The organism is Vibrio sp. Isolate30, from assembly GCF_022397975.1.
In the GTDB taxonomy this organism is placed as follows: Bacteria; Pseudomonadota; Gammaproteobacteria; order Enterobacterales; family Vibrionaceae; genus Vibrio; species Vibrio fortis.
This window is the reverse complement of the sequence record NZ_JAKEUS010000002.1, coordinates 1-57671: the sequence shown is the minus strand read 5'-3', so window position 1 is coordinate 57671 and position 57671 is coordinate 1. Positions and strand designations below refer to the sequence as shown.

Annotated in this window: 53 protein-coding genes (1 of these 53 running past the window's edge); 23 read left to right on the top strand and 30 right to left on the bottom strand. The window is 43.5% G+C overall.

Annotated elements, in window-relative coordinates; translation table 11 throughout:
* On the bottom strand, positions 1 to 282 hold the 5' portion of the coding sequence (locus L1D60_RS07515) for an L-serine ammonia-lyase (protein ID WP_239840530.1). Its footprint begins 1089 nt before the window's first position; the window shows 282 of its 1371 coding nt (coding positions 1-282); it begins with the start codon at positions 280 to 282; the stop codon falls past the left edge of the window.
* Between the two features lie 26 nt (positions 283 to 308).
* Complete coding sequence (locus L1D60_RS07510) at positions 309 to 1850, bottom strand: sodium/solute symporter (RefSeq protein ID WP_239840529.1); 1542 nt, start codon at positions 1848 to 1850, stop codon at positions 309 to 311.
* A gap of 348 nt (positions 1851 to 2198) precedes the next feature.
* Between L1D60_RS07510 and L1D60_RS07505 the strand changes: the two genes are divergently transcribed.
* The 4 genes from L1D60_RS07505 (at position 2199) to L1D60_RS07490 (ending at position 7147) form a co-directional block, all read left to right on the top strand.
* Positions 2199 to 3494, top strand: coding sequence for an MFS transporter (locus tag L1D60_RS07505; protein ID WP_239840528.1), 1296 nt, complete (start codon positions 2199 to 2201; stop codon positions 3492 to 3494).
* Positions 3495 to 3622: 128 nt separating this feature from the next.
* A complete protein-coding gene (locus L1D60_RS07500; protein WP_239840527.1) occupies positions 3623 to 4639 on the top strand; it encodes a nuclear transport factor 2 family protein in 1017 nt (338 codons plus the stop codon).
* Between the two features lie 199 nt (positions 4640 to 4838).
* The gene (locus tag L1D60_RS07495; RefSeq protein ID WP_239840526.1) at positions 4839 to 5915 is read left to right on the top strand and encodes a porin; all 1077 of its coding nucleotides are present in this window, start codon (positions 4839 to 4841) and stop codon (positions 5913 to 5915) included.
* 206 nt (positions 5916 to 6121) lie between these two features.
* A complete protein-coding gene (locus tag L1D60_RS07490; RefSeq protein WP_239840525.1) occupies positions 6122 to 7147 on the top strand; it encodes a LacI family DNA-binding transcriptional regulator in 1026 nt (341 codons plus the stop codon).
* A gap of 70 nt (positions 7148 to 7217) precedes the next feature.
* Here L1D60_RS07490 and L1D60_RS07485 read toward each other — a convergent pair whose 3' ends face one another.
* Together L1D60_RS07485 and L1D60_RS07480 are read right to left on the bottom strand one after the other, a co-directional pair.
* Positions 7218 to 8720 (bottom strand): arylsulfatase, encoded by a 1503-nt coding sequence (locus L1D60_RS07485; RefSeq protein WP_239840524.1) that lies wholly within the window; start codon positions 8718 to 8720, stop codon positions 7218 to 7220.
* 10 nt (positions 8721 to 8730) lie between these two features.
* Positions 8731 to 9120 carry a DUF4345 domain-containing protein gene (locus tag L1D60_RS07480; protein WP_239840523.1) on the bottom strand — a complete coding sequence of 130 codons (390 nt, stop codon included), beginning with the start codon at positions 9118 to 9120 and terminating at the stop codon, positions 8731 to 8733.
* Positions 9121 to 9260: 140 nt separating this feature from the next.
* On the opposite strand from L1D60_RS07480, the gene L1D60_RS07475 reads away from it, so the two are divergent.
* Both L1D60_RS07475 and L1D60_RS07470 read left to right on the top strand, forming a co-directional pair.
* Positions 9261 to 10028 carry a hypothetical protein gene (locus tag L1D60_RS07475; RefSeq protein WP_239840522.1) on the top strand — a complete coding sequence of 256 codons (768 nt, stop codon included), beginning with the start codon at positions 9261 to 9263 and terminating at the stop codon, positions 10026 to 10028.
* A gap of 353 nt (positions 10029 to 10381) precedes the next feature.
* On the top strand, positions 10382 to 10948 hold the full coding sequence (locus L1D60_RS07470) for an outer membrane beta-barrel protein (protein ID WP_239840521.1): 567 nt from the start codon (positions 10382 to 10384) through the stop codon (positions 10946 to 10948).
* Positions 10949 to 11001: 53 nt separating this feature from the next.
* On the opposite strand, the gene L1D60_RS07465 is transcribed toward L1D60_RS07470, so the two are convergent.
* On the bottom strand, positions 11002 to 11403 hold the full coding sequence (locus L1D60_RS07465) for a globin (protein ID WP_239840520.1): 402 nt from the start codon (positions 11401 to 11403) through the stop codon (positions 11002 to 11004).
* 231 nt (positions 11404 to 11634) lie between these two features.
* Between L1D60_RS07465 and L1D60_RS07460 the strand changes: the two genes are divergently transcribed.
* The 4 genes from L1D60_RS07460 to L1D60_RS07445 all read left to right on the top strand — a co-directional run bounded on the left by L1D60_RS07460 (position 11635) and on the right by L1D60_RS07445 (position 14527).
* The gene (locus L1D60_RS07460) at positions 11635 to 12537 is read left to right on the top strand and encodes a DMT family transporter (protein WP_239840519.1); all 903 of its coding nucleotides are present in this window, start codon (positions 11635 to 11637) and stop codon (positions 12535 to 12537) included.
* 302 nt (positions 12538 to 12839) lie between these two features.
* A complete protein-coding gene (locus L1D60_RS07455) occupies positions 12840 to 13037 on the top strand; it encodes a hypothetical protein (protein ID WP_239840518.1) in 198 nt (65 codons plus the stop codon).
* 43 nt (positions 13038 to 13080) lie between these two features.
* Positions 13081 to 13809, top strand: coding sequence for an acetylxylan esterase (locus L1D60_RS07450; protein ID WP_239840517.1), 729 nt, complete (start codon positions 13081 to 13083; stop codon positions 13807 to 13809).
* Positions 13799 to 14527 (top strand): alpha/beta hydrolase-fold protein, encoded by a 729-nt coding sequence (locus L1D60_RS07445; RefSeq protein ID WP_239840516.1) that lies wholly within the window; start codon positions 13799 to 13801, stop codon positions 14525 to 14527. The genes L1D60_RS07450 and L1D60_RS07445 overlap by 11 nt, the downstream gene beginning before the upstream one ends.
* 59 nt (positions 14528 to 14586) lie before the next feature.
* Here the strand turns inward: L1D60_RS07445 and L1D60_RS07440 are convergent, their stop codons facing one another.
* A complete protein-coding gene (locus L1D60_RS07440) occupies positions 14587 to 15138 on the bottom strand; it encodes a DUF1439 domain-containing protein (protein ID WP_239840515.1) in 552 nt (183 codons plus the stop codon).
* A gap of 193 nt (positions 15139 to 15331) precedes the next feature.
* Here L1D60_RS07440 and L1D60_RS07435 point away from each other — a divergent pair, with 193 nt between their 5' ends.
* Positions 15332 to 16666: a sigma-54 dependent transcriptional regulator gene (locus L1D60_RS07435; protein WP_239840514.1), complete on the top strand. Its 1335-nt coding sequence runs from the start codon at positions 15332 to 15334 to the stop codon at positions 16664 to 16666.
* 130 nt (positions 16667 to 16796) lie between these two features.
* Here the strand turns inward: L1D60_RS07435 and L1D60_RS07430 are convergent, their stop codons facing one another.
* Positions 16797 to 18581, bottom strand: a complete 1785-nt coding sequence (locus L1D60_RS07430; protein WP_239840513.1) for a hypothetical protein — start codon at positions 18579 to 18581, stop codon at positions 16797 to 16799.
* Positions 18582 to 18873: 292 nt separating this feature from the next.
* On the opposite strand from L1D60_RS07430, the gene L1D60_RS07425 reads away from it, so the two are divergent.
* Positions 18874 to 19293 carry a DUF393 domain-containing protein gene (locus L1D60_RS07425; protein ID WP_239840512.1) on the top strand — a complete coding sequence of 140 codons (420 nt, stop codon included), beginning with the start codon at positions 18874 to 18876 and terminating at the stop codon, positions 19291 to 19293.
* Positions 19294 to 19314: 21 nt separating this feature from the next.
* On the opposite strand, the gene L1D60_RS07420 is transcribed toward L1D60_RS07425, so the two are convergent.
* Positions 19315 to 20400 carry an alpha/beta hydrolase gene (locus L1D60_RS07420; protein ID WP_239840511.1) on the bottom strand — a complete coding sequence of 362 codons (1086 nt, stop codon included), beginning with the start codon at positions 20398 to 20400 and terminating at the stop codon, positions 19315 to 19317.
* Positions 20401 to 20619: 219 nt separating this feature from the next.
* Here L1D60_RS07420 and L1D60_RS07415 point away from each other — a divergent pair, with 219 nt between their 5' ends.
* The 3 genes from L1D60_RS07415 to L1D60_RS07405 all read left to right on the top strand — a co-directional run bounded on the left by L1D60_RS07415 (position 20620) and on the right by L1D60_RS07405 (position 23066).
* Positions 20620 to 21324, top strand: a complete 705-nt coding sequence (locus L1D60_RS07415) for a response regulator transcription factor (protein WP_239840510.1) — start codon at positions 20620 to 20622, stop codon at positions 21322 to 21324.
* A 33-nt stretch (positions 21325 to 21357) separates the two neighbouring features.
* Positions 21358 to 22680 carry an ATP-binding protein gene (locus L1D60_RS07410; protein WP_239840509.1) on the top strand — a complete coding sequence of 441 codons (1323 nt, stop codon included), beginning with the start codon at positions 21358 to 21360 and terminating at the stop codon, positions 22678 to 22680.
* A 98-nt stretch (positions 22681 to 22778) separates the two neighbouring features.
* Complete coding sequence (locus tag L1D60_RS07405; RefSeq protein ID WP_150871603.1) at positions 22779 to 23066, top strand: Bor family protein; 288 nt, start codon at positions 22779 to 22781, stop codon at positions 23064 to 23066.
* A gap of 100 nt (positions 23067 to 23166) precedes the next feature.
* Here the strand turns inward: L1D60_RS07405 and L1D60_RS07400 are convergent, their stop codons facing one another.
* Both L1D60_RS07400 and L1D60_RS07395 read right to left on the bottom strand, forming a co-directional pair.
* Complete coding sequence (locus L1D60_RS07400; RefSeq protein ID WP_032549558.1) at positions 23167 to 23433, bottom strand: DUF5062 family protein; 267 nt, start codon at positions 23431 to 23433, stop codon at positions 23167 to 23169.
* 147 nt (positions 23434 to 23580) lie between these two features.
* The gene (locus L1D60_RS07395) at positions 23581 to 23916 is read right to left on the bottom strand and encodes a zinc ribbon domain-containing protein YjdM (protein ID WP_239840508.1); all 336 of its coding nucleotides are present in this window, start codon (positions 23914 to 23916) and stop codon (positions 23581 to 23583) included.
* 207 nt (positions 23917 to 24123) lie between these two features.
* On the opposite strand from L1D60_RS07395, the gene L1D60_RS07390 reads away from it, so the two are divergent.
* Complete coding sequence (locus L1D60_RS07390) at positions 24124 to 24372, top strand: DUF3297 family protein (RefSeq protein ID WP_239840507.1); 249 nt, start codon at positions 24124 to 24126, stop codon at positions 24370 to 24372.
* A gap of 43 nt (positions 24373 to 24415) precedes the next feature.
* Here L1D60_RS07390 and L1D60_RS07385 read toward each other — a convergent pair whose 3' ends face one another.
* The 3 genes from L1D60_RS07385 to L1D60_RS07375 all read right to left on the bottom strand — a co-directional run bounded on the left by L1D60_RS07385 (position 24416) and on the right by L1D60_RS07375 (position 26385).
* Entirely contained in the window at positions 24416 to 24748 is a 333-nt protein-coding gene (locus L1D60_RS07385; RefSeq protein WP_239840506.1) for an AzlD domain-containing protein, read from the bottom strand.
* Complete coding sequence (locus L1D60_RS07380; RefSeq protein ID WP_239840505.1) at positions 24745 to 25464, bottom strand: AzlC family ABC transporter permease; 720 nt, start codon at positions 25462 to 25464, stop codon at positions 24745 to 24747. The genes L1D60_RS07385 and L1D60_RS07380 overlap by 4 nt, the downstream gene beginning before the upstream one ends.
* Positions 25465 to 25557: 93 nt before the next feature.
* Positions 25558 to 26385 carry an AraC family transcriptional regulator gene (locus L1D60_RS07375; protein ID WP_032549563.1) on the bottom strand — a complete coding sequence of 276 codons (828 nt, stop codon included), beginning with the start codon at positions 26383 to 26385 and terminating at the stop codon, positions 25558 to 25560.
* A 313-nt stretch (positions 26386 to 26698) separates the two neighbouring features.
* On the opposite strand from L1D60_RS07375, the gene L1D60_RS07370 reads away from it, so the two are divergent.
* From L1D60_RS07370 to L1D60_RS07360, 3 genes are all read left to right on the top strand, one after another.
* Positions 26699 to 30082: an EAL domain-containing protein gene (locus L1D60_RS07370; protein WP_345772864.1), complete on the top strand. Its 3384-nt coding sequence runs from the start codon at positions 26699 to 26701 to the stop codon at positions 30080 to 30082.
* A 135-nt stretch (positions 30083 to 30217) separates the two neighbouring features.
* On the top strand, positions 30218 to 30559 hold the full coding sequence (locus L1D60_RS07365) for a hypothetical protein (protein ID WP_239840503.1): 342 nt from the start codon (positions 30218 to 30220) through the stop codon (positions 30557 to 30559).
* A 158-nt stretch (positions 30560 to 30717) separates the two neighbouring features.
* A complete protein-coding gene (locus L1D60_RS07360) occupies positions 30718 to 31479 on the top strand; it encodes a transporter substrate-binding domain-containing protein (protein WP_239840502.1) in 762 nt (253 codons plus the stop codon).
* An 88-nt stretch (positions 31480 to 31567) separates the two neighbouring features.
* Here L1D60_RS07360 and L1D60_RS07355 read toward each other — a convergent pair whose 3' ends face one another.
* From L1D60_RS07355 to L1D60_RS07335, 5 genes are all read right to left on the bottom strand, one after another.
* Positions 31568 to 32491, bottom strand: coding sequence for an aminoimidazole riboside kinase (locus tag L1D60_RS07355; RefSeq protein ID WP_239840501.1), 924 nt, complete (start codon positions 32489 to 32491; stop codon positions 31568 to 31570).
* A 30-nt stretch (positions 32492 to 32521) separates the two neighbouring features.
* Positions 32522 to 33640, bottom strand: a complete 1119-nt coding sequence (locus tag L1D60_RS07350) for a carbohydrate porin (RefSeq protein WP_239840500.1) — start codon at positions 33638 to 33640, stop codon at positions 32522 to 32524.
* Between the two features lie 80 nt (positions 33641 to 33720).
* Complete coding sequence (locus L1D60_RS07345; protein ID WP_239840499.1) at positions 33721 to 35157, bottom strand: sucrose-6-phosphate hydrolase; 1437 nt, start codon at positions 35155 to 35157, stop codon at positions 33721 to 33723.
* Positions 35158 to 35204: 47 nt separating this feature from the next.
* The gene (locus L1D60_RS07340; RefSeq protein ID WP_345772863.1) at positions 35205 to 36569 is read right to left on the bottom strand and encodes a PTS transporter subunit EIIC; all 1365 of its coding nucleotides are present in this window, start codon (positions 36567 to 36569) and stop codon (positions 35205 to 35207) included.
* Positions 36570 to 36775: 206 nt separating this feature from the next.
* Positions 36776 to 37504 (bottom strand): GntR family transcriptional regulator, encoded by a 729-nt coding sequence (locus tag L1D60_RS07335; protein ID WP_239840497.1) that lies wholly within the window; start codon positions 37502 to 37504, stop codon positions 36776 to 36778.
* Positions 37505 to 38494: 990 nt separating this feature from the next.
* Between L1D60_RS07335 and L1D60_RS07330 the strand changes: the two genes are divergently transcribed.
* Both L1D60_RS07330 and L1D60_RS07325 read left to right on the top strand, forming a co-directional pair.
* The gene (locus L1D60_RS07330; RefSeq protein WP_239840496.1) at positions 38495 to 38893 is read left to right on the top strand and encodes a hypothetical protein; all 399 of its coding nucleotides are present in this window, start codon (positions 38495 to 38497) and stop codon (positions 38891 to 38893) included.
* A gap of 659 nt (positions 38894 to 39552) precedes the next feature.
* Positions 39553 to 40365 carry a tetratricopeptide repeat protein gene (locus tag L1D60_RS07325; protein WP_239840495.1) on the top strand — a complete coding sequence of 271 codons (813 nt, stop codon included), beginning with the start codon at positions 39553 to 39555 and terminating at the stop codon, positions 40363 to 40365.
* Positions 40366 to 41180: 815 nt separating this feature from the next.
* Here L1D60_RS07325 and cas6f read toward each other — a convergent pair.
* The 11 genes from cas6f to L1D60_RS07270 form a co-directional block, all read right to left on the bottom strand.
* Entirely contained in the window at positions 41181 to 41786 is a 606-nt protein-coding gene (cas6f, locus tag L1D60_RS07320) for a type I-F CRISPR-associated endoribonuclease Cas6/Csy4 (RefSeq protein WP_239840494.1), read from the bottom strand.
* 8 nt (positions 41787 to 41794) lie between these two features.
* On the bottom strand, positions 41795 to 42826 hold the full coding sequence (csy3, locus tag L1D60_RS07315) for a type I-F CRISPR-associated protein Csy3 (protein ID WP_239840493.1): 1032 nt from the start codon (positions 42824 to 42826) through the stop codon (positions 41795 to 41797).
* A 6-nt stretch (positions 42827 to 42832) separates the two neighbouring features.
* On the bottom strand, positions 42833 to 44920 hold the full coding sequence (locus L1D60_RS07310; protein WP_239840492.1) for a type I-F CRISPR-associated protein Csy2: 2088 nt from the start codon (positions 44918 to 44920) through the stop codon (positions 42833 to 42835).
* A gap of 2 nt (positions 44921 to 44922) precedes the next feature.
* Positions 44923 to 46134: a TniQ family protein gene (locus L1D60_RS07305; RefSeq protein ID WP_239840491.1), complete on the bottom strand. Its 1212-nt coding sequence runs from the start codon at positions 46132 to 46134 to the stop codon at positions 44923 to 44925.
* Positions 46135 to 46467: 333 nt separating this feature from the next.
* Positions 46468 to 47649 carry a hypothetical protein gene (locus L1D60_RS07300; RefSeq protein ID WP_239840490.1) on the bottom strand — a complete coding sequence of 394 codons (1182 nt, stop codon included), beginning with the start codon at positions 47647 to 47649 and terminating at the stop codon, positions 46468 to 46470.
* A gap of 44 nt (positions 47650 to 47693) precedes the next feature.
* Positions 47694 to 48962 carry a hypothetical protein gene (locus tag L1D60_RS07295; protein WP_239840489.1) on the bottom strand — a complete coding sequence of 423 codons (1269 nt, stop codon included), beginning with the start codon at positions 48960 to 48962 and terminating at the stop codon, positions 47694 to 47696.
* Positions 48963 to 49072: 110 nt separating this feature from the next.
* A complete protein-coding gene (locus L1D60_RS07290; protein WP_239840488.1) occupies positions 49073 to 49612 on the bottom strand; it encodes a hypothetical protein in 540 nt (179 codons plus the stop codon).
* Between the two features lie 203 nt (positions 49613 to 49815).
* Entirely contained in the window at positions 49816 to 51732 is a 1917-nt protein-coding gene (locus L1D60_RS07285) for a DUF262 domain-containing protein (protein ID WP_239840487.1), read from the bottom strand.
* Positions 51725 to 53071, bottom strand: a complete 1347-nt coding sequence (locus L1D60_RS07280; protein WP_239840486.1) for a DUF262 domain-containing protein — start codon at positions 53069 to 53071, stop codon at positions 51725 to 51727. Before L1D60_RS07280 ends, L1D60_RS07285 begins: the two co-directional genes overlap by 8 nt.
* Before the next feature lie 2 nt (positions 53072 to 53073).
* Positions 53074 to 54726, bottom strand: a complete 1653-nt coding sequence (locus tag L1D60_RS07275; RefSeq protein ID WP_239840485.1) for a restriction endonuclease subunit S — start codon at positions 54724 to 54726, stop codon at positions 53074 to 53076.
* On the bottom strand, positions 54723 to 56201 hold the full coding sequence (locus L1D60_RS07270; protein WP_239840484.1) for an N-6 DNA methylase: 1479 nt from the start codon (positions 56199 to 56201) through the stop codon (positions 54723 to 54725). Before L1D60_RS07270 ends, L1D60_RS07275 begins: the two co-directional genes overlap by 4 nt.
* A 155-nt stretch (positions 56202 to 56356) precedes the next feature.
* On the opposite strand from L1D60_RS07270, the gene L1D60_RS23590 reads away from it, so the two are divergent.
* Positions 56357 to 56755 carry a hypothetical protein gene (locus L1D60_RS23590; protein WP_345772862.1) on the top strand — a complete coding sequence of 133 codons (399 nt, stop codon included), beginning with the start codon at positions 56357 to 56359 and terminating at the stop codon, positions 56753 to 56755.
* A gap of 160 nt (positions 56756 to 56915) precedes the next feature.
* On the opposite strand, the gene L1D60_RS07265 is transcribed toward L1D60_RS23590, so the two are convergent.
* Positions 56916 to 57065 (bottom strand): hypothetical protein, encoded by a 150-nt coding sequence (locus tag L1D60_RS07265; protein WP_080971540.1) that lies wholly within the window; start codon positions 57063 to 57065, stop codon positions 56916 to 56918.
* Between the two features lie 75 nt (positions 57066 to 57140).
* Here L1D60_RS07265 and L1D60_RS07260 point away from each other — a divergent pair, with 75 nt between their 5' ends.
* Entirely contained in the window at positions 57141 to 57506 is a 366-nt protein-coding gene (locus L1D60_RS07260; RefSeq protein ID WP_239840483.1) for an elongation factor Ts, read from the top strand.
* Positions 57507 to 57671 lie beyond the last annotated feature (165 nt).

The window sequence follows — 57671 nt, the reverse complement described above, 5'->3', positions numbered from 1 at the left end:
CAGTTCACCACTATCAATCGCATGACGCATCGCTTGGTTAGCACTGGTGATTCTAATCGTATCAGGCTTATTGCCGAGCAAGCCTAAAATGGTCGCTCTGTCAGTGTGATGCCCGATTCCTGTTAGTGACAGCGAACCATAAAGATCGACCTGAACACGAACCACCTCTGTGATTCTATCCGCGATTAATTGAGTGAAATGAAAACCCGCAATCATTGGGCCGTTGGTGTGTGAGCTCGAAGGCCCGACACCAATTTTGTAGATATCAAAGATCGATAACATAGAACTACCAGTAAAAAATCGGTCAATTAAGAAAGAGCGGCATAAAGCCAGTCAGGGATAACAGTACAAGCCGCGACGGTTACAACAGCAAACACCAATAAGCCGTAGTGACTCGCGGTAGGCTTAGCAAACAAATGCTTCTGCTTAGCGATAAATTCATTTTGTTGTTGAGTCACTTCACCAAAGAAACGGCTCACGAGTACACCAAGAACGAGAAAAACGACGGTGCCAATCAGAGCAAACCAAGGCCAAGAAACACCGCTGTACTTAGCAATAAACACCATCACAACACTGCCGATGCTGCCAACGATCACACCCTTCTCATTCGCTTTTTTGAAAAACAGCCCAAGAATGAAAGAACCCAAGCGAATACCAACAAAAATTGAAGTCAGGCTAGCAATAGTTTTCAGTACAGATTCATTTGAAACTGCGAGCAAAGCAGGCACAACCACGGATGCGGCGGCAACAAGGCTCATCTTTCTTGCTACCGATTCATAGTGAGCATCTGGTGCTTCCTTGCAGAAAAAGCGCTTATAAAAATCGAATGTAGCGACGGTTGCCATTGAGTTATAGGTTGAATCCAACGTCGACATAGCAGCCGCCGATAACGCGGCAATAACTAAACCGACAATGATTGGATTAGTGTGGTTAAACACAAAATCAAGAATCACTTCATTACTGTTTTCAAAGCTATTGTCTTGATAGAAGACGCTTAGCAACACGCCCATCACCGCGAAAAATAGATAGATGAAAAACGCACCATAGCCACACAGCAGCATCGATCTCTGTGCTGTTTTTACATCCTTTGTCGCCAACGTTCTTTGAATGATCAATTGGTTAGTGCCATATACACTCAAATGTAAAAAGCTCACCGCGACCAATCCAGCCCACAATGTAGTGTCAACACCCAAGTCAAATTCGAGGTTGATAATATTCAGATGTTCAGGAGACAGCACTTCCCCTGCATCAATCTTCATCAGTAATAGGCCGAAGATGGCAATGCTACCGATAATCAGCACTGCCGACTGAAGCATGTCGGTCCAGATTACAGTTGAGATGCCCCCAGCATAGGTATAAAGAGCGGTGAACAAACTGATGTAGATGATGGCTTCAGAGATCCCAATAGGCAGCACTTGCACCACTATCAATGCAACGGCATACAAAATCACACCCGCCGAAATGCATTGCACGACAATAAACACAATTGAATTGATGGTACGAGCAACAACGCCAAAACGGTGCTCTAGGTATTCATAAATTGAAGTCAGCCCGAGCTTGTAAAAAACGGGAACGAAGAAAACCACAGCGAAAAAGATCACTATCGGGTAATTCAAATGTACGCTCATTGCTTCCATACCTGAGCTATAAACCCAACCAGGCATGCCTACAAATGTCATTGCACTAATGTAGGTCGCAAGAATAGAAACCCCTGCAGTAAACCAGCCAAATTGCTTCCCGCCCGTGGAAAAATCGCCACCAACGCTATAACGCCTATTCACTAAGTAGCTGATAAACAGTGTGGTTAATACGTAGAGAGCGATCACCACAAAACTTGAGTACGTAACCATTTTGAGATTCCGTTTATTGTATTTCGCAAATTATTCGCTGCCAATATTACTTAAAATTGGATAATTTCCCTCAAAAACCCCCAATAAGTGTGAGTATTGTCACTAACATTGACGATTAAACGCTCAAAAAGTCCCAAAACGAGCAAAAACGCGATCTATTGGGATCAAGATCACCAAAATCGACAAAATGGGTACGCACTCATTTTAAAATTGACTTTGATCACGGATCTAATAACCACAAAAACTCTATTATCTCTCCCGAAACGAAGACAGCGTAGTGAACATCAATAACTACTACACTGTAATCAAAACTCATAACACCCTATATAAAATAAAGGTTTATCGGTCATGACTACGAAAAAACACATGAGCGAAGTTCCTATGATTCAAAGGGTAGCTGCTTATCTTGCAATTCTAGTAGGCTACTTTTTCTATTGTTATAACTTTGTAATTATTGACTACGTACGCCCATACATCGTTGATGCATATGATGGTATTAACTTAGCAGATACGGCTCAGTTCTATACATGGCAGTCGGTTGGTGCACTGATTGGTGCTCTAAGCTGTGCATGGGTGGCATCAAACTTTGGTAAGAAATCGACTCTTATTGTCATCACTGCATTGAACGGCGGCGCAACCATCATCAACATGATGTTTACTGACTACGCAATGTGGGCAGCAATGCGTTTCATTATCGGTATTTCTTTGGGTGGTTACTTCACTGTAGCGGTAAGCCTAATGATTGGCCTATTCACGCCAACGGTTCGCGGCAAGTTAACGGCATTCGCATCTTCTATGTTCTCTGTTGCTCTAATGGCGATGGGTGCTTACGCAGCGTTTATCTCTAGCATTGACGCACCGTGGCAGAGCCTAATGTGGGTAGGTGGTATTCCTCCTCTAGCCGCTGCAGTAGTGATGATCTTTATCCTACCAAGTGACAAAAAAGTGATCGCTTACGGTGAAGAAGATCAAGCCAAAGCAGAAGAATCAAATGCACCTGCGAAGAAAGGTTCTTGGGGTGAAATGCTAAGCGCACCATACCGCAAGCTAACCATTACTTGTCTACTTCTAGCGGGTCTTAACTTCTACGGTTACCAGTTCTTCTCAGGCTTTGTGACAACGTACCTAAAAGAAGTTCGTCAGTTTGACGGTGCAACTATCGGCATCATCTTCTCTATCTCAGCATTCGGTTCTCTATTCGGTGCTTGGGTATGGGGCGCAATTGCAGACAAATACGGTCGTAAGGTTAACGCATTTGGTTTCATCCTTGCGGGCATCATGGCATCAGTATTCTTCATCGCGCCAAGCGACGTGATGATCGGCAGCCTAAACATGCTGGCTATCCTGGGTCTTATCTACAACTTCGGCCTATCTGCTTCAGCGGTATGGGGTGGCTACTTCTCAGAACTGTTCCCAGCTCACCTACGCAGCTTCGGCGCAGCTCTGTTCCACGGTGGTCGTATCATCGGCATGTGGGCACCAATGGTGTTGGTATTCATCCAAGAGCGCAGCGACCTAGCAACAGCAATGTGGGGCTCACCAATCGTATGGATTGTGGCTGGTCTACTGTGGCTATCTCTACCAGAAACATTGAAAGGCGGCATCTTCGACAAGAGCAAAAAAGCGGAAACAGCTAAAGCTTAATCCCCTTTCGTTGAAGGTCTCTTAAGACGAGCAATAAACATTAATCCGGCTGAGCAGTCAGCCGGTAACAAAATCCAAATCGAGTCCTGTTCCGAATGTTGACTCGACAACAAAAAAGAGAATGAATTATGTCTAAATATCAAGAAGCTAAACGCATTGTTCGCGAATACTTTGATGCAATGGAAAACGCAACTCACGAGAACGTTGCTGAAGTGCTAAAAGCACACACTTCTGAAGATTACTTGTGGCGTGGTGTTTACCCATTCCGTGAGCAAGAAGGCGCTCAAGCGGCAGCTGACGTATTCTGGGCTCCAATGATGAAATCAATGACTCGCATGCAGCGTCGTCAAGACATCTTCATCGGCGGTAACAATGAAATCAACCCAGATGAAATTTGGGTAATGAGCATGGGTCACTTCATGGGTCTATTCGACGCTGAATACCTAGGCATGCGCCCTACTGGCAAGATCATGAACGTTCGCTACGCAGAATTTAACTGTGTTGTTGACGGCAAGATCACGAAGACAGGTCTATTCCTAGACCTATTAGGTATGATGGACCAAGCAGGCTGCTACCCACTACCACCATCAACAGGTAAGCACTTCGTATACCCTGGCCCACGTAATCACGACGGTCTACTGTTTGAAGATGCAGCGCCAGAAGAAGGCGTAGCAACGCTTGCTCTAGTGAACAAAATGGTTGATGACCTATCTGCACTTAACGACAGCGGCGCAATGGGTTGCCCACCAGAAGTGCTAGAGAAGAGCTGGTCTAAAGATATGATCTGGTACGGCCCTTGTGGTATCGGTGCATCTTACACTATCCCTCGCTACCAGAAGCAACACCAACTTCCTTTCCGTAACAACCTGAAAGACAAGAAGTTTAACGGTCACGTTTGTCGCTTCGCTGAAGGCAGCTTCTCTTGCTTCTTCGGTTGGCCGAACCTATCAAACACACCAACAGGTGGTTTCCTAGGTATGACTGGTGGCGAAGTTCGCGCAGACATGCAAGTAGTCGACGTTTACTACCGTGACGGCGACAAACTATCTGAAAACTGGGTACTGATCGACCTTCCTTTCTGGCTAAAACAGCAAGGTCTAGATGTGTTTGAACGCACTTCTTCAATCATGAACCCAACGCTGTAACCCTGTCCTATTGTCGACCGAGTTCATACCTACACTCGGTCGACATGACTGCCGAGGGCACCTTCTCGCCCTCGGCAACTTGCTCCACCCATAATAATCACTTTGTGCCTCACGGATGGGCACACCCTGCCAAACCATTACTAATATAACGGGCTTGAAAGCACGGTGGCTTTCTACGGCCTGAATAAAGAGAATTACAATGAAAAAGTCGATTCTTTCTGCGGTGATCCTGACAGCCCTGACCTCAGGTTCTGCTTTTGCTGCACATACTTTTACCAATGACGCGGGCGATAGCCTAACACTAGATGGTCGTTTTGATGTTCGTTACCACGATAAAGGTGGCGACCATAACGGTGAATGGAACAGCGGTAGCTCTCGTTTTGGCCTAAAAGGTCAAATGGGGTTAGACAACGACTGGACAGGCTTTGGCCATGCCGAATGGGGTTACAACTCTGGTGCTAACGGCAACAATATTTACGACCGACTCCTATACGCTGGCGTTGAGCACGATAAATACGGCAAGATCGCAGCAGGTACCAAGCAATGGTCGACCTTCTACGACGTAGCATGGTTTACCGATATGGGCCGTGTATTTGGTTCGCGTGGTTCAGGTTACTACAACCTATCTGATTGGGGCATCGCTTCGGGTACGGGCCGAGCTGAAAACTCAATCACTTACCGCAACAACATCAATGATAACTGGAAGTACGGCTTCACTTACCAAACCACTCGTGAAGATGTTGGACTAGCTGATGGTAAAACAGCAACTCTGAAAAACGGTATGGGTGCATCAACGTTATACACAGTTATGGACGGCCTAACCATTGGTCTAGCTTACCACCAGAATGAGTTTGACGATGTTGATGCGGGAGTTCAAAACATCAAGAATGGCGATACACAGCGCATTGGCTTATTAGGTGTGAACTACACCAACAACGGTCTGTTTGTCGGCTTCACGTACAGCCAAGGTTCAAACTGGGAAACCACCAGCCAAGCAGAGTTTTACGACCACCGCGGTGCTGAATTCTTCACTTACTACCACTTTGAGAACGGCTTACGCCCTACCTTCAACGTTAACTACTTAACGGATACAGACGACAACGCAAACGGCTATGAACGTCAATTGATTATCCCTGGTCTTGAATACCACTTTAAGAAGAACAAGTTCTTAGTATGGACGGAATACCAGTTTGATAACGGCAAAGACTCATACAACGGCGTGAAATACGAAAACAGCGACGACCAGTTTGCTGCCGGTATTCGTTACTACTTCTAACTTTGGACTTTACTGCCGAATAGAATAATTACACTCAAACTAAAGCTCTGCTTCTATGCAGAGCTTTTTTGGGTCATACCCAGTTAGCTACCCAACAACCTCACTTAAGCCTTATCTTTCATAGAATTTAACTAATTTGACTTTTTGAATACGTACCTACTTATGATACTCTACACGCCATTAATTCGGCTTAAAATGCATGGTCTATGAACTCTCCAAAACACTCCTCGGTAGCCAAAGCAACCGTAACCTCAAAAGATGTCGCTAAACTGGCTGGCGTTTCTCAATCTACCGTTTCTCGTGTATTTGTGCCGGGCAGTTCGGTTTCTGAAAAGACCAAGCAGAAAGTATTTGAAGCGGCGAAAGCGCTCAACTATCGCCCGAATGCCTTTGCCCGCAGCCTCACTACCAATGAATCTAAGTTAATTGGTCTGGTCTTCCCAGACGCTGACTACCCAATTCACATGAAAACCCTACAGCTCATCTCTACTGAGCTACAAAAGCAGGGTTACTCAGCGGTACTTATTCCGTGGCAAGTAGATGCCAATGACAATCACTCGATCCCGAATATCTTCCAATATCGAGTTGATGGTGTCATCGCTGCCTCCGCAACCTTCAATAAATCGCTTTATGAAGAGTGTGAAGAGTTCGATATTCCTATTGTTCAATACGCTCGTGTGGTTGAAGGCACCAAGAGCAGCCATGTAGTGAGTGACAACTATGCAGCCGGACAGCTTGCAGCACAGCAGTTCCACAACAGTGGCGTAACCTCTGCGGTTTACTTGACGGGTAACGTTCCAACGTACACCAATGACGAGCGCGAATCGGGCTTTTGTTCTGAGTTTGAAGACTTAACGGGCAAACAAGCGCGCGTTATCGAGGCAGACTATGACTACCTTGATGCGCTAGAGACAATTAGAACTCTGTTTGCAGAACCTTCTAAACCACAAGCCATTTTCTGTGCGACAGATAACCTTGCGATGGCAGTAATGGACGTAGCTCGATTGGAGTTCAACCTACGTATTCCTGAGGATCTGCAAGTCATTGGTTTTGATGATATCCCGCAAACGCAATGGCTCAATTATCAGCTGAGTACTTTCAAACAAGACTTTAAACGCCTTGCTCGCGAGTCTGTGAAGATTGTTGTAAACCAGATCCAAGACCAAGAGACAAGCCTTGTAAAATTGATGGTTCCGGTGAAGTTTATTGAGCGAAAAACGACACTCAAGTAACACCGGTCAATAACGTATTCTTAGAAAAATCCCGCTCATCTAGAGCGGGATTTTTTATTTTGATACTTAATTAGTTACCCACACCACCGGTATTTTCTGGTTGGGTTTCTGGCGTTTTAGGTGGCCACTCTTTGAAGGTAGCGAGGTGCTGTTGTACTGCGGCTTGCGCAGGACCAAATGCCCACATTTTTTGCCCCATCCACTTCAAGTACATACCCGACTCTTCTGCCGCTCGCTCATAAGGATCGCGTCGTAAGTTGAACAGTAGCGGTGCATTAAGCTCCTCTTTTGGACCACTCCAACCATGATTTTGAACCACGAAGTGTGCCTTCCAATCTCCGACTCGAACCGCTTGCAGCTTGTCACGTTCGTAGTAGTAAATCTCTTTACGATTTGACTCACCCTTCTCCGTCAACATATCGACTTGGTTATAGCCATCGAGGTGCGCTTTAAACCCATCGTGACCTTTAAGCATTTTCTCTTTCAGATCCGCTGGACCACCAGCAGCCGCAACAAGGGTTGGTAACCAGTCCATGCCATCGAAGATGCCGTTGCCCACGCTACCTGCAGGGATCTTGCCCGGCCAACTTACGAGAGCCGGAGCACGAACACCACCTTCCCATGTAGTCCCTTTTTCTCCACGATATGGCGTCATACCGCCATCTGGCCACGTCATGATTTCAGGGCCATTGTCAGCCGTAAAAATGATTATGGTGTTATCAGCGATGCCGAGCTCTTCCATTTTGGCGAGCATTTCACCCACATGATCATCGAGATCTTTCATCACGACTTCTTGCAGTCCCCAACCATTTTGGCCAAGCATAGCTTCGTATTCAGGAGAAAGATGCGTCCAGACATGACCACGTGATGGACAATACCAAGTGAAGAAAGGCTTATCCGCTTCGACAGCTCGTTCAATGAAGTTTATCGCGTGCTTATTCACTTCATCGTCGAGAGTACGCATACGCTCGATTGACAGTGCACCATCATCTTCAATGGTTTGCCCACCCTTGCCATCAGACTTTGCATAAATCACATTGCGAGGAGCAAATGCATCCAACGAACCGTCTTTTGGCCAATCTGGATCTTCTGTGTATTCCATCGCATTCAAGTGATACAACCAACCCCAATACTCATCAAAGCCGTGCATTGTCGGTAAGAATTCGTCACGGTCACCTAAGTGGTTTTTACCAAACTGACCTGTGACATAGCCCATGGTTTTGAGAATTTCTGGTAGCGTTGGCGTGTCAGCATGTAAACCAACTGGCCCACCTGGTAAACCGACAGTATGCATACCTGTTCTAACAGGCAGTTGACCAGTCAAAAAAGCAGAGCGACCTGCTGTACAAGAAGGTTGGGCGTAGTAATCGGTCAGTAGCATGCCCTTTTCAGCAATACTATCAATGTTGGGAGTCTGACTGCTCATCACACCGTTGTGATACGCACTTAAATTTGAAATACCAATATCATCGGTGAAAATAACGAAGATGTTAGGTTTGTCTTGAGCCGAGAAAGCAGACAGAGACCAGCTTCCCATAACGACCATCAACAGCAAGTGAAGCATCCTTTTCATAGTTCGTTCCTTATGCATTATTAGACTGTTCATTCATAACCATTTTTATACCCACCAGGCCAAAACCAATTTCAAGCCCGAGATACACCACTAACAGCCAGTGTGGCATACCATCGACAACCAAACTGAATACTCGCCCTGCAGCGAGACCCAGCATAAATATGACCAAGCTATAAAGAGCCGGCAGACGATATTTTTGAATCATTGCACCCGCGAGCCAAAACAGTACCAGAGCTAAATAAAGCCCCATCACCGCTCTAAAGATATGAGACACATTGGTTGGGGTTGCATCAATAGCGAAAAGATAATCAAGAGAAACCGTTGGCGCGTAGCCGTAAGAGAGGGCGATAGGTGTAAGCCCAAGGGCAGCAACAATGAGAAAAATACTCTGTGGATTCATGCGATTGCTCTTTATTTGACCTGTTTCTGAAAACATAGCCTACAATCAAAAATAAACAAGTTGCATAGCCAGCAAGTCTGCGTTCATTCATGGTTATTCAACATCACATTTATACATTGGAACGTTATAGGGATATTTATATGGCTCGATGGAAATACCTACTTGCTCCTCTTCTCTGTACAAGCTTTATCACTCAGGCTCAAAGCGCCGAAGGTCATGATTCAACAAAGCAGTGGCAGCACAGCATAGAAATCTATGCCTTGGCTCTTAATATTCGAGGCGATACTTCAATTGCTAACCTCTCAACCGATGTGGATGTCGATCCCTCTTTCATCATGGACCATCTCGACATGGGGGCCATGCTCAGGCTGGAAGGTATTTACGACAATCAATGGGGCTACTATGTCGACTACAGCTTTATGAAGCTCAGCGGTAAAGCTGACTCAATTGTTGGTAATGCTGGGCTCTTAAAAGGTGAGGTCGACATTCGACAAGGCGTACTCGAAACCAAGGGCTTTAAACGTTACCAGTATGACTTCGGCATGATTGATTACATGGTGGGCTTTCGGTGGTGGGATAACGATATCGATACCAAGCTCTACTCTAGTGGCGGGCTGATCAACAACTCACGGTCTTTGGATGAAGACTGGATTGACTATCTCATTGGCGCTCGTTGGACACAACAACTCAATAGTGACTGGCGCGTTCATGCCAGCATAGATATCGGCTTTGGCAGCGACACTGATTTTACATCGGGGATCTTATTGGGCACGCGCTACCAGATTAACGATTGGTCTGACTTAAACATTGCCTATAAATCAACCTGGGTGGACTACAGTAACCCGGGGACATTTAGCTACGACACTGCGTCTCAAGGATTCTTAGTCGGTTGGGCTGCTCATTTTTAAATCGCTTCTAACCTATCGATGAGTTTAACACTGACAGATCACACAACCGAGCGTTTAATTTTAATTAAATCTATCCTATTTCAAGCCTCTTCAAGCTCTAGTAATAACCGATTTACTAGAGCTTACCATCCCGCATTAAGTGATATAAAAAATCGCTAAAACACTAATATTCAAAAGCTTAATAACCATCGAACACGAATCACTTCATCTAAAAAAACATATTTTGAGCCTTTGAAGCCACCCGACTTTGTATTGAGATATTTAATCATTCTTAATTCAATTTGAACGGTGTTTTTTATTTTCAAAATGCCGCTAGAATCCTCCCCCGAAATTTATCAACCAGAGAGAAAACAATGAAAAAATTAGTCTTAGCGCTGTGTGTTATGGCATCGACTTCCGCGGTAGCATCAAATGAAATGTATGCGTTAGGCGGGGTAGGTATCGATAGTAGTGATGTTGGTGGTCAATTTACTTTCGGAAGCCAAATCATGCAAAGCAACTGGTATATCGATTCGACATTGCTTGCAATTAGTGTAGATGAGAAATCGAGCTATAACACTGGTAACGACACAGTACACCGAAAAGAAAAGTTCGATACATTAATGCTCTCGATAGCACCAATGTACAAGCACAACTTCAGCAACAACTTCGCTATTTTTGGTAAAGTTGGGGCACTATACTCACACTCAGATACCAAGCTCACGTTTAGCTCGAATCAAGGTACTGAAGTAAAGAAAGGCTCTCATGGTGATCTTGGATTAACTTATGGTATTGGCGCAGAGTACAAGTCAACAAAGCCGGTATTTGGTCACTCTAAATTGCTTACTCGTATAGGGTTTGACTGGTACGAGTTTGGTGGTTCAAGCAGCTGGTACACCACCGATTCTGTATTTGGTATCCAAACGGGCTTTACCTTCTAATCGAGCCCTCATTACCTTTGATTAAGCCTCGTGAAACACGAGGCTTATTTGATTTAGACAACACACTCTTTCTTCATAATGCTCAATCCTAATCTCAGCGTTTCTGTCCATGCCGCATCCACACTCTCATCGTACAAGGGATCGAACTTTTTCACGGTATTGAGCAGCGCATCAAACCAAGCATTAAGCTCATCTTCAGAGATATTGAGGCCTAAGTTCTTATGGCGTCTACCAAGGTTTTTCACCGAATTACGAACACTGGGCAAAGATGCAGAATTGTAGATTAAGATGATCGATGCCTTGAGCATTTTGGTTTGCTCTTCTAACCCAACGCTGGCAAATCGCTCAGAAAACCTTGGATTATGTTCACAGAAGTCACTGAGGAACACTTCCAAAAACTCTTGATCGATTCGGCATCGTTGAAAGCTCTCATAAAACCGTTCGCTGTGATCCATTTCGCTCTCCTTAAAAGTCTTCCCTTATCATTATATGCGACATCAGTATAAAAAGGGTTGCATAATTTATTGTGACTGTAAAACTACAACTACAACTACAACTACAACTACAACTACAACTACAACTACAAGGGTAAAGAAAAAGAATAATTTTCAATTCGCTTACGTTGACCAAACGCAATTAGGGTATGATTCGGTTTCAGCTCTTCTATAACTCACAAAGACGACCCTATGCCTTCACTATCATTTTCATTCATCCCCGTTGGGGTTCGCTTTATGTTGCTCTCCGCATTAGGCTTTGCACTGATGTCCGCGTGCGTAAAGTACGTGAGCAACTACGGTATCCCCGTCTTTGAAATTGTCGCGGCTAGGGCTCTGGTATCTCTTATAATTAGTTATGTTGATGTGAGACGCAAAGGAATCTCTGTTTGGGGTAACAACAAGCCTCTGTTGTTTGTGAGAGGTGCCGTAGGTACCGCAGCATTGATGTGTGTTTACTATGCAGTAACAACACTGCCACTGGCGGAAGCGACCATTCTTCAATACGTGCACCCCGTATTCACTGCCCTACTTGGTGTTCTTTTTCTCAAAGAGCGTGTGCAAACCTCGACCATGATCTGTATCGCGTTTTGTCTTGCGGGTCTGTTTGTCATGGTTCAACCAAATATGAACAGCGACATTAGCAACGAGCTGCCTCTGTTTAGCATCATGGTCGCACTAATTGGTGCGTTTGGTAGCTCAATTGCCTACGTGATCGTGCGTAAGCTCAGTCAAACCGAAGATAGCTCAGTGATCATTCTCTACTTCCCTATGGTGGCTTTGCCGGTATCAATAGCATTGATTTGGAACGACTTTGTATGGCCAAGCTTCTTTATCACTATCATGCTCGTACTAGTCGGTGTGTTTACGCAAATTGGACAATATGGACTGACGAAAGCAATGCAGACTCAAGCAGCAGGCAAAGCCTCAGCCTACTCCTATGTACAGATTGTCTTTTCGGCACTGCTTGGGGTGTGGCTATTCAATGAAGTGCCATCCATTTGGACTTACCTAGGTGGTGGATTAATCGTGACAGGTGCATTAATTAACGTCTTCGGAAAGCAACTATTAAAGCCTTTCCAAAAAGCGCAATAACCCTAATTAAATCGTCAGCGCAATACATCGAGCTTTACCAAAAAGTCGCCTTCTACGGCGACTTTTTCATTAAACCTTCTTTATCAACTCCCTCAGTAACTCCATAAATTGCAACCTTTAAAGGCCATTTCACGCTTTTTATTCTAAATAACCAACTAATAGTCTATAAAACAATAAGGGGGTAGATGCATACGTTGCTCAATTGAGTTGTGGTCTAGCTCAAACAATGCGTTCGCAATAAGCATGTAATATTAAGTAGTTAACGTTTTTCTTTCCACGCTGATAACCGTAGCGAGATGCCAGTGACTCTTAGACATAATTACGACTTCGACCCGACCTATGGATACGACTTAGACCAACTGTTACAAGTTGAATCTAGCGTCACACCAGCCGACTTCGCGTACTTTTGGCAACAAAAATATGAGCGCGCTATGCAGGTAACACCCTATGTCAGCTTGCAAGACACTGGGCGAATTGTGAATTCACTGGCGTGTATTTGATTGCTACTACAACTCAACCGACGGCATGAGAATCGGTGGGTGGTTGTTACTACCAGAAAAAGAAGAGATCCACTGTGCCGTAGTTTGGGCACATGGTTACGGCGGACTTGATGAGCCAGATACCAGTTGGAAGCTAAGGCACACGGCAATGTTAGTTCCATGTGTGCGTGGAATCAGCCGCAGTCAGCATCATCCAATCTCTGACGATCCCTATTGGCATGTGCTGCACAACGTTCAAGATAGAGAACACTACATTATCGGTGGATGCGTTCAAGATTTGTGGTGTGGTATTTCTGCGCTACTGACGCTGTACCCAAACCTTAAATACAAAATCGGTATGATAGGTAACAGCTTAGGCGGCGGCCTTGCTATCTTTGCCAGCGCCTTTGATAAGCGCATTAAACGTTGTCACTTCCATGTTCCAACGTTTGGCAACGTCGCACTCCGACTAACGATGCCAACCATCGGCAGTACACAAGCACTCATCGACTTTGGCAATCAAGCGCTGCTTGCGCGCAATCTTCCCTATTTCGATACCTCATGTGCCGCTAAGTTCATTACACAACCCTCTCATTGGGGGGTGGCACTCTTCGACCCTTATGTTGCTCCTCCCGGCCAATTCAGTGCTTACAACGCCTGCAAAGGTGATAAAGAACTGTTTGTATTAGAAGCTGGCCACTTTATTTACCGAGGAGAAGGTAAGCAGCGTCGTGAACTGCGTAAGAACGTCGAAGCCTTCTTTAAAACGTTGGGGAATTGCGATGAATCGTGAGTACCACAAATGGTGGAGCCCTAACCTCAATCGTAATATGGAGTTGCTCATCTTTGGTCATGCAGGTGCGAAAGTCTTGGTCTTTCCAACACGCACAGGACGTTTCTATGAGTATGAGAACTTAGGATTGGTCGATTCCGTTGCCGAGAAAATCAACGCTGGTCAACTGCAACTCTACTGTGTCGACAGTATTGATACCGAAAGCATGTACTGTTTTTGGGCGCATCCATTTGGCCGAATGCATCGCCATTGTCAGTACGAGGAATACATATTACGAGAAGTTCTGCCACTGATGGCCAAAAAAAACAGCCACCCTTGCACCATTTCACACGGGTGCTCATTAGGAGCCTATCACGCCGCTACCCTATTTTTCCGCCACCCTCATCTATTTCAAAAACTGGTCGCGTTCTCTGGTCGCTATGACCTCACTTGGAGCACCGAGTCGTTTCGAGATCTCTTTGACGGTCAGTACAATGATGAAATCTACTACCACACTCCGACTCATTTCCTACCGGGTTTGCCACCATCCGATCAACTCACCCAAATTAGGAACAGTGACATTGTTTTTGCAATCGGTAAGGAAGACCCTTTCTTACAAAACAACCACCAGCTCAGTCGTATTTTGAATCAGAAAGGTATTAAACATCGAATGTATGAGTGGGACGGAAGAGCGCATCGAGGACGTTATTGGCGTAAGATGATCCCGCTTTATCTTTGATTCTATACCGCTCTACCTCTAAGCCTATTTAAGGGGGATCACCTCGCTTACCAGCAGACTTAATCAAACAACTCTATGACTAGCTTGTTGTTTTGAATAACCAGATTCGGCTCCGCTGACTTCAAAAGCGCTTCCTGTACTTTAGCACCGTCAAGTTTATAGACAGGTTGCTGAGACAGTGCCAATCCAATCATGGACACGGCGGGTTGCAATAGATTAGCGATATTTTCAGGCAGTTGTTTACCGCTCTCATTGAAGTTTTCTAAACGCAGTGATTTTAAATACACTTCCCCACTTTCTTTGTCATATTCAGGGACAGCGCTGAACTCGATATCCAGGTCTAGCCCAAGATTTTGCATATTGAATACCTGAACCTGCGCATTGGTATTCGCAAAGATAGACACACGATCGGCATCTGCTCGCCCAATTTTTACTTGCAAATCTTCGACTGCAACTTGCGCATACATCATATTTTCGACACCAACGGATTGGTTGATTTCCACTGACTCTTGCAAGTAATCGGTCATATCCTTTTCAGTGATGCTATAGCTTGCACAACCACCTAGCAGAGCCACTAACGGAAGAACCAACCATACAATTCGCTTCGACATACACTCTTCACTCCAACGACTTACCTTACTTATTATAAACAACACGCAATAATGACAATAATGACAATAATGACAATAATGACAATAATGACAATAATGACAATAATGACAATAATGACAATAATATCATTAATAGAAATACGAGGACTTCCAATCTACTATTAGAGAGGGCACATATAAGTAAAGCGAACCTATGATGCAGATGTCAACCGAACAAAAAGACAGACGATGCGCTGTCGTACTTTGTCATGGCAATCATACCTTGCTTCATGATTGGGTAGATTCGTTACGACGTGAGCATTGGGATATCGTCAAGGTAAACACCATGGACGCCCTAACTAACGTGTTAGAAACACACAAAATACCCGTTGTTATTGTGTGCCTTGATGAGCCCGTCACCAATGCAACCTGTCAGTCTCTCATTATGCTTAAACAGAGGTTTTCGAACCTCGGCTTGATAGGTATTTTTAATGACAAGCCTTCCCGTAACCTTTCATTTATTCATCACTGCTTTTGGGACTATTTCCACCACCCGATAGATGCAAAGTGGCTTGCCAAAAGCTTAGGGCACTTATTGGGCATGACCGATGGTGAGCCCGTAAAACACCACCTAACTGAAAGAGAAAAACGTTACCGATTGATTGGCGAATCAAGCGTCATTCAAGATATAAAAGCGCAAATAGATAAGGTTGCTCATTCAACTTACCCCGTTTTGATTCAGGGTGAAACCGGAACAGGTAAAAGCTTATGCGCAAGAATGATCCACAACCAATCACCGCGTAAACATCAACCGTTTGTCGCCTTGAACTGTGGCGCTATCCCTCACTCTCTAATTCATTCAGAGCTTTTCGGCTATGAGAAAGGCGCTTTCACTGGCGCAGCGAAGCGCTATATTGGTCACGTGGAGCGCGCACAAAATGGCACGCTGTTCTTGGATGAAATCGGGGACCTAGAACTCCCGCTGCAAACGTATCTATTGCACTTTCTAGAAAATCATCACATTGAACGCTTAGGCAGTAACAAGCAAATCGCGATAAATTGCCGAGTTCTGTTTGCCACTAACATCAACCTTGAACAAGCCGTGGCTGCTGGTCGATTCAGAAAAGACCTTTTCCATCGAATTAATGTCCTAAACCTTGATATCCCGCCACTATCCGAACATCGTGAAGACATCGAGGCGCTAGTGCATTTCGAACTCCAGAAAAATCACGCCAGCCACTTTTCCATTTCGAGAAAAACACTCAGTACGCTTAAACAATATCAATGGCCGGGAAATATTCGAGAGCTATTTAACGCCGTAAAAAGAGCGGTGGTTTACGCTGATCACTCACGCCTTGAAACTCGACATATGCAGCTTGCATTTAAGGAACCACACAGCAATAACTTAGTAGAAGATACGTTAACCGCGGAACACATCAAACAAACCATCGAACAGCAACACTACAATATCTCTGCGACCGCTCGTGCTTTGGACATCTCACGAACCACTCTATACAAACTGCTCAAACTGCACCGAATTAGTTATTAAACGACGTTGGGTATTGAAACAGCATTGGTCATTAAAACAGAATTGATTCTTGATACAGAGCCTATGATTTCAACGGGATACGCAACTAAAAAGGCAGCCGAACGTTCGGCTGCCTTTTCATTCAGGTTTGTTATTCAACGAATGGGCACACATCACATGTCGCTATGTTGGATGTCTCCATAAATGCTTCTTGCAAGAATAGAGAATCAAACGTTGCGGTGACCTGATTAGATAGCATGCCATTGACTCCACCTGGCAACACATTAGGAGCATATGTGTTGGTCACTGTCGTACACACTTGTCCTATAGCGTCATCGAAATTTGGAATCCAATCACCACTGCCATCTTTACAACCATACAATTCTGGCGAGTCGCTCAAAGCTGCACACGTGTTACCGACACCACAACTGGTCACATCCGCTAAGCCATCACATTGCTTCGCAAAGTCGAGGTAGTAATTGGCATTGATAACATCAGCAGGAAGGTCGTTTCGATCAAGAGAACCGTCTTGATTGTCACTCAACGCCTCAATTGCTAGAGGTATGTCACCCGTATTACAGATCTCAACATTGTATGTTTTCTTCAATACAACTTGATTGCCCTCCACCTCTAAGAAGCTATTACACGCTTTAGAGATCTCGACCATAGGGCTGAGATCGAGCGGCGGACAGTTATAAGCGACGGGTTCTTGAGCGGAAACAATCAATCCATCAAGATTGACAGAGCCATCTACAGTACCCACAGCGCCGTTGGTCGGAGAAAGATAACTGCCACTCACCATAAACGACTCACCAACGCTCCAAACTCCGTCTCCATCATTGCCGATTTGAGGAATCACACCCGCCAAAGCGACGTCAGAGATAAAATCAATTTCGTAGTTACCCGTAGTACCTAGCGTACCCGGCCCTGAATTTGTCACTGTCACTGTGTAGTCAATGTTGAAGTTACCATCCACGGTAATGGATGAAGTATTACATTGCGCTGCTACATTGATACTACACAAACTAAATGAACCAACAACAAAGTCGGCTAGCGAAGCATCAATCGATCGAGAGGCGCGTGATTCAACTAAGAAACTACTGAAACAAGGAATTTGCGTGACACCGAAGTCATCTTGCAGAAGTTTGGTTAAGTTCAAACGTCCTTCAACAAAACTTTCGATAGGAATCTCGGTCGTTTCGCCTGTTTTCGCTTCATATTCCCAACCCGCAACATTAGGTAGTGGAATCGCTCCAATAGAGGGATCGTTCGATATTGCACAGATCTTATCCACTCCAACCGCTCCACTTCCGCAGCGAGCACCGACAAAACCAGCAGATTTAGGGTCACCTGCCGTTTGGAATAAACGAGTTAAGTTGTCTGTCACATCACCATTACCAAAATCCCACTGCAGAACTTCAATGTATGGATTTCCCGATGCCGATTGAGGAAAAGAAATCAGTACCAGAATGTCCCCATTGACATGCTGACCAGAGAAGCTGCCCTTCGTACTTCCTTGTGGTAAGCCTATTTGATCTTGTAAAAACCAAAAGCCTATGTACATATCACCATTATTCGCATAACGATCTGCCCCGAAATAGATCAATAGATCCCCTTCGCTCTCAAACGCTGCCGCGTAACCATTGGTGAAGTCATCCTTAGGTTGCGGGGATGCAGTCCTGAATGCCCAGTCGGTAATATCTGAGTCATCCTTAGAACCACCTTTCCAAAAGATTTCATCCGAACCATTTCTATCTTTTTGGAAAAACTCCGCGATTCCTACCATATTTTGCTGAACGTTGACGTCATCCCAGTCAGTGCCAGTGTCAGTACTTGATGCGTCCCCATCAAGCTCCAACACGTCGACCGTCGCCCCAACGTAATATGGGGTAACCATCAACAGTGCAATACTGAGTAAGTATTTTATACCTTTCATATCCTGCCTCCATGTAAACCATCATCGCCTTTCTGTTTAAGCCCACTAAATTAAGGCGCAGATGGTGAATAGCAGAGTTCAAGAGGCATGAATCACGCCACAAGCTAACATAATGTAAATTATAGGTTTTTTTGATCTACCATCGTGAATTTAACTTCAAAATGCAGACATATTGTTCAGCGTACTCACCTTTTCCTTAAAACACAGTAAGATAGTGATCTGGACAGTCTGTTAAGGAGTACCAATAACTAAGTTATTCTTTAATTATTGGTAAATAGAAGGAAGCGAGAGAATGAACGCTCATGAGGCAAAGCCAAAACTGACGATTTTTTATGACGGGACTTGCCCACTATGCTCGAAAGAGATGGCCGCTCTAACTAAACACGACACTAAAACCACCATTAAGACCGTCGATATCTACAGTGATGAGTTTTCTCAATATCCGAACATAGACGCCAACGCAGCCAACACCATTTTGCATGCTGTGAATGATAAAGGTGAGTTGATCTTGGGATTAGACGTGACGCATCAAGCTTGGAGTTTGGTAGGTAAAGGGTGGTTGTACGCTCCACTGCGCTGGCCACTGGTTAGGACTCTGGCTGACTGGTGTTACTTGCGATTCGCCAATAATCGCTACAAGATTTCTTATTGGCTAACTGGCGTATCACGCTGTGATGGCAACAATTGCAAAATAAACAGTGACGCCAAATGACGTCACTGCGTTTTATCCTCACTACTCAATGTTAGTAATGAATTGATACTTATCTGAATCCGCTTTGGTTATCCAGTGCTGTCCATTAAATGGTGCAGAGTCGAGAGTAAACAGGTAGAAATCTATGCCCTTATCACCCATGACCGTGTTGAAATAGGTCGCTTGCTTGCGGTGACTCTCATCTGTGTATGGGAAATCTTTCGCTGTCTTATCAGCCGTCCCCCAACTGTGAACACCGATTTGCTCCAACGTTTCAAAGTTATCCAACTGCTTCGCGCGCTGCAGTGTACGCGTTTTTCCAGCTGCAAATAGATCGGTACCGCCTGAGAACACTGAGCCATTCTTTGTAACTACAGTGTTCATATTGTTTTTGTGTATCATCAAACCTGTGTACATGTTGATGTCATCATCACCGCTACCACCGATATGACTATCGAACTTCACCGTCATTTCTTGGCCAATGTGGTTGTTTACAATCTCTTTCAGTTGTAAGAACGTCGTCACACCAAGTGTAGACCTATTTCGAGCATCGTCTGTCGGTGTGATTTCTCGATAAATATCATCAAAAGCAAACGAAGTAACAATATTCACTTTACCGTCGACCACTGAAGTATTTAAAACTGTAGATCCCATACTACCCAATGCTTCGAACGCCTCATTGTAATATTCGACCGTGACTGACTCGTGTGAATCATTGGCTTTAGATTGAATTAACGTTTTATCGTTGCCTACCGAACGCTTATTAGCGCTACAGTCAAAAGTTTTCACGACTCCTGCTGGAAAATAAACGTAGCAACTCGGCCTGTCATTGTAGATTGCGACATCGATGGTTTGCCCCTGATCGTCAACTAGCTTTGCAATAAGCAAAATATTGCCAAAGCCCTCTGCATATTGAACTTCATTGTATGACTTATTGCCATAGGTTAGGCGCATACCTTCAAAGTAGTCCTCTCTATCTTCGATGATTTCGCCCAGAGCACTTTCGGTAAACTTATAATCCGCGACAGGCTTGTTCACTTTCGCTTTATGAGTCCCGTTCGAGCTAGAGTTACACCCCGCTAGTACAATCAACGGTAAGGCTAATAATAGGTTTCGATATTGCTTCATAATTTCTCTCCAATGTTGGTATGGAGAGAATTCTATGGAACGTTTTTGTCATTAGCTGTCTGAATGATGTATGGAAATGTCGTACTGCATCATTACAATACATTTCCATGTTTTATAATAAAGCACACAAAAAAGAACAAACTATAAACTTAGCTTCAGCAATTTACACTGAACCAATGTTCTTAACCTAAGCCTTTCATGCATTACGGTCGCAGATTTATGACACAACATACCATGCTCATCGTTGAAGACGATTTGAAACTGCAGCAGCTATTAAAGAGTTACTTTGTTACCCAAGGTTTTCACGTGACAACCTTAGATGATGGCAGTGAAGCCATCGACCACATGCTAGACCACCAGCCCGATATTGTTCTGCTTGATTTGATGCTGCCTGTCGCAGATGGACTGACAATTTGCCGACAGACGCGTACAAAATTCCTCGGTAAGATTTTGATGCTAACTGCCAGTGATGACGACTTTGACCACGTTGCAGGGTTGGAGACTGGGGCTGATGATTATGTTACTAAGCCTATCAAACCACGAGTTTTGCTTGCACGAGTAAGAAGTTTATTACGACGTGTTGAGCCCGCTGACCCCGTCAGTGAAGATAAAGACCAAATCACCTTCGGTCAGTTAGTACTACAAAACAAATACAAACGATGTGAATTAAACCGCAATCTTGTCCCACTCACAGACAGTGAGTTTGACCTACTTTGGATCCTCGCGAATCAGCCCGATATTGCGCTATCCAGAGATACTCTGACCCAAGAGTTACGCGGTATCGAATACGATGGATTCGACAGAACGGTAGACAACAAAATCGTGCGTCTTAGAAAGCTGCTTGGTGATGACAACTCTCCTGCGGAAAAGATCCAGACACTACGCGGGAAAGGCTACCTGTTTGTCTCCACGGCTTGGGGCTAATTTGCGTTAACTCACCCAATAACGAAGAGAACAATGAAACGCATATATCTAGAATCAATCATCGGCCTGTTTGCCTGTTTTATGGCGAGTATTTTTGCTTATGAAGTCACCGTCTATCAGTGGACAACCGACTACGAGTTTGTCTTATACGACTACGAGGCGTTGGCGCATCAGCAACTCATAAGCAACATCGCCACCAATCAAGGTGTTGAGGCAGCTGAAAAGGCCATCACTCAATTTGCCGACATGACTCGACATATCGTCACCACTTTTCCTCTTGGGGAAGGTGTGCCTTCTGACATTCTCGAATTTTTCAAAGCTCAGTCAGATATGCCGATCCTGTTTGATGATGACAGAGATCTCTGGTTCCACTTTGCTGGCTCCGATTCTATATACCGTTACGCACCAGACGAAGATGCCTTTGTACGACAGAAAATTCAGTTCGAAGATGATCTCTTGTGGCTGTTCTTCATTCTCAGCTTTATCGTTTATACCTCTGGCCACCTATTTGTTATTTACCGCCGAGTGAAAAAGCTAGAGCGCGCAACGTTGAGCTTTGCTGCAGGTGATTTTTCAACGCGAGCAGTAACAAATAGCGGCAGTGCCATCGGTACGCTTAATCGCTCATTTAACCTTATGGCAGACAAGATTCAGCACCTAATAGACAGCAATCGAGCACTAACCAACGCCGTTGCCCATGAGCTTAGAACGCCTGTGTTCCGTATTCAATGGCAAGCTGAACTGTTAAAAGATACGCCTCTCAACCAAGAACAAAGAGAGACCATCGACAGTATTGTTGAGGATACCGAAGAGATGGAAGGCATGGTGGATGAGTTGCTCTATTTTGCCAAACTTGATAATCAAAAATTGGATTTAGAAAAGAGCAGTTTTGAACTCTCAACTTATGTGGACAAACTGATACCACGTTGGCAAAAAGAGACCAAACTAACACTAGCCCTAACTTCGAATTTGAACAGCGACCAACAGTTGGAAGCCGACAAACACCTGCTCAAGCGTGCGCTCGATAACGTTGTCCGTAACGCTTTCAAGTTCGCAGAGACTCAAGTCGCCATCCATCTTGTTGATAAAGATAAATACGTCTGTATTGAGATCCACGACGATGGCCCAGGAGTTGACGAAGAGCATCTCGCTCACCTATTTGAACCTTTCTATGTGGGTAACAAGGCTCGTAATAAAGGGAAAAGTGGCCACGGCCTTGGTCTCTCGATTGTAGAAAAGATCTGCCAACAACATGGTGGGCACGCCAACGTTGGTCACAGCACTTTATTAAATGGTGCCATGTTTAGTTTGTGTTTACCGAAATGTAATTCAGAGCCTGACAAACCTATACAGTAACAAAATAAGAACTTTGGAATAATTGACTCCATCAACGGTTAACTCACACCGCGTAAGTGTGAGCTGACTAAAAACACGATTATTAAATGGAGAAAACAATGAAGAAGCTAATTCTTATCGCGGCACTGTCTATGGTAGCAACAGGTTGTGCTCAACAAACATTTGTTATGGCGCCTGATGAAGCAGAAGTAACAACAGATGCACCGCAACACTTCTTTATTAATGGCCTAGCGCAAGAGAAAGAGATCGATGCGGCAAAAGTATGTGGTGGTATCGACAAAGTTGCTAAGGTTGAAGTACAAGAAACGTTTGTAAACGGCCTGCTACGCACAGTGACTTTTGGTATTTATACACCACGTGACGCGCGAGTTTACTGCAAAGCGTAATTAATACTCAGGTATTGAATAACAACTTCAAGACTTTTGACATGCAAAAAAATCCCCAACCAGTGGCTAGACTGATTGGGGATTTTTGTATTCGCTAAACTTATTTAAGTGGATCACCTTCAGGTAATGCGCTGTGAATCCACACCGCGAGGCGCTTTTTAATATCCTTACCTTCCTGCTTGTCGGCAGGCAGAGGCGTAATTTGCTTTGCATCGACTAAAAACAGGTAGATAGCCTTTGCTTTCACCGATTGTGACATACTCGGATCATTGAGCTTAAAGCCTTGCATTTCAGCCAGCTTAGTTCCGACTTCCATCGCCTTTTTAAACAGTTTATCTTCGTTTTGCAGCTTAGTGGTCTTCGACATTCCGTCACCTTCGTTGTTACAAAGCAGTGACTTCAGTATATATCATTTATTTAGGTCAACTTTTTGCATACCTAGCACTTTCGAACAAAACAAATGTCGGTTTTGAGGGACAATACACAGTCTCACCCTACTCACCAAAACGACGTACTACGCCTTTTTCACATACTTGGCGGTCACCATCATCTCACCGGCACCATCAAGCTTACAATCTAGCTGATGATCCTTGCCATCGTTCATACGTTTAATCACACCTTTGGTACCGATCTTCAACACTAATGAACTGCCTTTTACTTTTAGGTCTTTAGCCAGTGTGATCTTATCCCCTTCCGCCAACAGGCTGCCATTGGCATCTTTAATATTTAGCTCGCTCTCTTTCGCGACTTCTTCAGGGTTCCACTCATAAGCACACTCAGGACAGATAAGATGGCTTTGGTCTTGATAAACATATTCAGAGCTACAGCTCGGGCAAGGAGGGAAAGACATAGTAATTACTTCCAAATACAAATTTATGTTACATGGTAAACGCTCTGTCTATGCATGGCGAGGGGATTTAGTAAAGGCGAGGGATTGACACAGTCTAGTACTCTTTCAACACTCCAAAATAACCCTAGAATAATGACAACTTTTCTTGATGCTCAGGTCTTATTTTGTCTACAATGACGCACTTTTTATTTACTGTAAGTAAGCATCATGACAGATAACACATCAAAGCCAGCTCTACCAGATCGTCTAGCAGGTAACCCACGCAGCCCGCACCACGTAGCTGAGTGTTTCGAGCACCACATCGGCATTCGTCTAAACGGTAAAGAGCGTACTGACGTTGAAGAGTACTGCATCAGCGAAGGTTGGGTAAAAATCCCTTCACCTAAAGCGCTAGACCGTTTCGGTCGCCCAATGCTAATCACATTGAAAGGTACAGTTGAAGCTTTCTACAAGTAAGCTGAGAACACGAAAAAACAGGGCTCATATGAGCCCTGTTTTATTATGAGTGAAACAGATAATCGACCAATACCAAGTTATACAAAAGAAACACTCCCATACTGAGCAGGATGGTAACTAGCACATTACCTGTTTTCCAAATCAGCAGAAAGGTCACCAATGCGGCTATCAAGTAAGGGTTTTCCCCACTCACCCACAGTGATTTCTCTGGCGCGAAAACAATAGGCCCCCAAATCGCCGTCAATACGGCTGGACCAGAATAACGCAGCAGCCTACGTGCCGAGCTATTCAAACGAAGAGGCACTGCGGGCTCAAGAAACAAGTAACGACTCACAAACACAATCGCGGTCATCAAAAGAATGGTCAACCAGATCATGATGATTCTCCCTCTGTTGCCGAATGCGTTGAAACATCTCCATCTTTATAACTTTCACATAGAAAGCCGGAGAGCATGCCCGCAATAGATGCCACCATTAAGGCTCCCTCAACTTGATTCACCGTGAGCACCACAGACACTAACAGTGACACCAAAACGCACACAATGACCGGCATGGTATTAATTAGTGGGAACACCAAAGCGATAAAGGTTGCAGCAACGGCGAAATCAAGACCGATTTCATTCAGAGAAGGAACTTGACTACCCGCGACGATGCCGACAAAGCTCGCCATATTCCAGAACAGATAAAACACACCTCCGACACCTGCCGCATACCAGCGATTGAACTCTTGTTTCGATTGACCACTGCATATCGCGAACAGTTCGTCCGTGAGCCAGAAACCCAGCAACAAGCGCCAGCGTGTCGGCAAATCACTGATTTTATCGCGCATGGACACGCTATATAAAAAATGACGTGATGTAATGAACAGAGTGGTCAATAACATAGTGCCCAAGCCAATTCCGGCTTTAAACATACCTGCTGCGACTAACTGCGCTGAACCAGCAAACAAAATCGCAGACATTGCTTGTGCTTGAAGCGGATCAAGCCCCGCATCTATGGCGTACGAACCCGCCAATATTCCCCATGGAATCACCGCAATACTCAGTGGCATCCCGGCTAGTGCCCCTTTCCAAAGCTGAGATTTTCTCGTCATATTGATACTTCCATTTCAAATCTATTAAACCTTGGGAACAATTTAGTCAGCCTAGCTTATGCGCGATTGTACAAAATTGCTGAATACTGAGCGTCACAGCATCTTGATGTACTGACCCGGCGTATAACCGTTAGCCTTCTTAAAGTGTCGATGAAAATGGCTCTGGTCGTGGAAACCGCACTCTTGTGCTGTATCCGAAATAGAGTGCCCTCTCTTGAGCAAGGTTCTCGCCAGGCGCAGCCGAGATTGAATCTGATAAGCGTGAGGCGGCAAACCAAACTCTTTTTGGAATGAGCGCACCAAATGATATGGACTCAACGCCGCCAACTTTGACAACTCTTCCAAAGAGACATCGGCTTGTGGAAAGTCATCGAGGAATTCTTTTACCAACACCAGTTGTCGCTGCGTTTTACTGTCGAGTTGAGGCTTGAGTGGGCTTTTTCCATGACGACTGATGAGTTTTACTAGCATGCCGTACATCAGAGTTTCACGTAGTAAGCGATTGTCTGACTCATCAATCGTGTTGAAGACCAAACGCAACTGATTCGCGAGCTCAGGATCTTCAACCACTGCGCGCGGAAAGTAGGGAGCACCATAGTTAGGTAGGTTAAGCTCTTGGGTAATTTTGGCCAGTTGCTCTGGAAGTGGATACATTGCGCGATACGCCCATCCGCCTTCAGTGGCTGAGTGCCCGCTATGCACTTCATCGGCATTCACTAAGATAATCGCATCTTGAGGCGCAACATGATGGCCACCAGTACGATAGAAACGTTGGGCGCCTTGCTCAATCACGCCAAGCGTATACCCTTCGTGGCTATGGCGAGAGAAATTCTGCTTTTCGTATTCAGCGTTCAAAATCTCAAGGCCACCAAGCTCTTCGGTGATCTTGTAATCCGCCTTTTCCTTCTTCGCCTTTTTCATCGCCCTATTCCTTCAGGTAGCGCCTTCCTTTTAATCTATCAGTGTACTTTATAAGTTAACCAAGCTTTTGTACAAAATTGCGGTTTTTCTCGGTGAAAAACATTAACAATTGCGCAATTGAAATAAATCTACAGCTTAAAGTTCACCATCAACATCAATCTCTATATCCCTTCAAAATATGACTCACTTCATAACTCTCTATGCCAACTGTGTATGGATAGCTAACGAGATCACGCTCCCATAATTGAGAATTTGCGTTTTTCCCACACAAATAAATAATACAAATAAAACCAATAACAAGGCCGTTAGTATTATGAGCGACTCTCTACCCAACTCTATAATGAGCTTACAAAATGGACGTCCAACCATAGCCGTGTTGGTGGGTTCTATGACGTCCCATTATCACGAAGGCATCATGCGAGGTGCCGCCCATGTAGCAGAGCAGCATAATTACAACATCATCGGCTTTTGTGGCGGTGTAATAAAGTCCACAGACCATTTAACACTGGCAAGAGATAAAGTATTCGACCTAGTCAACATGAAGCTTATTTCGGGAGTTATTAGTCCATTCAGTTCCCATATGCGCTTTGTTAATGAGAAAGAAAGCGCTGAATTCATTGAGCAATTCTCTGATGTTCCGATCGTTAACATTGGCAGTAAAATCAGTCCATATACCAGTATCTCAACCGATTATGAAACCGGATTTTCTGAGCTCTTTGACCACTTTGTCAACGTTCATCATTTTCGTAATATTCTGTTGATTCGTGGCCCTGAATATCACGCTTCTTCAGAAAAAAGAATGCACATCTACAGAGAACAACTAGAAAAATACGATATTCCTTTCGACCCAGATCTCGTGCTCTATTCCGATCTGAAAAAACGTTCCGCCAAGCAAGAACTTGAACGATTTTTGTCTGACAAAAACAAGCCTATCGACGCCGTAATTACCATTAACGACAATCAAGCTTTGGGAGTCGTTGAAGCCTGCCAAGAGTTAGGTATTAAGGTTCCTCAAGACCTAGCGGTTGTGGGCTCGATGGACACACTAGAGGGCGCATTCTCGGAACCACCACTGACAAGTATTCGAGAGCCTCTTTTCGAGTTAGGTCGAGCTGCTGCCATAGAAGTCATTGCGCAAATTGAAGGGCAGCCTCCGTTAGATGAAGTGAAAATTCCAACGTCATTGGTTATTCGTGAATCATGCGGTTGTAATACGCAAGAGTTTAGTCGCCATCAAACACCCAATAACGGACTCTGGGATACAGGAAAGCAAGCAATCTTCGATGATACTCATAACCACATTGTTCATGTCATTGCTCAACATAAGGGCGCAATCAGCAATGAGCTAGTGGAATGCGCTTTGGCGTCTTTTCATCAGGCACTAGAAAGCAACGACTATGCTGACTTATTGATGCTTTTAAAACAGAACTTAGACGACTCGTTGGAGTCTGACGACGTCCTGTTCTGGCTTGAAGTCGCATCAAAATTTCAGATCAATGCACTGCGTTATCTTGAGCTAAGTTCTAATCCGGCAAAGTTAACAACGTTTATTGCCGAGCTCACCACACTTAAAAATAGAATTGAACAAACCGCGATTAAATTTCAGAGCTTTGAAACCGAGTATTACCTCAATTACTTTCGCGCTATCGTGAATAACCTGAACGCCTCTTTCGACCTTGGGACAATCAAAAAATACGCCATTGATATTCTCAAGCTCTCTGAAATGTATATCTCCATTTTCAATGATGTCCATGCCGACACTCTGACGGCAACCAACATAATCTCGGTTCGCAATAAACAACCGATGGTTTCAGACAAACAGGTATTCAATGCCAACCACCTGATCCCGAGTAGCGTTGAAGCCTACCAACAGCGCTACTCCTTAATGGTATTTCCACTTTCGTTTGCCAACAAGCCCATCGGCTTTATGACCGTGAATCTGAGCAATCGTAAAGGCACCGCCTTTGAAAACCTGCGCGCCATTATTAGCTCTGCTCTTAAAAATGAAATGCTGATTCAAGATCTAAAGAAAGCGGAAGAGAGGTTCAGCGACATTGCCCACAGTACGTCAAACTGGCTTTGGGAGACCAATATCGATGATCGCTTCACCTACTGTTCTCACTCTTCCAGTGAAATCATTGGATATCACCCTACAGATCTTATCGGAAAGCCCATTAACCAGTTCAACATTCAAGACAGCAACAGCTACTTAAAAGCGATGCAAGGACAACAAAATCTGGTTGACGTTGAATGCTGGTTCAAACATCAAGATGGGCGCATCGTCTGCTTACTCGTATCAGCAAAACCGATCACCAAGAACGGCGCTTTCAGTGGGTATCGCGGTGTGTTTGAAGACATCACTGAAAAACGCCTGCAAGAAGAAAAAATCAAGAACCTCGCCTATTCAGATGTATTAACAGGCCTGCCTAATCGAACTCTATTCCAAGACAAGCTAGATGAAACCATTCGCTTCTCTTCTCGGGATAACAAAAAGTTCGCCATTATGTTCATCGATCTGGATCACTTTAAATACATCAATGATTCGATGGGACACGCGGCTGGTGACCAACTCTTAGTCAAGCTATCTGAGCGTCTCAACCAATCGCTGCGCTCCAGAGATGTATTGGCGAGATTAGGTGGCGATGAGTTCGTTATCATCCTCCCTGATATTCACACTGAGCAGGAAGTTATCGATATTGCACAGCGGATCTTTGCGAGCTTCAAAACTGAAATCATAGTGTGTGACAAACCCATATTTGTGACACTGAGTTTGGGGATCAGTATCTTCCCAAATGATGGGCTCGATGCGGAAACATTACTTAAACGAGGTGACAGTGCTATGTATCAAGCGAAGTCACAAGGCAGGAACGGCTATGCTTTCTACAACAAACAGATTGAACAGAAGAGCATAAATAGAAATACCCATGAAGTGATTCTACGTGAAGCCATCGCCACACACAGTTTTGTCCTCCATTATCAACCGCAAGTCTCAGTCCAAACGGGGAAAATCATTGGCTTTGAGGTATTAGTGAGAATTCAAAACCGAGAGCTTGGCATTGTCCCTCCGAACAACTTTATCCCTTTAGCGGAAGAACTGGGTTTAATTGGTCAAATTGACGAATGGGTTTTCGAGAATGCTTGCGCGCAATACCATACTTGGCAATCTCAAGGACTTTCCGATGTTCGGCTCTCCATTAACCTCTCTGCCATTCAACTTCGCAGCAATGCCGTTTTTGCCAAATACATCCACATCATGGAGACTCACAAGATCAATCCTCGTAACATTCAATTGGAGATCACTGAAAACGCACTGATCGATAACGAAGATGTTGCGCTAGAAGTACTGACAGGCTTCAAAGAGTATGGGGTGAGTATCGCACTGGATGATTTCGGAACGGGTTACTCTTCGTTGAGTTGCATTAATCTCTACCCGATAGACACAGTGAAAATTGACCGCTCTTTTGTCTCAGATGCGATTGATAACAAGAAGAACCAAGCGATAATCAAAGGCACTAAGTTGATTGCGGACCAGCTCAACCTAAATATCGTCGCCGAGGGCGTTGAAACCCTATCTCAATTCAAAACCATCGCTCAACTGGGCTGCCACGAGATTCAGGGTTACTACTTCTATAAACCATTACCCGCCTTAACTGCACAACAGTTACTGGAAAAACAATCGAATGGATTAATGGTTTGAGCCAACTGAAAACGGCCACCAATGACAAACTGGAATTTAGATCCCGATTCGGTTGAGTTTGTATAAACGTTGACATAACCGTGGCTCAAGTGTGTTCACATCGGGCCACCTTCAACGTCTCGAAATGCAACCCATATGAAAACTATCGGCGCTCTTATATTGCTCATAAGCCTAACTGGCTGTACGCACAATCAATCCAAAGCCTTAAGTGCTAACACTTCTTCGGTCAACGTCTACGCGCAATCCATGTCGAATATGCAGTTATGTGACACCCTTTACTATGGCCGACCAAGCAACCAAACACTTGCTGCAATTGGCGCAGAGTTTAACCGCCGTGGGCTGTCCAAAACATGGTGTGATGCCGAGGCCAATAAGCTCTATCTAACTCAAGCATTAGACTGGCTAGCACAACAAGCCGATAGCAATGACGAGCAAACCGAAAGTGACAATTCAGCCGTAGTTCTGCCTGCAAATTGATCTTTTTAACCATCGATACACTCGACCAAATCGCAAAGATAGAAGAGAGCCATTGATTAAAATTTATGCCTTAGTTCACAAGGATATGCATTTGCATTGATAGTTGTTAATAGATCGTTAATGATGCATATCCATCTCTAATATAAGGACATAATGAAATGAAGTGGATATTAGTTGCGTTGGTTAGTTTGTTTTCTGCGTTCACTTACGCAAAAGAGTGGAAGCAAATACGATTTACTGTAGAGGGCGCTTACCCGCCTTTTAGTTGGACAACTAAAGAAGGTAAGTTAGAGGGCTTTGAAGTCGACCTGGCCAACGCACTGTGTGATGAGCTGCAGGTAAAATGCGTAATATCTAAAACCGATTGGGATGGCATTATCCCTTCTCTGCTTAGTCGCAAAAACGACGCGATTATCGCTGCAATGACCATCACAGAAGAGCGCGAAAAGAAAGTTAACTTCACCATCCCATACGCTAAAGTACCAACTCGCTTCGTGATGGAAAACGGTCGTGAAATCAACATGGAAGACGGCAGCTTAAACGAACTTACGATTGGAGTGCAACGCGCAACTATCGGAGATAAGTACCTTTCAGCAATCTACCCTAACGTCGATATCCGCCGCTACGGTAACTTTGATGAAGCCTTTACTGACTTATTGAATGGACGCCTTGATACAGTATTTGGTGGCTCTATGGGTTTAAATACTGGATTCTTAGAAACAGAACAGGGTAAAAACTATCACTTTACCGGGCCCAAGTTCACTGAAGAGAAATGGTTTGGTCGTGGCATCGGTGTCGCGGTTCGTAAACAAGATGATGATTTAAAACTGCTGATTAACGATGGCATTCAAAGACTGATCGACAACGGTCAACATGCAAAAATTGCGAGTAAGTACTTCTCGTACAGTATTTACGAATAAAGCAATACTGTGACTCATAGAACAAATAAGCCGCTCTCTGTGAGCGGCTTTGTTATGGGATAGACACTTACATGGCTAACCTATATCGCTAGCCCGCTAGATCCGTTAATTGTTGCAAAGAAGGCAGTGCTGTCATTGCGCCTTTTTGCGTGGTCGCAAGTGCGCCACAACCATTACCCCAGTGCACCGCAGCTTCGACCTGAGTCCAAGAGCGCCAGTCAGCATTTTGAGATAGCTTGGCTAGCAAGCCACCAACGAATGCATCACCAGCACCTGTTGTATCAATAACTTGCTCAACCTTAGTGCCCTCAATCACTCGACGTTCACCATCGTAAACCGCCAATGCGCCGCGTGCGCCTAGCGTCACGATGATCAGCTTGTTAGGCGCTGCATTTAATGCGTCCAAAGCCGTATCGAGGGTGTCAGTGTCTGTCAGGAACGTCAGCTCCTCTTCAGAAAACTTCACTACATCTGCCAGATTCACCGCACTCATCACCACCTCTTGGATCTGAGATGGGTCTGCCCATACCTCTTCCCTTAGATTAGGGTCAAAACTGATAAAGCCGCCTGCTGATTTCATTCTCTTCATCGCTTCAAGCGTTGCGCTGCGTGATGGTTCGTTAGCCAATGCGATAGAACAGCTGTGCATCCATTGCCCAGATGCAAATGTTGGGATGTCTTCGATACTGAAAAATTGGTCGGCGCTTGGCTTAACCATAAAGGTAAAGCTGCGTTCTCCATCATCATCTAAGTCGACTATCACTGTAGACGTTCGCTGAGCCTCATCCAGAAGCATGTCATCGATATTCACCTTCTCATCTGTTAGGGTTTGCTTCATAAAACGCCCTAGCGGATCTTGCCCAACTCGACCAAAGAAAGCAGTATCACCGCCCAATCGAGAGATGGCCACAGCAACATTTGCTGGAGCGCCACCTGGGCATTTTAAATAACGAGTCTCGCCATCTGGAATCAAATCCACAACAGCATCTCCAGTTACCCAAACCTTGTTCATATCACTTTGCCTCTCGTAACGACGTTTAAATTAGAATTCGTAGAACAGACGTACACGAGCACCTAAATCGTCTTCTTCAGCAAACGCAGATGCGTCCGATTGCTGATCCAACTTGTTATCGACGGTTGTGTAGTATGTACCTAGAAGAATCGAAAAATCTTGTACTTCAAGTACATCACGGAATGCGTATGATGCATACCATGTTGATACATTTACGTCGCCTTCAGCCCAAGAAGAAAACTCTTTGTTTTCATACTCATTGATAGCGTGAATGTAGCCTAAACCAAAGTTATTCCAGAGTGCATTAACACCAGCTGTTAGGTTATTTTCGTCTACAGCATCCATATAAGCTACGTTCGCATTTACACTCCAATCACCGCTAGTCCAGTTTCCCGTTAAGCCGTAACCTGTACGATCTGAGATATCAACACCGTTCGCCACAATCGCGTCTGAAACGAGGTTTGTTTCTACCGAAGCGGCTACCTTGAAATCACCCATTTGGTAAGCCACAACTGGGCGAACTAGAAATGAATCTTTAACTGTGTCAATTTGCTCACCGTGGTATTTACCTTCAATGCCGCCATCGAACAAGTTAGAACGGTCACCTAACATTGCGCCGACTTCAACATACAAGTTGCCAAAAGTTTGGCTGTACATGATTTGGCCGTCTGATCCGCGACCACGCGCCTCTTTCGCTTGGTATGTGTAAGCTGAACCGTCTGAATACAGGTCGTTCGCTGTGTCACCTGAGTACTCTAGGAATACATCAAGACCAACTGGGAACATGTCGTAAGCTTCAAAGCGACCCGCTTTAATTGCCCAACCGTCTTTTTTACCAAATTCAAAGTACGCATCATCCAGTGCAATATTGCCTGTACTCTCAAACAGAGGCTGTGCTTTAACACCTACATAGTGGCCATTACTCGTGTACTTTTCGCCAGCAAATTCGATTAGAACGCGGCCGTCTTGGTTGAATTCGCTGTCATTATTATCGTGTGATTCTCGGTCTTGGTAGTTGAAGTTCAACTCAACGTTACCGCCAACAGAGAAGTTACCTTCATCAGTATCAACAATGCTGATACCAGCGTTCGCTGTCATTGCAGCCATTACTGAAGCCGCAGCGAGCGACATTTTTAGTGTATTTTTCATGCTAAACCCTATATTTTGGCAATAAGAGGCCCTCCCCGACGAGGGCCTTGTTTTTTTGTTTTGGAATAATTTATTGGTGGCTAGCGAGTAGCCTGTATCGCAGACATGTAATGCAATGTGCCAGTCGCATTATCGAGCTTGACCAAAGACAACTCATCAATGAAGATGCGAGAGGTAAACACTGTCTTGCCGTTGTCAGCAAAAATTTCAATCGCTGAGTTATCGACAAAGACGCGAATGGTTTGTACTTGCTCTAGGCGCTGTGCGTAACGAACTGTGCCGTATGCTTCCGCGTGTAGATGTGAAACATGAGAGCGGTCCAGAATCAGCTCATCGCGATCACCTCGGAACACCATCTGCTCACCTTTCTGGTTAGTCAGAGTCAGAGCGAAAGACTCATCTACATTCAACGTCAACTCGAATGCTCGTGACGTTAGCTCTAGAGGCTCAGAGTCTTCGACATCAATTGAACTTTGGCGTAGTGCTTCAAGCTCTTTCAATGGCTTCTGGATCAGATAGTCGCCATCGATGGTCAACTCACGTGGCAGAGTCAGCATGTGTGCCCAGCCATTCTTATCGGTTGGGTAGTCACTTTTTGAGTTGCCTAGCCAGCCAATAAGGAGGCGACGTTGCTGGTCATCCAGATAAGTTTGTGGCGCGTAGAAATCGAAGCCTTTATCTAGCTCACGGTAGCCTTGGTTGTTGAAGACTTTTGATTCAAAGTCAATGCGCTCACCAACCATGTAAACCACAGAGAAGACGTTCTTAAGGTCGTACTTATTGTCTGAACTCACGCCTTGAGGAGAGAAGATATAAACCCCGTTGTCATCGGTTTCGTAGTAGTTCGGACACTCCCACATATAGCCAAAATCTTCGAGACCCACATCGATGTCACCCATGTGGTGGTAATCATCAATGTCTTTACCGTGGTAATAAGCCAGCGTGCCCTTTTCATTGTGATCTTGAGCGCCAATCAACATGTGATAATCGTTGTCACGACAAACCAGCACTGGGTCACGGATCTCGGTAGTGTAGGCATTTGGATCGAAATCCACGACTACGCCTTTCTTTTCCACGGTACCTTGTTTGTCCATAATCGCGAGAACTTGAGTCGGATGACGTTGGTCATTCTCCTTTTTCAAGTTCGCCGTGTAGAAAATGTACAGCTGGTCATCGTGTGGTACACCAACACCGGTATAACAACCATGATGGTCGTAGTCTTGGTCTGGATACATCGCGATACCGCGGTCAGTAAAGTTCACGAAATCTTTGGTCGATACGTGGTACCAGTGCTTCAAACCGTGCACAGGACCAAGCGGGAACCACTGATAGAAAATGTGGTGCTCACCATTGAAGTAACTCAAACCATTCGGGTCATTCAACAAGCCGTGCTTTGGTGCAATGTGGTAGCTCGGGTAAAAAGGGTCTGTTTGTGTTTTGTGTTCAATATCCGCCAAATACTCCTCGCTCACCTCGTGAATTCGGACAAAGCGATTTTGACGATTAGAAAAATCCATAACAACTCCAAGAAAAAGATATTCACTCAAAAATAGGTGGTGAAAAATTATTTAGGCTCTTTGTAAAGCAGCTTTGTTAAAGCAAAAGCCGAAGCAGCACCTACCAACATAACCAGCACATACATTCCTAGACCGCCGCCAAGATAAAGCAGAACACCCGGTAACATAGTTGCACCCGTACCCGCAGAGCCAATACCCGCAATCGCCCCCAAACAGCCACCTAATGCACCGCCAATACAGCCATACAAGAAAGGTTTTACGCGAGGCAGAGTAATCGCGAACATCGCTGGTTCAGTGATACCAAACAAAGCTGGCAACGCTGCACCAAACATACCGGTACGCTTCACTTTGTCTGTCTGCATCGACATAACCGCCATTGCAGCACCAAACTGGCCTGCGATTGCAGCAGTACCCAATGGGTTGATGTAGTCAAAGCCTGTGTCTGTCACCATCGCGATCGTGATCGGCACGATGGTGTGGTGCATACCCGTTACAGCCATGAATTGAATTGCGCCGCCATAAATCAAGCCACCAATGCCGTATGGGATTTGTAAGAAGTAAAGCACAGCCTCGGTAATGAGTTTTTCAATGCCGAGTAGAATTGGACCAACGAATACCAAACCAGCAATCAAAGAGACCAGCAATGTAATAAATGGTGTCAGAATCAAATCCAGAACTTCAGGGATGTGTTTACGCGATGTACGCTCAACTAAGGCTGCAAACCACCCCATGAACACCGCTGGAAGAATGGAACTCTGTAAACCAGTTACAGCAATCTCAAAGCCCATAAACGGAATCATCATCGCTTCTGCGTTACCGAAAGCGACATCCCATTTGCTTGCCAATTGTGGAGCTACCAACATCAAGCCCAAAACAATACCGAGCACTGGATTACCACCAAACACGCGCATCGCGGACCATGTCACTAAGACTGGAATAAAGATGAAGGCAGTATCAGTTAAAACTTGAGACAGCGTATTGAGCTGCGGAGAGAGCTCAATACCGAAACCGTTGACCAACAACCCACGCAGACCCATCAATAAACCAGTCGCAACCAAGGCAGGAATAATGGCGACAAATATGTCAGAGAAAGTACGCGTTACCGTTTGGAAGGTACTCACTTTATCTTTTTTCTCTTCAGCTTGTGAAGCCTCTTCAATGGCGTCGTTGCCTTTCATGATGGCAAAAACCTTACCCACAAAACCGGTCCCCAAGATCACTTGGTGCTGACCGTTTTGGAAGAAGTACCCATGTACTCCCTCTGTTGCGCTGAGTCCTTCAGCTTCGACTTGTTCATCATCCTTGGCCACAACACGCAGTCGTGTTGCACAGTGATTCAGTTGTGCGATATTGCCCTCACCTCCCAGTAAGGCCATAACTCTATTCGCTACAACTTTCGCATCTCGCGCCATAAATTTCGTCTCCAAAGAGTGCAAAGAAATAACAACCTGTATCTAACTTGTATTTATACTAATACAGGTTAGATACAGGTTGTATTTTTCGTTGTCGTTTTTTGTTATTCGTCACACTTGTTGTTTACCTGAAATGCATAAGATTGCTTACATTCAAAACCTATAGATAAAAAAATAGCCCACAAACGTGGGCTATTCGACATTCTCTAAACTCGTGCGGTTATCTCAAAGTCATACAGACTAGACTTATAATAAACCGTTGAGTACTCGTATATTTTCTGTTCTTCATAGAAGTTCTGAGACTGGTTGATCAAGATGGGATCAAGCTCTCCAACGTCTAAAAATTGCTGAACCGTCACGTCAGGCAGTGCCGGTAACAGCTTTTGTTGCGTCTTGACCATCTCAATACCGTGACGACTCAAATATTCGAACTTTGATCCCTTGAGATCGTCTTTTGTTAGGTTGGGAAGTAGCACTCGGGGGATGTAGAACTCTTCAAATGAGACGACTTGGTCATTCACTAATCTCAAACGACGAGCGAAATTAACAGGCTCCCCAACAATGATATTGAGTTTTTTAGCGACAAGCTCATCCGCAGGTTGCACTTCAAAGGCATCGACAATATTGGTCGCTTCTAGACCCGCACCTGCCGCCTCTTGCGCCAAACCAGACATAGATAAAAAGTCATGACGCAGCTTATTGGATTTAACAAAACTGCCTTTGCCTTTCTCTGAAAAGATATAACCGCCATCATTGAGCTGCTGCAACGCTTTACGCACCGTAACACGGCTGACTTTCAACAGATCCACCAGCTGATTTTCAGACGGTAGCTTACTGCCCGCAGGATAAGTGCCTTTATCAATCTCGCGTTTTAACTCTCCCGCGACTTGAATGTACAAAGGCTGCAAATTTTTTTGCTCAAATAACTCAGTCATAATTCCATAAAAACTAAGGGGGTTCAGGTCATCTTACTCAAGGTATAAAGGAATACCAAGCCTACAGAGCAAGAGAAAACAATTTCTAACCAAAGGGATGGATAACATTAGAGGGGAATTTTGCAAGCAGAAAGCAAAAAGCCGCTCATGAAGAGCGGCTTTTTTTGTCGCTGAAACCATAAGGCGTCCAACCAATCAATTAAATTTCAATAATTTACATAAAAACCAAAACCATAACACGTCCAAATTTAAAACCATAAGATGTCTTTTCTATAAGTTTCAACGAAAACACTAAAGTTAAATGTAAGAAAGTTACACAACACTAAGAACAGCTACAATTCGCTATGAGTAGAACTTAATAATTAAGGTACGACAGAATCGCTTGGTGGTCACAGCATAGTGAGCATATATGAAACACACTTTTGGACATTTCTGAGTCAGTGACTTTGCTAAATTAACCATTCACGGATAACTTCTCGTGTCCCAAAATAACGAACGGCACCTATATGCGAGATGCCGATCGTGAAAGCCTTTGCCCGTTGCGCGTTATTACGATTGCTTTTCCACAGTACAATTTTACTAGTACGAATGATTCGCGATTGGGTTAATAAGAGGTCTGCCCTATATTTATCCCTAACGCCCGCACAAAATTAATACAACATGTTGATGATAGTCTTTTTTTTGCGTAAATTCAGGTAGATAGGATTAGACCAGTAACAGAAAAGTAGGATGACTCAGTTCGAAACTATAAAGGTTTGGAGAATAAACAGAGTTTTGTAGTGGGATTGGTACTCAGAAGGGTATCAAACCAATTCCACCTAAAAGGATATTTAAATGAATAGGAAATAAATAGCGAATAATCAAATGCTAACGAGAATTAAGTTACTTACATACTACTTCAATTTTAGTAGGTTAAAAATTGAGAGAGATTTTCCTCAGGAGAATTCACATACAAAGGCTCTTAGTGCACTATACTGGCTAGTTAGTTACATGTTAGCTGCTTTGTTTTTCGTTCTATTACTCAATGTTGTTGATTATGATGTGATTGTTGATGCATGGCCATATGACTTTGGTAGAGAGCATGGAAAAAATTTTATTGCTCCAAGTGCTGTATTTTTTCTGGTGGTTTGGTACCTGATAAGGCGAGCTTTTATAGCATCCTTCTTAAACGAAAAAGCAATTGTGGAGATAGAGCAATTCTATCGGTCAGAGAGTATTGAGCAGAAAGAACATGACTATCTAATTAATATTGATACATTTCTATTCTATGCCACAACGACATCCATCGTTTTTCAAGTATGGCCCGCTTTTGTGTTCTGCTTTGCATTATTTTCCGCTCAAGAAGTATGGATACGGAAGCGTTTCTCACCAAGTAAAAGCCAGAACTAACATTGCAGCCTAAGCAGCGACGCTAAAAATACATTGATTAATTTCCGCTGAGAAACTCACTTTTTGTAAGAATTTAGGATTAAGTGAGCATTGCTTCTTCGTAGTCAGCCATGAGGAAATGTACGGTGACTTCAGTGGCGCGTCTGCTACTGAGTAAAAGCGTTAACAAACTTTGGGGCAGAAATGAGTTTGGCAACATCGCCTCTGTTAGATTCCAATCAGCATAGAAAGCAATACCTCTATAAGAGCTATGCTTTAGTTCAGTTCACCCTAACAACCGTAGATATTAACTATTAATACAGATGTTACACTTTCAAGGATGCATAACAGACTTTATTGGACTCGATCAAACTATATTACCTTCTGACACGTGTCTACGAAAGTTCAGAGTCGAAGTGGAATCGATGCTCATGGGAGCATTGGCGCTCAAGCTAGCGCTGGCTTCACTTTGACAAAGTTGGATATACGTGGGCTATTGAGTTGGGTACGACGCTTGGTGTTGGTACAAGAACAAAGGTCAACTTCGAGCTATCGCCGAACTATCAAAGTATCAACCAACTATATACATCACCTGAAAAATGGTACAACAATACAACGATTCTGAAACCTAATGTAGATTGGATACAGAAGACGATAAATAATTATTGGGAAGCGTGGCAGTGGGAAGTCATTTATTATCAAATTCATTAGTAACTGGAGTTTTTATATTTTCATTGTTTTCCTTCGATGGGATGGCTGGATCCGGAGAGACTGCCAATAGTAGTTGTGCTTCATTTTGGGAAGAAGTTAGTTTAAGTGACTTAGAAAACAACCCGACTGACTATTTGATTGAGTGGAAAGAGCTCAGAAACAACTGCAGCGCACACGACGGATATTACGATAGGCAGTTGGGCTATATTTATCTTGCGAGCCGGGATTTCGCCAAAGCGGAGACTGCGTTTAGAAATGCATCCAAGATGAATCCAGAATATCTTAATGATTTATCTCAACTGTATATGACTCAGTCTCAATATGTAGAAAATAGGGAAGTTGAAGTTGACCTGTTAACTAAGGCTATGAGCATTTTAAATGAGGTGGTTGAAGTTGGTAATGTGAATTATTCTGTATATATCAATTTAGGCTCTATATATTTTATTTTGGAAGATTATCCCGACGCAATATTGCACCTTGAAAATTCGATTAACTTACAACAAACATCGTTAGCATTTTCTTTGCTAGGAAAATCATACTTCAATTTAGATAGGTACGAAGAAGCGAGAAAATCGATATATATAGCTTTTGAAATGGATAAAACAGTCGCTGAGGATGAAAGCGCAATGTACGTACTAGCGATGTCTAATGTAGCACTAAAAGACTATGAAAATGCAAAAATCACATTATCGTTATTATCGAAAACACGACCTGACTTAATTGGCACAGAAACATATCAGGCAGTTTTCGATTCGATAGTTGACGGGTTTAGAGGTAAATAAGTAACAATCAATTTTATCAACACGAATCTAATCTGGCAGCCTTCAAGTTTTTAGCTTGACACTGCCAGATTAAATAGAACCTTTCTTTTCTACCTAAATTAGCTTTTTGAATAAAAGTGTCTCTTTTACTGCCTACTACAGAATTACTCTTTGGATGTGCTAAGGTGGTTTTGACATAAATGCCCCATGAATCCACAGGGCGATATGCCTAATGTTTGAAGTTCCAAGATGGGGAAACAATAAAATCATTAATAAACAAAATTTTAAAAAATCAACCATCGATAAAGCGAGACCAAGCACTCAATAAGACATGCCACTTTCAATACTCAAACAACATTTAAACTTAATAAACTGTGCAGAGCATTTGTTCTAACGAACTTTGGGGCATTTTCGAGCTAGAAAATGCCATGTGTTTATGTACCTCTATTTATGGTCAAAGAGCATCCAAACTCACTCTTTGGTGAGCAATACTCAATACGATCTACATTCTATGGAATTTTGCTACTACCTACGCACAAAAGAAAAACCATTAAGCCGAAACTCAATGGTTTTGATTATTAACTGCTTGTTCAGCAGGCTGGTTGCTTTCTTCCTGGCCTATTCTTAGCTGCCTATTCGGCAGGACACGGTTCAACACCTAGAGGCTTGTAGTTTGAGATTTTCTTAGCTGCCTATTCGGCAGGACACTGTAGAACATAGTCTCTAACCTTCTGATTCTGCGTGCTTAAGGTCACAATTTATCAAAATACCCTTTTTCTCCTTACTTCTGTAAGCCCTTGTTTTTACTTCTCAAAAAAGAGCTTTAGAAAAAGGGGTTAAAAACGTAACTCAGGTACCGTGCCTTTTCTTTCTTGATTGGTAGCTAAACCGTAGCTATTAAAGTTTACTGCACCGCGCTCACTAACAAACTCCTTTTGTACAAACAAAATATAATCTTCCCCAGATGAACCGCTGGAGATTGGTATTCGATGGAAGCTATCGATGACACGCTCTTCATTAGTGGCTGGTAACGATGGTTCAACACCAGATAGTTCGGCTCTCGCCATGCTGCGTTTGATTCGGCGTTTCTTAGAGCCTAAAAAGCTTTTCCCGATCATTTGGTTACGGACAAACCTCACTTCAGCCGCAGTGTCTGGTACCTCACAGACACAGGAGATCTCAAACAAACCTTCATTTACCATCACAGAGAAATAGGGCTGAAAAGAGAGTCCAACCATCATCTCTTTATCTTCAGCCACAAAGGCGATGGTTTGACCAACCGTAACATCACTCCAGTCGGGAAAACTCACGCCTATTTTATTGATGGATTGTCGGTTATTGACCATAAACAAGTGCATTTGAGAGATACAACGCCCTGCTAACAGCTCATAGTCGGCTTGAACAGGGGTATAACGTATACAGAAGTAGTAACGCTTCGTCATAATCATCCTTACTTCGCTTTGGAACAATTGAAGAGACCACCCTTGATAAAGACCGACATAATAAAGTGCACGTCATTTGGGATGGTCTGAGAAGCTGTCATTGTCTCAATCCAATTCTCTGTATTTCTGACTAACTGGTAAAAGTCATTTCCATAGGAAACATGTCGCCTTGCTATAACGTACTCTCGGTCAGCTCCATACTCATTCACTCTTAATGGCTTATCTGCTTCTTCATGCCACCAATCGTCAATCGATTGCAACGCTGCACCAATTTTCTGACCATGAAAAGCAGCAGTTTCTTTTCCGTTCAATAATTCTACGGTAGCTAACTGCTTAGTAGGAGCACTATCTTCTCGATCATCCAAGAACTCTTGGCTTGGGTAAACCTCATCCCCCCAACCAACTCCAATTTTAGCTTTGACATCCATGTAGAAATATTCGGTCGGGTCAGATAGGGCTCGCATCAAATAAGCGGTAAGTTTTTCTAGGCATTCTGCTGACGCCTCATCCCAATGACCATACCAAGAAAGCTTTGTTGCGTTTTCTACAATCAAGGTTTGTGAATCACTGGTGGTCACTTCTATCGACAATTGTCGACACTCTCTGTTTCTCCAAAGCCAATTACCAAGCAGTATATTCTTCGCGTATCTATGTGCGAGCTCCTGATACCCATTGAGCTCTTTATAAGTGTTAGCCAGTAACGAAAGTTTAGAGCGCACTTCGTCATCACTACAGGTATCTGGAGTTAGAGAGTTGGCTCGAATTCGAAGGGGGAATGCACAGTAGATATCATCAACACCAGGTTTTACATAACACTCTTCGATGAACTGAGGATTGGAGTAAGCTAAATCTTGTGGAGCAACATTCTTTTCTACGAACTTGCCCCCTTTATATGCTTCTGCATAACCACCTTTTGGTGCGCGTAACCTAGTTCTATCAATTTCGAGGGGGCACATCTCACCACTTTTAGATAGATAGTAGAAATATGCTTTGCCAGCAGAGAGTGATCGAACGTAGTTCAGCTGAGTGCAAAGTTCCATAAACGATTAATCCCTATAGTTTTTTATAAGAATAGTTTCGCTACTGCATTCTATCGACCAAAAGGCATGGTTGAAAAAGTGATCTCTTCCACTAAAACGTACTTCTATCGGATTCACTTTCTTAGCTAACCCTATCGCATTTTCTGCATAGGCGTGACAATCGGTGATCGAGTTGCACCGTTTAGTTGGACGTTCTAACAAATGGTAGCCAATAGAAACTGGCAAATTATCAGCGTCTTTCGTTATTAAATGCTCTAGGTCATCAAAGTCACTCGGCTGGTTGTCACTTGGATATAACCAGCGCCCGTAGGCTGGCAAACCTTTTATGACATGGAGAAGCTCGCTCCTACTGGTATACGTCCTTAGCCACTCAATCTGCGTCGAGAGCTGTGGTTGGTATAATGCCCCTCCGGCGAAAGCAACGGGAAGAGCCGTTTTAAGAGCTGTCTTAAAATCTGAAATTCGGCTTTCACTATGAACTCTAATAACTAAGTCTATTTCTAGGTCCGCCAATCGTTCACTACGAATGGTAGGTCGTTTCGCGTTTGAAACCGTTCTAGCTTTAGCGACCGAGTTAGGCTCGGTAAGCTTCGCGGTCGATTGAATGTTCTCGCTTCGGACATAAAAAGAGAAACTCGAAAATTCAAACAGGGAATCACAATTAACTAGCTTATTGAACTCCCTTTGATAACGGTGCATGAACCCCCAAATAGCCGTCAAAGAAGGAGCACCACACAAATAAGGGCTGCTCATTGCGACAGCATCTTGCACTTTCATTGATGACAAATAGATATACTGCTCGCCCGTTACCTTATCTTCATGACCAGTCGGTTTACTGAGCTGTTCGAGAATCCATACAATTTGGGCTTTAACGAGCTGCATAAGCTTAGGGTGATAGGCAAACTTGGCGGCATACTTATTATTCTGAAACGTGAGATGCAAGTGACGGTTAAACTCACTGGCTAAGGAGCCCAGATCCGATTCTGGTTGGATCAAAAAGGCTTGAGCTAAAGTGTCATCATGTTCCAATTGCTGTTGATTGGGGTCAGCGTCAACGATATCTCTTAACTCAATTAATGGAAGCATCCACAGGGCAATCTGCTTTCGCAATATCTTACTTCTAACCTTACGAGCGCTCTCCCTTTGCTTCTGTGTTTTTGATGGCTCTGAACCAATTAGATGATTTAACACCTGACAGATTTTAGCGTTAGTTACTTGATAGTCATCAAAGTAATAGCCACTCTTTTTGCGTCTTTCAGGTAACGTCCTACCCTGTGCTGGTTTAACGTCTAGCGGGTAGTTAAGGATTTTCATATGCCCACCTAAACTGCCACACAAGTTCCCAATACTTGCAGAATTTGGCAGTGACGAAGACACAAAGCTAAGCTTACTTTCTCGATTTCTCGATCTCACTTCTAACTCGCTCTGAATGGCATGGCTGACCACTGGGGTCAACGAAATATAATTATCCCCCCATGGAAACCGTAGCTGCTTACTGTAAGAACTGACGCTATCGGGAAAATGATTATCAGGGAGTTGCTCTTCAATTGTATGTTTTAAGCGAGCAAGTGACTTAGCACTTAGACCGAATTCGTTGAGCAACTCAATCCAAATGGAGCTTTCTTGCTTGATAAGTGAAAGGATGCATACGGGCTGTGATTGCCAACTAAAAGGATTCAATAACCACAATGTGTGACGATATACCGCAGAGTTATGCGCCCACCCCAAGCGCTGCTCTAATACTCCGCTTGAAATGAATACCTCGGTTGTCGTAAGAGGCTGCGCGACTATCCGCTGATCTTTAACTCGACAGTCTGGAAACTTGAGATTATGAGTGTGGAACCATTTAATTTCATCAAGGGACGCTTCTAAGTTCTCAGTCGCTTTTAAATGCCTTTTAGCTCGGGCAACATCCAACCAATCCGAGCACCTATCTGATTGATGGCTTGAACTGAGATTAAGCAAAATCGTTAACGCTTCTTTTTCAAACCCTTCAACACAGACATCTTCTGTATAAGGCATGAACATCTTCTTTAGCGTAACCTGCTTTACCGCTTCGTCTTCAATTGCTAATAAGTCACTTAATTTCGTCATAATTACCACTCAGGCAGATATACACTTAAACCATCACTTTCAGAGCTCATTCGAGTCAGCTTTGTTTCGATGGCACTTCTTAAAGTAAACGCCGATTCATGACTCGCTATCTTTGTATGCATTCGCGGCCTGATAGCCGCTTTAATCTCACCAAACTCATACAACCGATACACTTCATCGGTGGTGCAATAAAGCAATGTAGAAGCTTCTATGGGGCTGAGCAGTACATCACCGATATTTCCTTTGGCGCTTGAGGGCACTGTTGCCATTAGCTTTGTAAAGTAAGCTAACACCTGTGCAAGCACGATATTGTGACTCAACTGCCGACTGGGTAACTGACGACAATCTTTAAGCAGATCGCCAAAGGCTTCATTGAAAAACACCTTCTTCCAATCTTTTACTCGAACAAGTTCTGCCTTCTCTTTCAAGGTATCGAGGTCTTGCCATAGCGCCGTTGGCCAAGCGCTACAGTATTCAACGAATGACTCAAAACTGAGGTCATCGATATCACCATAGCGATTTACATACCAAAGAAAAAAACCATAGCGCTCAGATAATGTCATTTCCCCCGTTAACAATCCCAAGGATTTTGAATCATTTCCTGACAACCATCGAGCGACTAATATCTCAGCCTCTGGCGCATCCTCTACTGGCGAGTTTCGGAGTTCATAACCACATTCACATTGGCTAATACTCTCGGTACTTTGATATTCAAGCTTCAACTTACACTCAGGACAGTGATGAACCAGTTTACAGCCATGGTGTTCACAAGCTTGGTGAGAGATAAATTGCCACTGCTGGCGAATGTAGGGAGCTTCGTCAATACACAGAGGGCAAATAGGTGTGAAGCGTTTGCGAAGAAAAGCATGAGGGTAGTCAGAACCGAATCTATGCACAGCTTTGTACTGCGGAGAGAATTGAGCTTTTGAATGGGATAATGCTAAGCGCAGTACACCAAAGTTATTGAGCTTTAATTGGTTCTCAAGGTGGATAAGAACCCGCACTCGCATTTGGCTTGTGGTTTGAGCATGATAGATATTGACTCGGTCGAGCTCTAAGGGGAAAGCACCAGCAATCGCTTCATGCTGATTCAACGTGTCAAACCAGATATCTTCGGCGAAATGAGAAAATCGCTCGTAACCTTGATCTTGCGATAAGCGCAACAAGAAGCTTTCGAGCGATTCGTCAGGGTAAAGTTGAATGTCCGTTTTCACATGCTACCACTAAAACTTAGAATATCTAAGTTTTAGTATTGCCGTTAATCCTAATAATTCAAATTCTATGGAGCCAAATTGTGACTAGAAATCAATTCCAGGCTTACCACCTTGGCATTTAGGGCACTTTCTTTGAAATACATCTGTCCCATTAGCTCCATAAACAACACCGCACCCAGGTTCAAGACATTCGAGTTTGTAAGATACTTGACAATGATCATTCCCATCTATCCCTCTAGTACCGTGATTCTTCTGGTTATTGCGATTGATATAACCAATCTGAGTTGTAGTAGTACTGCCACTTTTAAACATTTTCACTCCCTATACCTATACCTACATCCACCCCGAACCTCCGCATTTCCAACAGCCGCCATTAATTCCACCATCCCCATTACACGTAGTACATAAAGAGTATCCACTTTTGTAAGAGCTTTGCGGTTCTGCTTTTTTAACTGTTCCAAATCTTACGGCAGCTACGGACAAAGATGATCTAGCCTTCAATTTAGGTTGCTTAGTTTTCTTTGATTTAGGTGTTGGCACTTTTTCAGTTATCTTGGATATAACTCCCCGATGCTCATCAAAACCAGCAAGCCATTGCTTAGCTTCTGATTTTTCTTTAAAAGTGGCTAAAACATTGTGTTTTTTAGAAGTCAGTAACCACTCCCCTTGATCTTCATAAAGATACACGTGTTTAACACCGAACAAACCTTTACCGACATTCTCGTAAACTGAAGAATTACTTTTGATTGTTTCAATTGCAGGTAGCAAGAGATTTGCATGCTCTTCAGTAATAAAAAGCTTTAACGAGGTGTTTGCAAGCTTGATAGACAGTTCTTTTCTCTCTCCAAGATGTATGGCATCAACGACTTGTAGTTTCGATTTATTAGCATGCTGATACATTGCTCGATGATTTGGACACAACACTAAATCAGAAAAAGTGCTCGGAACTAAATGCTCTGTGATTACAGTTTCTTCCCAAAAATATTTTCCATTCTCGAGTTTGAATGGCAATGCAGACTGACAAACTTGGCAGCACAATTCGCCAGCTTTGTTGGTGTATTGTTCCTCTAAAAACTCGCGAGATGATACGTAGGTTTTTGGAAGCGGGGCAGCAACTTTCTTCTTAGAGTTATCAGAGACTTGTTCATTCTTGTTCTTAGTTACAGGCCAGACCCAAGTATATTTGTGCTTTAGGTAATACTCATCTTTCAGCCAAGCAAGATCTTGTTCCCACTCACTAATTGCAATGCTTTTATCAATTTTTTGTCGCTTGGCATTACGCGCAAAAGCTGCAAGCGTTTCAGCCATTTTTTTCAAGCGTGAGCCAGATTTTGGATCTCCCCACTCGGCAACATAAGACTTAGATTCGATATAAGGCAACACCTGCATATAAACATGCTTTAGCAACCTTTGACGTGATGCTGTCATAAGGCCGTTGGCACCAACAGAATACCCTACCGCTTTAAGCATACCCATTTGCGGCCACTGACTTTCAGGCAGGTCACCGTCTGCCATATTTGCTACTGTAGAAGGCCAACTAAATGCTCGTTCAACTTGTGTCACTGCGACTGGCTCTGGCTCTGGCTCTGGCTCTGGCTCTGGCTCTGGCTCTGGCTCTGGCTCTGGCTCTGGCTCTGGCTCTGGCTCTGGGGCTCTGGCTCTGGCTCTGGCTCTGGCTCTGGCTCTGGCTCTGGCTCTGGCTCTGGCTCTGGCTCTGGCTCTGGCTCTGGCTCTGGCTCTGGCTCTGGCAAGGATGATTTTTCAATGGTGGTGGGGATGTCAAGCTTATGTTCTGACTCTTTATCAACGATTAAGAAGTCTTTTGCTATCTCTGCAGTGTCAGAAAAGCCTTTCTCTTCAACTAATAAGTTTGGTTGCTCCAGGCAGAGCTGTTCTAAAATAAATGGTTGCGATAAGGCTGCAATTAGACTTTCTTTCTTCGTCGAGAAGCCTAACCGAAACCTTAGCTCTCTAATCAAATTAGCTTTCGATATTGCAGATAGGCCACTCCAACGCATTTGTTCATGCAACAGTATCTTCGTAGGTTGAAACTCAAAGCGTAGGCTCTTTTCAACCTTCGATACTTTAATATCATTCGAAATTGAATACCTTTCCTCTTGTATGTGCCACATGAAGTTTACTGTAGGAGCCAATAACAAGCGTTGTTCTCTTGTTCCAGTGTAATTTCCTTTGAATGTGAATAGACGCAGTGCACGCTCAAGATCTTTGACAACTTGAGATTCACTACTACTTTCTATTGTAATATATTGCGATTCTCGCCCAATTGCCGACAAGACAATTCTCTTAGTACGTGGCGTTGCCGCCCAACGAGATTCAACACCATATTTGATTAGTTCGAGTTGAAGTTGCGCGAACAGCGTCTTTATTTCAGCTGGACCTAAGGCAGTGATTGATAACGACTTTTTGCTAGTATTTCCCATTCCAACCGTTTTACTCGACTGACCGACTGGGGATAAAGTGCGTCGAGACTTTAAGTTTTTTGGCGTAGCTTTGCGAGAGGCTTTTCGGTTTTGATGTTGCACGTCTTTGACGTTACGACTTTTTCTGGCAGGTGTAGATTGCGGCTTTAGCTTTGTTTTTTTATCTCGAGATGCATTTTTCTTTTCATCAGCTTTAATTTTTTTAAGCTCTTTCCACAGCATTTCAAGTTGGATCTCTTTGATCCCATCATCTGAACTCGGGTTTTGAGTTATCTCTTTAACCTTGGTGATCGTTTTGGATTCGGCCGCTGAATCTTGATATTCGTATCTAGAAAAATCGTAGACAAATTGATTTATATTACGACTTGGGTTGCTCAACTTACTCATGAAAACGCCCGCAGTGATGACTTTAATTTAGATTAAGTGGTTCGTTAAAAAGTGCTTACCATTACGCGCCAAAGAGTACTGAATGACATAGCCTTAACTTTATCGTCTTCTCAGTATCCATTCCAAAACTTAGTATTGATATGTCCTAGATCACCTTCAACATATGATCGGCTATAATCTTTCAGCTGAGCATTTCTTTGAGTCGGTTCGGACTCAGCTTTCGGGCTACTGAACCAATCATTAGCTTTACTATTTAAAGCTTTCGCTTCAGCTCGTATACCCGAGCCCCCACAATTCGAACAGGTTTGCTTTCGGTTTCCCCCACAAAACAAATAGAAACCTTTTCCTTCACAACTCAAACAATAATCATTACGATGACTCTTTTGGGGTTCAGTCGTTTTTTCTGAACTAATTCTTAGCTCACTAAACCACTCACTAGTGCTCCACTGTGCTGTATTTTGGCTAGTTCTTACAACCACTTGAGACCCCAGCATGGCTTCAGCTTTCTTTTTAACCAGTAAGCCTTGCTGCTTATATTTACGCAGGCTCATTTTTAGAGTAGTACCACAGCTACTAGTGATATACAGAGTGGAATCTGTAGCGTTAACACTTTTTAAAATACCAAATTCGCGCCAAATATAATTATTCATATCAACTCAAAGAAATTCAGGAATGAAGGCTGAACCTACAAAGGTGCCCCATCGAAATGAATAAATTGTACCTCCAAGGTGCACCTCTATGGGTTTGAAAAGATGACAGAGTCGGAATAATGATTATTTCTGACAAAAGCTTTACTTTAGAAGTTCAAAAAAGGCCTCTAAAGAGGCCCTATATATTAGTTCATACCGCACAGTCATTGACCACACAAAACACTCAACATCGTTTGTTCATGGTTCTGAATATTTTCACGTGCCACACCATCGGGTCCCCAATCGTCATAGCTCATCATGATGGCTTGCTTTAAACTCTCTGCACGATTGTTTTCTTGATAGAATTTCTTCTTATCTTGAGGTGAATAATTACTAAGCCTTGAGTTACTACTTGGCGAAATAAGGCAAAGGTTACCGAAGCGATCCACGTCCTGCATCTTACTTGCACCAGATGGGTCGGTTTGTGGGAAGTAGTGCTCAACAGAGGTCCTGAACGCAAACTGAAAGCTTGTGAAGTGGGCTCCTAGAGTCTCTTTAGTAATTTCGCCAACTGGCTTCCCGTCTGATAGATTGCGCCAAAGTAGGTAATCCAAACGGTTAAATACGAAGTTCTGAACACCTGTACCTTGATGTAATACACCGACATTGTTCTCTGTAAACTCAAGCTGAGAACCACCACAAATCTCATCAAAATACTTGTCACTCTGCTTTTCAAGTGCAGCTAAGTACGAACTATCATCAACTTCCAATCGATCATGTGTAGCGAGATCGTTCAATACCCGCAAAGCGTCATTCAACCAACGCTTATATACCAAAGCAGGGTTCGACACATGGAACATTGCCAAGATCATACGAATCTTTTCGTTGTTATCGCTACGGAAGGCGTTTGGGTACTCTGGACTCAAACTATTTTTGTTTATGTAAGAGTTAAGTCTTAACAAGCTCCACTTACGCTTTTCATCGTGCTGATCAGGTTTAATTATGTAACTATCAAAAAGAATTCGGCATTTAAGCAGTTCATAGACAAAAGCTTTAGCTCCAACCCTCAAGCCATCGTCTTTAGAAATAAAAGCATCGATCAGCTTCTTATCATCAAGCGAAACGTTCTCTTCCGTCTTCATCAGTTTTAAGACATGAAGTAAGAAGTTTGAGAAATCGATAACCGAACCAAAGCGTTCTTCCTTCTCACGCTCGTCATCGTCAGTATTTGAGCTAGATACCTTGTTACCGATGATTTCTCGCAGAGTCATTGCATCTTCTTTTTGCTGCTTGCTCGTGTGCTTTTCTTGAATAGATTCAAAGCTTATTGGCATTGTCTGCCAATCTGAGCCGAATACCTCTTTTCGTAAGTCCGATTGGAAACCCATTTGCGTATAGCGCGTCATGTTCGCACAAGCATCCCAAACAGTGGAAAAACAGCCTCTTTCCTCATCATTATCAAGCGTAGCCATAAACTTCGCTTTCAAAACCTCATGCTTTTCTAGCTGCTCACCACGGTTATTCATGATCTCAAAGTAGTGGTTAAGATCAGTTTGAGGTGGAACGACGACTCTAAGAATGGTGACGTTTTCTAATAGATACTCAAAGAACTGCTTAGTCTTCGCATGTACATCTAAGCCTTTGGTTTTAAAGTAACGTTTAATGATGTTGAAGGCAGCATGAATGTTAGGCTCTTCTGACTCGCCATTGGTTCTGCCTGTATAGATGTCATCTAATGCTCTGGAGGATTTTGGGCGACTATCAAAGGTGAGATTAATGTCTAACCCTTCTAATTTATCTGTATCCAGTACTTCACAGTGTTTTAGATACGCCAATAAGATAGAGAGCGTTGTGTGTCTTTGCTGCCCATCAATGGTTTCGTATACCACATTAGATTGGTGTGAATGCGTTGTGCGCTGAAAAACCACAAGGCTACCTAGATAATATTTTACTTGTTTGGCAGTAGCGGTTTCATCAGATTGAGTTATAAGCCCTGCAGCATCGCTGATATCTTGGATAAGCTGCTCAATTTCTGTCGCACCCCAGGCGTAGTTACGCTGATAGATAGGAATCACATATTGGGTTTTTCTGTCGAAAAGTGCTCTAACGGATAACTGCTCTACTTGGTTCGAATCACTCATTTACACTTCCCGATTTCATTGCTTCAATAGATGCCTGCACGTCCTTCGCGTTCTTGAACTTCGGCTCTTGAATGTAAGGAGGCTGAAAGTTCAACACCTGTTGAGGGTGAACAGCTTTGCTGATTGCTCTAAACAGCCCACTACGAGCCTTAGCGTGGTTATCTACCGACTCCATACCGATACGTTGTAGCTCAAGGCGAAGGAAATAACTCCAGCGATAACAAACCTGTGCCGCTTTCTCTAACTCCACATCACCGAACTTGTCGTAGTAATACATCACTGAACACAAAAATAGGTTTCGTACATAGCTATCCCCTTTACGGCTACTACCTTTGTACTTAGCGTGCTTATCAACAAATGAAGATAGCCTTGCATCATCACCAACGAACAAGGTCGAGTGAATCTCCATGTAATGCTGAATGTACTCAAAGAAGCGTTTACCGTTGATCATCACCTGATCCACTTGGAACGGATAGCCTTTGGTTTGCTTGTCCCATTTACGGGCAGGATCAGCATTAAAGGTTTCAATCGCATAGTCGAGCGCAAGCATTGAGTCCACGTAGGCGTATTGAGTGCTTTCTAGGTTGATGCCCTTGAATACATCAATGTTATGACGACTGAACTGTATGCCGTAGTCACCATCAACCCAACGGCGCATACGGAACAAGAACTCCCCCATGATGGTGTGCAAATTCGCAGAGTCGTCATCTGGGTTTACGCCCTGCTCCCACAAGCTAACATGGTGTATGCGCTCAGTTTGCTCTGTTGAGTCCATCATTTCACGTAGATGGTAAGCCTTTAGCAGATCATGAGGGGCAAGGGCTTTACCACGAGCGTTTTGTGAGTCGAAGAACTGGAAGGCTTCACTGAGATCATCTAGCGTAACTTGGATAAGCTCACACTTGTTAAGAACAAAATCGAGCAGCTCCTGCTTTTCTGTAGCTGGTAGGCTTGCAACTCGCTCAGAGATCACTTGCGCATTATTTTTGAGGTTTTCGATACTGACTGATGATTCAAATTTGTACTCAAGAAGATTCGCTGAAATACGATTCTGTACATCATCCAGTATGGTGCAAAGTAGCGTTAGGGTAAGCAGGCGTTGCTGACCATCAACAATGTTGAGTGTGATGTTGTCTTTTTCAGTTTCTGATTTTTTGTCTTCATGCAGTACCACCGTACCAAGCCGATAGCATGGCTTAGTGCGGTGGTTAAAGATGTCATCAATCAGTTGATTAACGTGCTTTGGTTGCCATTTGTATGGGCGCTGGTACTCAGGTATAGAGAGCTTTTGTTCCAACAACTGTGCAATGGTTTGAGGCTGATTGAAGACAATTGCCATGGTTACACCGCCTGTTCGACTATGGCATCAGTTAGATTAACTTTGGTGTATTCCAAAAAGTTCAAACGTGCCATCAACAACTCACAAACACCAATTAATTCATTATATTTTTCAAGTATTGTCTTTTGAACTGCAAGGCAAACAGGGAACATTATCGGTACACCTTCAACCACTTTCTTGCTGATTTTAGGCATAGTACCTGAGGTTCCCGTCATTTGACTCCACATATGTTCACGTGAAAATTTTGACGATAACAAAAGAGACACATACTCAGGTAAAACCTCATCATTTACACGAAGCTTCATCATTAAATCTGGATAAATATAGTCTGAGTAACTCTCTTGTATTAGCACATTCGAACCAACGAAATTCGCAGAGTTTCCACGTTGAATAAGAATATCCCCTTGATTTATATAGAGATATGGCTTATCAGAAATATCTACATCTATAAATTTTGATTGCTTCAAATCAAGCACACCATATGATGTAGCACCAAGTTTTAATACTTTGAGTTGGGTTTCTGTCGAAGATTCTTTTGGCGAAAACCCATTTCTTGGCCCAAAAGTTAAAACTGATTTAAGTAAGGTTTCTTTCTTCTCTCCAATGTTCACAAGCTTACCCATTACCGCCAGTTGCAGGATGGTTTGTTTTAGCTGGTCGATGCTCTCTTCTGTGGTGAACAGGGTATCGAAGTGCTCCGCAACCATTTGCCAGTTATGCATTAACTCTTCAGCACTTGCAGAATTGGTTAGCGTGTCTAATAGCGTTGTTACCAATACCTGATGTGCCTCAATGCTGGCTTCGGTTTGTTGCTCTAGTTGGTCGCAGAGTGTCATTAGTTCATCGACTTTAGCGACAATGCGGTGTTGTTCTTCTTGAGGAGGCACAGGAACAAGTAATTCAACAAAATTTGAAACCGATATACCACCAATAATACCAGTCATTTTCTCTGAGAACTGTTCAAAAAATAATGGCGTTAGGTAAAGTGACAGAAGAAAGCTAGACTTAATTCCGCTATAAGGAACATTTGCAAACAGCTTGTTCCCGAAAAATATATCTCTATCAACTAATCCGCACTTTTTACCTGCACTACCACCTTCAGCACAAATCAACACTGTGTTTTTGGGTGCAAGTTTAAATTTTGGTTCGTTTTCAGGTACATGTGTGTCAACAGTATAAGATAGTTTATCAAACCCATAACCAATGTCTTTAGTTGAAAGGTATGGTAATCCAACACCATCTGAGTATTTTTCTGATTTTAATCTTGTACTAATACTGTTTCCATTAAACACATTACCTACCGTACCTAAACGTGCCCATGCCCAGCCTTTAGGCAGTGTAAAAAGTTCATCTTCCTCTTTAATTTCAGATAGCTTTTTAGGTTTCTTAATCCTCTTATCTTTCACCAACTGAGCTTTTTCCGCAGCAATTCGCTCAAGCAGAACAGAAGCTGGTTCATCACTTGGATCTTGGGGTACTAACTTACCTCGCACCGCTAACTCTAAGATCAGCTCACGCAGTTTCTTAACGCCATACAACTCTAGCTTTTTGCTACTGCCACGCCCTGTAGTTGCTTTAGTTTTTACCGTTGAAGTCCAAGTATCGATATTGTCTGTAATCAACTGATTGATAGGTGTTTGGTCAAAGCTCATCATTCACCCTCACCTACAGATGATTTCAGAGCATCACCAAGAATGCCTTTCAGCTTGTTACGCAGATCTGTGATATCTTGTTGCTGCTGTTCATAACTTGCCAATAACTCTTGTGGATCATGGCTGACAACTTCTTCTTGATATGGGTTTTTAATATCGAGATTGAAGTTACGCTCGATGATCTCTTCAATCGAGACTTTCCATGCGTGGTTATTCTCAACACGAAAAGCAAAACCGTCGTCTTCACTGCCCCACCACTCTTGCTCTTGTTTGAACTCTTCAAACTTCATTGGCTTAGTTTTGCTGTAATTCTTCACGCCCTCTGGGTATGGGTGTTCATAGAACCATACGTCTTTAGTTGGCTTACCTTTGGTGAAGAACAGAATGTTGGTTTTGATGCCTGTGTATGGGTTAAATACCCCGTTAGGTAAGCGCACGATGGTATGTAGGTTACACTCTTCCGTCAGCATCTTTTTGATTTTGGTTTTCACACCCTCACCAAATAGTGTGCCGTCTGGCAGTACTACGCCTGCTCGACCATTATTTTCATCAAGCAATTCAATAATAAGTTGTAAGAACAGATCGGCAGTTTCACGCGTCTGCATTTCAGCAGGGAAGTTTTTCTCAATACCATCTTCTTCCGTACCACCAAACGGAGGGTTGGTGGCAATCACGTTGATATTGCTATCCCAGCTTGAAAGCGGCTTATTTAGCGTATTGCCGTGTTTAATTTGTACTGGTACTTCAATGCCGTGCAGCATCATGTTTGTGATACACAGTAGATGCGGGAGCTGCTTCTTCTCTACACCGTGGATCTGCTTTTGCAATGTTTGGTGATCGGTTGCGGTTTTCACGTAGTTGCTTTTAACGTGGTCGAATGAACAAGCAAGAAAACCGCCCGTACCCGTTGCAGGGTCCATGATAGATTCACCAAGCTTTGGATCTAGGCGGTCAACGATAAAACGAGTCACAGCACGAGGGGTATAGAACTCACCTGCGTTACCTGCACTTTGTAGGTCTTTTAAGATCTGCTCGTAGATATCACCAAATAGGTGGCGCTCTGAAGAGTCAGTAAAGTCAATTTCGTTAAGTTTGTTGATCACTTGGCGCAGTAGCGTACCGTTTTTCATGTAGTTAAACGCATCGCTAAATGCTTCTTTCACTACAAAGCCACGGGGGTTGAGGTCAACCGGTGCAGTTAGGTTTTTAAGCTTGTAGAACAAGTCGTCGTTTACGAACTCAAGCAGCGCTTCACCGGTAATGCCTTCGGCATCTTGAGCCCAATTACGCCATAGATATTGTTCTGGGATTGGTGATTTGTAGTCGTCCAATTCTAGCTCTAACTCTTCTTCTTGAGCGTCAAATACTTTAAGAAAAAGTAACCAAGACATTTGGCCAAGGCGCTGTGCATCACCGTCGACACCTGCATCTTTACGCATGATGTCTTGAATAGATTTGATAACTGAACTGATAGACATGTTTTTCTACTTTTAAACAACTGAAATTTGTGGCGAATTATAGCAGAACTAGGTCAAAAAAAATGAAGTTAGTTCTATGAAACCATAGATATAAGATTCATTAATCTATAGCCTGAACTTATAAAATCATAACCATAAATACAGTTGACTAAATCATGAAAATAGAATGCCCTCGTTGCCAGAAGGACAATGAGATTGAATTTGCAGAAAACATATCGTGTTCAGAATGCGAGAAGAGTTTTAAAGGATTTAAGTTCAGCAAGCGAAAGCTCGTTTCCGCTAGCTCCGCATTACTGGTTGGGGCCGTAGGAGCCTACATTGTTGAAAGTGGATTAGACAAAGAACGATACCCTCTCGAAGTGGAATACGCGATTGTCGATACTTGCGTAAATTCTAGCAAAAACATGGTGTCCGTAAGTTGGTATGAAAGTAAACGGGAAACTTGTTTATGCGCATTAGAAAAAACAGAAAATGATGTGGCATATTCAGACTACAAATCAGATCAAGCTATATTTCTTCGCACATTTAAGCAACACGCCAACAGATGCTCATAAAAGGAGAAGTAGCATTATGCTACCCCTCCTTTAATTATTAGCGCTTAGGTGTGTTTCCGCGACCACCGCCCGATGGTTTGCCTGTCGTGCTTGGGTAATTTGGATTTGGCTTAGCGCCACCTTTAGGTGTACTTGAAGCTGGTTTATTCATGATGAACTCCTATTTCCCTTGTTTTTGGTTGTGAGCAGCTGCGCGTTGAGCTCGGCCAGCAAAGTCGCCTTTAGGAACTTGCCCACCGTTTTGTTTTGCGGCATTACCTTGAATGCGAGCAGCGGCTTCTGGTGTCATTGGTGTTTTTGATTTAGTCATGATTTTATCCTTTGTTATCGTGATTAAGATGTCTTCGCTAAGACAAGGTAATAATAACTAAGGGGTTAGGGACAAATGGGGACAGCGACAAAACAAAAGCAAAAACAAATTCAAAAAGCTTTGGATGCCTTAGGCTGGAGCCATAGTCAGTTTGCAAGTGTGCTTTATGATGAGCTCAATCCTAATGATGACTTTAAAGAAACTGACAAAGATGACATTCGTAAACTTGGACAAAATATTAAAAAACAACTCCAACGCGAATCGACACCTGACGAACGGCTAAAACAGTACTTATTAATACTATCGGAGCACCCAGATTACCAAGCGTTAAAGCTAGGAACTATGCTCCCCAAGTATGTTGAACATGAATGTATAAATAGCGACTTGACCGACCAGCTAACAGAGCTATCAGCAGAACTAGACTTGTTCAACGACAATTAAAAAGGCCGCTAACTTAGCGCAATGTAGATCAGATAAGGATCGGTTGACCGATCCTTCTGATGAGAGACAATCGGAAACCTATTTCTAGGTTTCCGATTTTTTATGTCTATTCAAAACTGTTTTACTGATTTTCTCGAAGAATGCGCTGTTGATGTTGCTCAACTC

What these genes read in the sequence shown, in the direction of transcription:
- L1D60_RS07510 (WP_239840529.1), bottom strand. Translation starts at nt 1,850, where the DNA reads ATGGTTACGTACTCAAGTTTTGTGGTGATCGCTCTCTACGTATTAACC.
- L1D60_RS07505 (WP_239840528.1), top strand. Translation starts at nt 2,199, where the DNA reads ATGACTACGAAAAAACACATGAGCGAAGTTCCTATGATTCAAAGGGTA.
- L1D60_RS07500 (WP_239840527.1), top strand. Translation starts at nt 3,623, where the DNA reads ATGTCTAAATATCAAGAAGCTAAACGCATTGTTCGCGAATACTTTGAT.
- L1D60_RS07495 (WP_239840526.1), top strand. Translation starts at nt 4,839, where the DNA reads ATGAAAAAGTCGATTCTTTCTGCGGTGATCCTGACAGCCCTGACCTCA.
- L1D60_RS07490 (WP_239840525.1), top strand. Translation starts at nt 6,122, where the DNA reads ATGAACTCTCCAAAACACTCCTCGGTAGCCAAAGCAACCGTAACCTCA.
- L1D60_RS07485 (WP_239840524.1), bottom strand. Translation starts at nt 8,720, where the DNA reads ATGAAAAGGATGCTTCACTTGCTGTTGATGGTCGTTATGGGAAGCTGG.
- L1D60_RS07480 (WP_239840523.1), bottom strand. Translation starts at nt 9,120, where the DNA reads ATGAATCCACAGAGTATTTTTCTCATTGTTGCTGCCCTTGGGCTTACA.
- L1D60_RS07475 (WP_239840522.1), top strand. Translation starts at nt 9,261, where the DNA reads ATGGCTCGATGGAAATACCTACTTGCTCCTCTTCTCTGTACAAGCTTT.
- L1D60_RS07470 (WP_239840521.1), top strand. Translation starts at nt 10,382, where the DNA reads ATGAAAAAATTAGTCTTAGCGCTGTGTGTTATGGCATCGACTTCCGCG.
- L1D60_RS07465 (WP_239840520.1), bottom strand. Translation starts at nt 11,403, where the DNA reads ATGGATCACAGCGAACGGTTTTATGAGAGCTTTCAACGATGCCGAATC.
- L1D60_RS07460 (WP_239840519.1), top strand. Translation starts at nt 11,635, where the DNA reads ATGCCTTCACTATCATTTTCATTCATCCCCGTTGGGGTTCGCTTTATG.
- L1D60_RS07445 (WP_239840516.1), top strand. Translation starts at nt 13,799, where the DNA reads ATGAATCGTGAGTACCACAAATGGTGGAGCCCTAACCTCAATCGTAAT.
- L1D60_RS07440 (WP_239840515.1), bottom strand. Translation starts at nt 15,138, where the DNA reads ATGTCGAAGCGAATTGTATGGTTGGTTCTTCCGTTAGTGGCTCTGCTA.
- L1D60_RS07435 (WP_239840514.1), top strand. Translation starts at nt 15,332, where the DNA reads ATGATGCAGATGTCAACCGAACAAAAAGACAGACGATGCGCTGTCGTA.
- L1D60_RS07430 (WP_239840513.1), bottom strand. Translation starts at nt 18,581, where the DNA reads ATGAAAGGTATAAAATACTTACTCAGTATTGCACTGTTGATGGTTACC.
- L1D60_RS07425 (WP_239840512.1), top strand. Translation starts at nt 18,874, where the DNA reads ATGAACGCTCATGAGGCAAAGCCAAAACTGACGATTTTTTATGACGGG.
- L1D60_RS07420 (WP_239840511.1), bottom strand. Translation starts at nt 20,400, where the DNA reads ATGAAGCAATATCGAAACCTATTATTAGCCTTACCGTTGATTGTACTA.
- L1D60_RS07415 (WP_239840510.1), top strand. Translation starts at nt 20,620, where the DNA reads ATGACACAACATACCATGCTCATCGTTGAAGACGATTTGAAACTGCAG.
- L1D60_RS07410 (WP_239840509.1), top strand. Translation starts at nt 21,358, where the DNA reads ATGAAACGCATATATCTAGAATCAATCATCGGCCTGTTTGCCTGTTTT.
- L1D60_RS07405 (WP_150871603.1), top strand. Translation starts at nt 22,779, where the DNA reads ATGAAGAAGCTAATTCTTATCGCGGCACTGTCTATGGTAGCAACAGGT.
- L1D60_RS07400 (WP_032549558.1), bottom strand. Translation starts at nt 23,433, where the DNA reads ATGTCGAAGACCACTAAGCTGCAAAACGAAGATAAACTGTTTAAAAAG.
- L1D60_RS07395 (WP_239840508.1), bottom strand. Translation starts at nt 23,916, where the DNA reads ATGTCTTTCCCTCCTTGCCCGAGCTGTAGCTCTGAATATGTTTATCAA.
- L1D60_RS07390 (WP_239840507.1), top strand. Translation starts at nt 24,124, where the DNA reads ATGACAGATAACACATCAAAGCCAGCTCTACCAGATCGTCTAGCAGGT.
- L1D60_RS07385 (WP_239840506.1), bottom strand. Translation starts at nt 24,748, where the DNA reads ATGATCTGGTTGACCATTCTTTTGATGACCGCGATTGTGTTTGTGAGT.
- L1D60_RS07380 (WP_239840505.1), bottom strand. Translation starts at nt 25,464, where the DNA reads ATGACGAGAAAATCTCAGCTTTGGAAAGGGGCACTAGCCGGGATGCCA.
- L1D60_RS07375 (WP_032549563.1), bottom strand. Translation starts at nt 26,385, where the DNA reads ATGAAAAAGGCGAAGAAGGAAAAGGCGGATTACAAGATCACCGAAGAG.
- L1D60_RS07370 (WP_345772864.1), top strand. Translation starts at nt 26,699, where the DNA reads ATGAGCGACTCTCTACCCAACTCTATAATGAGCTTACAAAATGGACGT.
- L1D60_RS07365 (WP_239840503.1), top strand. Translation starts at nt 30,218, where the DNA reads ATGAAAACTATCGGCGCTCTTATATTGCTCATAAGCCTAACTGGCTGT.
- L1D60_RS07360 (WP_239840502.1), top strand. Translation starts at nt 30,718, where the DNA reads ATGAAGTGGATATTAGTTGCGTTGGTTAGTTTGTTTTCTGCGTTCACT.
- L1D60_RS07355 (WP_239840501.1), bottom strand. Translation starts at nt 32,491, where the DNA reads ATGAACAAGGTTTGGGTAACTGGAGATGCTGTTGTGGATTTGATTCCA.
- L1D60_RS07350 (WP_239840500.1), bottom strand. Translation starts at nt 33,640, where the DNA reads ATGAAAAATACACTAAAAATGTCGCTCGCTGCGGCTTCAGTAATGGCT.
- L1D60_RS07345 (WP_239840499.1), bottom strand. Translation starts at nt 35,157, where the DNA reads ATGGATTTTTCTAATCGTCAAAATCGCTTTGTCCGAATTCACGAGGTG.
- L1D60_RS07340 (WP_345772863.1), bottom strand. Translation starts at nt 36,569, where the DNA reads ATGGCGCGAGATGCGAAAGTTGTAGCGAATAGAGTTATGGCCTTACTG.
- L1D60_RS07335 (WP_239840497.1), bottom strand. Translation starts at nt 37,504, where the DNA reads ATGACTGAGTTATTTGAGCAAAAAAATTTGCAGCCTTTGTACATTCAA.
- L1D60_RS07330 (WP_239840496.1), top strand. Translation starts at nt 38,495, where the DNA reads ATGTTAGCTGCTTTGTTTTTCGTTCTATTACTCAATGTTGTTGATTAT.
- cas6f (WP_239840494.1), bottom strand. Translation starts at nt 41,786, where the DNA reads ATGACGAAGCGTTACTACTTCTGTATACGTTATACCCCTGTTCAAGCC.
- csy3 (WP_239840493.1), bottom strand. Translation starts at nt 42,826, where the DNA reads ATGGAACTTTGCACTCAGCTGAACTACGTTCGATCACTCTCTGCTGGC.
- L1D60_RS07310 (WP_239840492.1), bottom strand. Translation starts at nt 44,920, where the DNA reads ATGACGAAATTAAGTGACTTATTAGCAATTGAAGACGAAGCGGTAAAG.
- L1D60_RS07300 (WP_239840490.1), bottom strand. Translation starts at nt 47,649, where the DNA reads ATGGCAGACGGTGACCTGCCTGAAAGTCAGTGGCCGCAAATGGGTATG.
- L1D60_RS07295 (WP_239840489.1), bottom strand. Translation starts at nt 48,962, where the DNA reads ATGAGTAAGTTGAGCAACCCAAGTCGTAATATAAATCAATTTGTCTAC.
- L1D60_RS07290 (WP_239840488.1), bottom strand. Translation starts at nt 49,612, where the DNA reads ATGAATAATTATATTTGGCGCGAATTTGGTATTTTAAAAAGTGTTAAC.
- L1D60_RS07285 (WP_239840487.1), bottom strand. Translation starts at nt 51,732, where the DNA reads ATGAGTGATTCGAACCAAGTAGAGCAGTTATCCGTTAGAGCACTTTTC.
- L1D60_RS07280 (WP_239840486.1), bottom strand. Translation starts at nt 53,071, where the DNA reads ATGGCAATTGTCTTCAATCAGCCTCAAACCATTGCACAGTTGTTGGAA.
- L1D60_RS07275 (WP_239840485.1), bottom strand. Translation starts at nt 54,726, where the DNA reads ATGATGAGCTTTGACCAAACACCTATCAATCAGTTGATTACAGACAAT.
- L1D60_RS07270 (WP_239840484.1), bottom strand. Translation starts at nt 56,201, where the DNA reads ATGTCTATCAGTTCAGTTATCAAATCTATTCAAGACATCATGCGTAAA.
- L1D60_RS23590 (WP_345772862.1), top strand. Translation starts at nt 56,357, where the DNA reads ATGAAAATAGAATGCCCTCGTTGCCAGAAGGACAATGAGATTGAATTT.
- L1D60_RS07265 (WP_080971540.1), bottom strand. Translation starts at nt 57,065, where the DNA reads ATGACTAAATCAAAAACACCAATGACACCAGAAGCCGCTGCTCGCATT.
- L1D60_RS07260 (WP_239840483.1), top strand. Translation starts at nt 57,141, where the DNA reads ATGGGGACAGCGACAAAACAAAAGCAAAAACAAATTCAAAAAGCTTTG.